We start from the raw sequence: 57,671 nt of genomic DNA, 5'->3' as shown, positions 1-57,671 counted from the left end.
TTTACGTTTCTCTGCAATATCTGAATGATTGATAAATCTTCCTCGCGTAATTATTAAAGGTTCTTGTTTAATAATATCAGGATAGTCTCCATAAACATTGTAAGCCCCAGTATTTAAACCTCTTACAACATTGTTAACCCCTCTGAATCCACCTAGCTGGTTCCTAGGAGACACATATAATAGTTTTGGAAAATTTTGCTTTAATGAAGCCACATCCTCCAGGTTAAATTCATAATTTCTTCCAACGGGAAAGCCTTTATAGGGTTTGGTTGTATTACGAGACCACACAAACATTGTATTGGTAGCGGTATTGCCAAAATCGGCCTTAATTCCGTTCTCTAAACCTTTACCTGCCGCCAGCAATATAATTAAGATCAGAATCCCCCAGAAAACACCAAAAGCAGTGAGTATAGTCCTGAACCAATTAGTGGTTAAGACCTCTAATATTTCTTTCCACCTATCTCTATTAAACATAAAACAGCAGTTTATTATTCATCTCTCAGTGCTTCTATGGTATGAATATTTGCCGCTCTGTATGCAGGAAAAAAACCTGCAATAGCGCCAGAAATAATTAAAAGAATTACTGTTGACATTGCCACACTGAAGTTTACGGATGGGTTCACTACATAATCTACTTCCACATGCGGACCAATAAGTTCTAACAGGCCCATACTAAAAATTAATCCTGTAAAACCCGAAATTGCTGTAATAAAAATAGACTCGTGTAATATCATCCCAATAATTGCCCATGGTTTAGCACCTAATGCTTTTCGAATACCGATTTCCTTAGTTCTTTCTTTTACTACGATCAACATAATATTACTTACCCCAACAACGCCTGCAATAATGGTACATATCCCAACAAACCAAAAGAAGAACTTTATATTACCTATTAATCCAAAGTAGCGTTTAGATTCTTCGAGTGTATTAAACGCATTAATGGCGCTATTGTCTTCAGGAGATACCATATGCGCCTCTTTTAAATAATTCTTTAAATTGTTAGTGAAGATTTTTGATTGCTCAACGGAAGCTTCAAAATTCTCGGAAGGACTAAGGGTGAAAGTGAGGTTATTCACTTTGTCTGCCCCGTTAAAAACCCTTTGGGCGGTAGTAATAGGAATAAAAATCCTATCCTCTTCCCGATCACCTCCGCCATCGGTATAAACACCAACTATCTTAAAACGTATTCCTGATATATCTAGATAGTTATCTACAATTTCTTCGTAGCTCTTTCCAATTTCTCTGGCGATTTTTCTGCCAATTATTGCTACTTTCTTCGCTTCCTTTTCGTCAAGTTCATTTATATAACGTCCGCTAGATATAAACTGATTTTCAATAAACTGAAATCCAGGTGAAATCCCCTGTACGCTATAACCCAAATTTTCATTTTCAAAAACTACCGTAGAGCCCCCAACTCTGTAAATAGCAGATTTTCTAGCAATGTCTTCTTTGAATTGCTCCTGGACGTATTCGTTATTTTCATTCCTCAATTGGATTCTCCTACCAGGATTTAGACCCTTGTATTCTTTTGTAGTGGTTCTGGTCCAGACAATAATTCTATTACTGGCATCTTCAGAAAACTCTTTGGCAACACCATTTTGCATTCCCTGTCCAAACCCTAGGAGAATAACTAAAATAAAAATCCCTGAGGCCACAGAGAGGCCTGTTAAAAAAGTTCTTAATTTATTTTTTCGAATAGTATCGAAAATTTCCTGCCATCTTTCGAGATCGAACATTTTGGAGGTAAATTGTTGGTTAAAACTATAGTCTGCCTTATTAAGACCATTACATTTAACAATTGTTACAGTTATTTGCCCTTTAAAATGTTAAATTTTAATCGTTTAGGTCTTCATCTTTCTATAGACTATATAAAAAAGGGCGCCAACCAAAATATATGGTAATGCCATCAAGTAAACTATACCATTATTTATACCTTCCGCCATAGAACTGTCGTCCTGACTCTCAAGCACGGCTCTACACATAGCACATTGGGCACTAGAAAGCATAGGTAACAAAACCATTATCGCTCCTAACCATATTTTTTTTACTGTTTTCCCGATAATGCTTCTCATAACTTTTATACGTAATAAGGCGATATCATTAAATAAACTACCACTCCAGTAACCGCCACATAAAACCAAATTGGAAATGTAATTTTAGCGAGCTTTTTATGTGTCTCAAACTTTTTTAAATAAGCCCTGGCATAGGTATGCAGTACTAAGGGAATAATTACTATAGACAGAACAATATGCGAAATCAGGATAAAAAAGTATAGATATCTTATATAGCCTTCCCCACCAAAAGTGGTAGATTCAGAGGTCATATGGTAGGCGACATACATTGTTAAAAAAAGAAGAGACAGAAAGACACAAGTAGACATGATCTTTTTATGCAACTCTATTTTTCTCACTTTTATAGCCCATAAGGCGAGAAGTAAAAGCACTGCTGTAAGGGCGTTAATAGAGGCATATATAGGAGGCAGAAATCTAAGTGGTTCTACGTTTGGTAATCTCACCCCAAACAGAAGAGCAACTACCAGAGGGACAACAATTGAAACAACTGTAATTCCCCTATTAATTCTTTTTTCTTTTCTAGACTTATCCGCTGACATTTTCTTTTAGCAATTTTCTAATATCTTCTTTTAGAATTTTAATTTGTTCCTTCTCTCCATGTTCGTTCTCTAATTGACTTTCACTTATCATACCCCTGTAATATATGATTGGATTGCCAAAATCGTCTCTGCGGGATCTAATATAACCTTGCTTATCTACCAAGGCAAAAAGTCCAGAATGCTCAAAACCACCAGGCACGTTTAGGTTTTCCATGGCAAAAATATTAAAGCCATTATTAGCCAGATCATAAATCTTTTCTGAATCCCCGGTTAGCAAGTGCCAATCCATATTCGTAATGCCGTATTCTTCTGCGTATTCTTTTAAAACTAAGGGCGTATCATATTCTGGGTTTATAGTAAATGAGGCTATTCCAAAATTTTCAAAATCCCTAAATTCGTTCTGTATGTCAACCAAATTCTTGTTCATAACAGGACAAATAGTTGGGCATGTGGTGAAAAAAAATTCTACTAAAAAAACCTTGCCTTCATAATCCTTTTGAGAAATCAGCAGGCTGTCTTGATTGTAAAAGGAAAAATTGGGAATCCTTCGCTTTTCTCCGTTTAGGGTGATAAATGATAAAGAGGTATCCGGAGTTGTATTATGTAAACGGTCTTGTTGCGTTATGGAATCTGCACTAATTCTTTTTACGATTTTTGGAATAAATATTATCCCAAAAATTAAAATCACCAGTGAAATCCATATATAGGTATACTTGTTCTTCATCAATTAGACCTTGAAGCATTATTTTTCTTGAGTGCCAAACGATATTCCGCCAATATAATCTTTACGTCGTCTTCCATTTTATTGTTTAATTCTGCCACTGAGGTGGCATCATATCCGTATTTAATACCCTCATCTTCATCCTCCTTTCTTCCTCGTAAATTTTTCTCCTTATCTATTATAAATACATAAGGTGTGGCGATTGAATCGTCTAAGAAATAATTGGTTTCTAAGGAACTAAATAGTTTTAATATAGCATCCTCTTCAAGAAAAACAAACTGCCAATTCTTAATATCAGCCAAAGCTCCCAATTCGGACTTGAGATCTTTTATCTTAGCTTCTGTACCTTTGGGCATAATCATTAAAATCTGAAAGTCCCGGAATTCATAAAAGGGCTTGTAAATCTTTTGATTTAAATTAAAGGCATTTGCCTTTTTAATTTCCACATTTCTGCCTAAGAAACCAAGTATTGTAATCTTATTATCAAATGTAATTTCCGAAGTACTGCCAGGAATCTGCATAATATCTGTCGTAAGTGTTGGCAGTCTTCCAAAATTATTTACTCCAGAAGCAAAAAACAAATAGGCTACCAAGGGTAACACAAAGAGAACCACTAATACAAAGGTCTTTTTCATAGCGACAAAGAGTTTATAAAAATAAAAAAGACGGTTATAAAACCGCCTCTTATAGATGTTAATTCCTTGTTAGAAATTCCAAGTGACAAATCCGTCCTTAAAGACGTTGTAGATATAATCTGCCTCAAAGAGAAGAATAAAAATTAAATAAGCCACCAAAAATATTGGCGTCCAAACAATAGCTCTCCTGAGACCACTCTTTTCATCTCGTAAATGCATAAAATCCCATGCAATATAATATGCTTTAACTAAGGTTAGTATGATAAATATCCAATTGAGAAGTTTCATCCCCAAGAAACTGCTCCCCACTAAGGCCACTGGTTTTGTAATTCCCAGTGCAACTTCCACCGCAGTGACAATTGTCAAAAAAATTAAAACACCCCAAATCTTTTGTGTATTAGACTTAAACTTAACAAGTCCTCTAAATATTTCTAATTTATGTTCGTGCGCCATCTTAAATTAATTGCAATTAAATAATTATGTATGTTACGGTTCGATATTTTCCTTAGACCAGATAGAAGAAGGTAAATACAAAAACCCAAACCAAATCTACAAAGTGCCAATAAAGTCCAACTTTCTCCACCATTTCATAATGGCCACGACGTTCGTAAGTACCAATTATGATATTAAAGAAAATAATAATGTTAATCACTACTCCTGAGAATACGTGGAAACCATGGAATCCGGTAATGAAGAAAAAGAAATCGGCAAAAAGTCTACTTCCGTATTCATTTCGAATTAGATTTGCTCCTTCTACCACCAAGGAACCGTCCTTAATCTTACTCAGCGATTGTTCCCTTGTTAAGAGAGTCTTTTCCCCTTCCTCGTTAATCGTTTCTGTTCTTATTAAAATATTTGGATTTGCCTTTAATCCTTCCGTTACCTCGTTTAAAGTATACGAGGGCAATGTCTCTCCTTTATAAAACCAAACTCCATTTCTTTTTTCATGTGCCGTTCTTTCTGAAGGAATTGTTTTAGCAAAATCTCTTAAGGCTGCCCTTTCTCCTGTATCGGCCTTCACAAATTGAAGAATTCTACCTCCTTTAGTTTCGATAGCTCCATAATCTCCTTTTATAAAAGTAGCCCATTCCCAAGCCTGTGAGCCAACAAAGATTGCTCCTCCAATAATGGTAAGGAACATATAAATTATGGTCTTATTCTTCAACATTTTATGGCCTGCATCTACGGCTAACACCATTGTTACAGAAGACATAATTAGAATAAAAGTCATAAAAGCTACGTAGTACATGGGAAAATTTCCATGGAAAAAAGGCACGTGGGTAAACACCTCATCAGCTATGGGCCAAGTTTCAATAAACTTAAATCTGGAAAAACCATAGGAAGCTAAAAAACCTGAGAAGGTCAAGGCATCAGAAACAATGAAAAACCACATCATCAATTTGCCATAACTGGCCCCCAAGGGTTGGTTTCCTCCCCCCCAAACATTTTCTTCTGTACCTGTAGAAATCGTAGACTGCATAAGAAATATATCGTGTTAATAGAATATTGGCAAATTTACATTTTTTTAAGATATACGAAAGCCCATTTGCCACACATTTCGTCGCTTCGAATCAAATTTATCTAAAGAAATAAAAAAATAGAATAAGATAAATCCATAAACCATCTAAAAAGTGCCAAAATGTTGCTCCCAACTCTAGTCCTAACATATTTTTAGAAGAGTATTTCTTCTTATATGTATTAAACAAAACAACGGCCAGAGATATAAGTCCTGCAACGACGTGTAAAACATGTACTGCCGCGATTAGAAATATATAGGACATGGTTATACTGCTAGTTGGTCCGGTAAAATAATACCCTTCCCCTATTAGCTGTGAAAATCCAGTAAATTGTAAAAAAATAAATCCAACGCCTAAAACCATAGTAGCCAATAGAAACTTAACCCCCAAACTGATATTATCCTTTGAGACGGCTTGTTTGGCCAAAATATAGGTTCCACTGCTAATTATTATTAGCAGGGTACTGTATAAAAAAGCTGATGGCAATTGGTAATCGGTTAACCAGTCTGCTCGAGAACTACTAACAATGTACGCACTGGTCCATCCGGCAAAACCCATGATTAAACTAGCAATACCAAACCACAGCATCATTTTCTTTGCCCTTGCGTTCTTTTCCTCCTGACTTCCTTGTGTAAGATCCATCGCTTTTAAATATATTTATCTATTACATAAATAAGTTGAATAAGTGATATATAGCTAACACTTACCAACATTAATACCCTGGCCGACTTATTATCGCGTCTATCATAGAGTCTAAATCCAAAAAATAGCATAACCATACCCAATAAGAATATTACCACTGCAGCAGGTATGGAAAGATGGAGTCTTCCCGTTATACCAAATACGGGTATAACGGATATTAATAACATCCAAATGGTATACATAATTATCTGCAATGCAGTACTTCTATCCTTCTTTCCGGTAGGTAACATTTTAAAACCTCCCTTTTTATAATCCTCATCTAACATCCAAGCCAAGGCCCAAAAATGAGGAAACTGCCAAAAAAACTGAATCATAAAAAGGGTCCCCGGTTCAATTCCAAAATCATCTGTTGCGGCTACCCAGCCCAACATAAATGGAATAGCTCCTGGGAAGGCACCTACAAACACTGCTAAGGGTGTCTTGGTCTTTAATGGGGTATAAACACAGGTATATAAAAAAATACAGATTGCACCAAACATAGCTGTTTGAGGATTCAAGACATAAAGACTCACTATACCCAAAACCGTCATTAGTACCGCCAAGGAAAGCGCCTTATTTACGCTCATTCGTCCGGACGGAATAGGCCTGTTTCGAGTCCTATTCATTAAGGAATCTAAATCCTTCTCAATAATCTGATTAAAGACATTTGAAGCGCCTACCATACAATAGCCACCAAAAGAAAGCAACAAAAGTGCTGTAAAACTAACTTCATAGGCACCTAAAAGATAACCTGCCAAAGAAGATATCACCACACTTATCGCTAGCCTAGATTTAGTAATTTCCTTGAAATCAGCAAATGTGAGAACTGTAGTAATACTATTTGCTGAGCTTAGAGCCATCTTCATATATTATCCTTAGCACACCTCAGAAAAACATCTGTTTTAAAGTGCGCTGCAAAGATAAGGCCCATTCTATTTTAATCCAACGAAATAAAGGGCTTTATAGGAATAATTCCCTTTTCATATTTGCAAAGTCAAAGCGAATCGAGCAGGGACAAATAGCTTAAAATCAAAACTGTGTATTGTTAATACCAAAGTGCTTATAAAGTAAAAAACCCTGCCAAAAGACAGGGTAATATATATTTATAAGTAATAACTCTATTGTAGTTTAAAGGTAATAGGGATACTAAATGGAACCCTTACCGCTCTACCTCTTTGTTTTCCAGGAGTCATATTTGGTAACTTTTTAATAATTCTTAAAGCTTCTGCTTCAAGATTTTTATCTGGTCCTCTATACCTGATATTACCAATACTACCATCCTTCTGAATGGTGAACATCACATTAACTCTCCCCTGCACACCCATTTCCTGAGCAATCTCTGGGTATCGGAAGTTTTTTCGAATATGCTTATTCATCATCTCATTAAAACAAGCTCTTTTATCGCTCGCCCCTTCACATCCGGGGAAAATTGGAACATCTTCAATTACTGCAAATGGCACATCCACATCTTCTTCCATTTCATCTACCTCAACCTCTTCTATCTCAATTACTTCTTCTTCCTGACTAGTCTCTGTAGACTCAATAACTGTTTCTTCTACCTCTTCTTCATCTTCCACAACTTCAATTACTTCAGGAGCTGCCGGTGGTGGCGGTGGTGGTGGAGTTTTAATCTGCTCCGTCATTGGAACTTCCTCATCTAAATCGTCCTCTACGTTCAACGAAATATCGTAGTCATTAGTTTTATCGTAAGTTTTCCATTCAAAAGCGGTATAAACAATTAACATTACCACCGCCAAACCTAAAACGAAATAGAGTGCACTATTTCTTCTTAAATCTGCTTTTGGATTCTTTTTTGGTTCCATTTTCTATATATTTAATAAACGCTAATTTAACTATTAATTTAATAAAAAAGCAACTAATCGCTTCATTTTAACTGGGATTTTCGGTAAAATATTAAAATCGCGAAAGCAGTTCCAAAAATTACTCCCAGACTATTTGCCAATACATCAAACATCTCCCCACTCCTATGTGGTATAAATTTATATTGTATAATTTCAATAAGTATGCCATAAAAAACAAGACAAATACTTATGTATAAGATATTTCTATCTCCTTTTAAACTATTATATGTTTTGCGACTTAAGTAAGAAAGAAAACACAGAAAAGAAGCCACAAAGTAAAAACAGAAGTGCACCGCTTTATCTAGGTTGGGAAGATTCAAATTGGAATTATCCATTTCTCTAAAAGAGAAAAGACTTAAAACCGTGATGAGAAACATCCAGACCAAGAATGCTATAAAATAGATGCTGGGTTTAGCCACCAATCAGCTCCTTGTAGTCCTGATCACTTAATAATTCTGCTACTTCTGAAGAATCAGACATTTTAAGTTTTATCATCCAGCCATCGCCATAAGGATCTGTATTAACTTTTTCCGGCTCCTCTTCCAAGCTTTCATTAAACTCAATGATTTCACCACTTAGTGGTAAAAAAAGATCAGATACTGTTTTTACAGCCTCCACGGTTCCGAACACTTCTTCTTTATCTAAAGTTTCGTCTAAGGTTTCTACTTCTACATAAACAATGTCGCCTAATTCACCTTGCGCAAAATCAGTTATGCCAACGGTAGCAATGTCGCCATCTATGCTTATCCATTCATGATCTTTAGTGTACTTTAGTTCAGAGGGTATGTTCATTTTTATTTGCTTTTTAGTCCTGACAAATGTAACGGATAATATGCGGGATTTCAAAAAAAATAAAAGCCCAATTAGGCAATTAAAATGTTTCTAATTTCCAAAATTATATCTAATTGTAAAACCGGTATTTATGCTAGTTTGAGGAAAGGCAGTGGAAACAGCAAATTGGGAAAAAGAGTAGTCAAAAAAGAACAGGGCATTTAGGTTTTTGTTAAGTGCATAGTCTGCTGTGAATTTGGTAGATAATAAATTCTGCCCTGAGGTGACCTGATTATTATCGATATCAAGATTTCTTATTATAGTTATATTATCTCTTAAGGTAACATCTGCCTTAAGATTTAAATCTCCTTTTAACCGCTGCTTTTCCCCGCCAATATTCGTTACAAATTTCACATCCTTAAAACGGTATCCAAGACCAACGGTATAGTCCTGACCATTTATTTCTGTAAGTAGATTATTGTCGAAACTCATAGACAAAGCCCTGTCTCTTCTAACTTCCGCTAAAACACTAAGAGAACTCTTCATCTCAAAATCTACGCGGACCAACGGATTAAACTGATCTGTTAGCACGATATTATTTATAATGTCATCCGGTAAGAAGTCCTGTGTCTCGTTATTAATTGGAGGAAGTCCTTCATTTATTAGTTGTTGCTTTTCAAGATTTGTTTGAAACGTATTTATACTATAGGCTGATCTGTAACCATGACTAAGGGAAAACCTCTTAAAGTTCTCTTTAAACCAGCCTATCCTCATAAGACCAGTATACTTTATATTCCAGTTTGGGATTGGGATATCTCTAAAAGCATCTAGATTAACTCTGTTGACATCTTGACCGGTATAAGCCGCAAAAAACGAAGGCAGCAATACATCCTGACTTGTTTTCCCATACCTCAGGGGAAAACCATCTTCATCTACCCCTTCATCGGGACTGGATCTATCATTAACCAGTCGGTTTGCAATAACTATTCGATTGTCCTTGAAAGTATCAAAGGTCTCAGAGTCAAATTCATCACTTCTGCTAAATGCGGTTCCCAGCATCATTGTAGAAATACTGAAATTTCCAAAAGTATTAGGCGTTTGTGGGATATAAATTCCGCCGTTTATTTCGTAATTCTCTTGCAAACTGCTCGAAAATTGTCGGTCAGCCAAGAAGTCAATGGTTAAATCTCGAACAGGTTGTGCAGTTGCTGTAATATTCAGCTGTTTGTTCTGCCGCTTTATAAATTGTTCATTAAACTCATTAAAAGGTGTAAGCCATCCATTTCTAGCAGCTTCATAACGCACATCCGCCTGACTACCAAATACAAAGCCCAAACTTGGTCTGGTTGTTCCAATAAAACCAATTGATTGCGTATATCCTGGTAATACTGTTCCGTTGTTCTCGCTGTAGTTGACATTTATTCTCTTTACCATGGTAACTATATCAATAACCGTATTAAAAGCCGCACTGGTTTTCTTTTTTGGTTTTTCAGCACCTTCTACAGGATTACCTGCCTTATCTCTTCTATTGGCATTACTTGCCTGAACTGTTTTAGCGTCCCTCTTTTTTAATCCAATTTGGTCGTATAGTCGCTGCATTGTAAGTGCTGCTGTGACCGAATGGGTATTGGCGTTCTGAACCGTATTCACCACGGCATCCGGGTCTCCTAAGGCTTCCTGTACCACTTCATTAATGGCATCTCCCCCTCTTTGCCAGTCGAAATTACTGGTATAGGTATATTGCACATTCATAAAGTCTAGAATAGGTATTTTATTTAACGGTATATCGTAATTTAGCTGAAATTGTTGGGAATGACGGTTAGGCTCGCCAATATCAAAGAAACCGTCCCAAATTTTAAGGTTCTGATTAATTTCAGAAGTTGGATCGTCCGGGTCGGTGAAATAATTTCTAACAATGTTATTATTAGAGGTAGTAATATTTAGCCTTAAGGATTTTGACAAACTGTAGTTTAGTGCATATTGCCAATTGAAAAGATAATTCCTCTGCTGTAATAATGGCAAATCCAAGGTTTCCACGCCTGGCTCTAATACATCTCTGAAACGCTGTTGATTAAATTGTCGATCAAAATCGGATTGAACTGAAAAGCTTGCAGGCAATACATTAAAGTTCATGTCTTTGAGCCATTGGAGATACGAACCTGTAAATAAAGAATCGTTTTTTTGAAATGGTTCAACTACTGCCGGTTTAAAATTGTGGTTGTAAACAAATCCTGTTCTTACATTCTGATCTTTTAGACTGGCCACTTCAAAGTCTCTATGGTCTGTTTGATTATAAGAATAGTTAAAGGTGAAATTTTCTATATCATAAAAATTAGCCTCTGCTTCCGGACCCCTATTTTTTCTTACCCCTATTAGGTTTATACTTGTCCGTTTTGTATAATCTTCGGCCTGTTCCTTAATAACGTCAGCCTCCGCCTCATTTGGAGCCGCATCAATTCTGTCTTGCAATTTTAAATCGTCGTATACCGGATCAAATTCTGGGGTAATTAATTGTTCACCTATTCCATAGTTAAAGGGTATCTGGACATTCCATTTTTTAGGCAGTAGTTGTCCTACTTCTACATTAGTTACAACGTCGTATGCAATAGCATCTTCACGTGATCTCTCATTGGGTCTTTGATCTACTGAACCAAATCCTGGAGTGCTCTTATTTCCTGTTGCAGTTACATTTGCGAAATCGGCCAAATTAGCGTCAACGGCAGCAATAGCAGCCCAGCCACCATTATTGTCCAAGCCTGCCAAACGCAGTTCATTATACCAAACTTCTCCTCTTGCTGGTAAATCATCAATATTCTTAATCCCCAACATAGCACTTCTTAAAGATCCTAATGATGGATTTCCTCGAATTCCAATTCGCAGCTGACCAAGAGTTCTTGGGGCAAATTCTTCTACAGAGACAGCTTCTCCATCAATAATTTCATAATAACTTACTTCGCCTAAGGTCTGATCAGCTATTCCCTGCGATTTTACTTTATTAAGATCACTAAGTGCTATATCTAACTCATTAATTGCCGGCCAGATATCTTCCGGACTCGTAGAACCAAAAGAGGTGAATTTTAGAGGCACTTCGATTTGATAATAGTTTTCCGAAAAATCCGTACCTATTCTCAAAAATGCCACGAGCGGTACATCATCATCTAAATAATCTGAGTCTACAATCTTTTCTGCATGTAGAAACATCTTAAGCCTTTTGTACTGCCGCACATCTATATTGACATTTTTGAAAACTCCTCTTGAATCTCGAGGCTCAAGGTTCTCTACCTTAAAGGAAAGAGACTGCTCGTTTTGACGAATAATAGTATTGTTATTATTTAATTGTTCTCTTTGCACCCCTGGAGGCAATACATAAGGAATAGGCACTCTTGAATTGTTTTCTTCAATATTAACCGTATTCACATCAACAATGGTAGCATCATCTGAAGGGTCGTCATTATCCGATGATAACGACTTGGTATAGTTTCTCCAATCTATTCTAACTAAATCTAGGGTGGCGAAACGCAAAACTACCGGATTGCTGAAGCCTGTAAGGTACATTCTCATAAAACTCACCGATCGAAAATCCACAATACCCCCTATAGCATCTGTAAAATCACTAAGTGGAATTTTGTATTGAATCCACCGACGATTAAGTTGTGTTCCATTTGGCAATTCTGGTGTAATACCTTCCGTAATATCTGTAACATAGGGATCGTTTATAGTGATATTTGGCCTAATCGGAATACGATACTCAAAGTAGCTGTCGATCGTATTCATCGTTAAGTCTCTATTTACATCTTCCACATCTGGTAAAGTCGTAGAGCCTCGATTGGTATTTGAGACGGCTACCGGAGAATTTCCTTGCGTATTATTAAAGTCTAAATATCGTTCTAAGATACTCCCACTTCTATTAAGGTAATACTGGTAGTTGTCTAATGCCGGGTCACTATCCGGACCATTATATCCCTGACTGGCTTCTAAAGTATCATCTAAGCCATCAAAACCTAAATCCTGTAAACTTCTATTCTCCTCACTAGCATCAAATGCGTAAACAAGAGACTGAGTAGATGGCACAACCCCCCAGGGAGTTGGTGTGGTTAGATCGTTAGAGCCTATTCCCGGTAAACCATTTTCGTATTGCTTTCGCCCATCTTTTAAAATATCTTCAGAAATATTACCCAAATTCAGGACTAATTCCCCGGGGCCATCTCCAATCCCATCTACATATGGATCCATTACCCAAAATTGTACAAACTCTACATTAGATTGCTCAAAGTTAGTACTACTTAAAGATCTTATCATACCTGCCCATTTTTGATCCGGAGGTAATGTTTCGTATGACGCATTAGCATTGTAAGGCCCTTTTTCATCTGGATAATAGGCCATATCTAATGTATTTTGTACTGTAGTCTGTCCCTGGGCAATATCCACCTGAGGGAATACCTCATCAATAAACACTCTCCTTGTTTCATTGGTTGAAACGTCATTGTCGTTTATCTCAGAGGGTCTTTGATTCGTGTAAAAGATAGGGTCTATAGTATACCATGCCAGTTTTGCTCTTTCAAATCCAGTTTCAAAATCAGGTTCTCCATCCACCCTAAATTCCTGAGGCGTACTTGCCAAGGTCCATCCCAAGGATGAGCGAATATCAATAAGAGCCTGTGCGCCCTCAAAATCATCCAGATAAGTAGTGGTTTCACCTTGAAAATCTGCATTCTTCGGTGAATTAGGATTTAAATAGGCCACCTCTCCTCTTACAGAAACATTGGAGGCCACATCCGTATCAACGTTTGGTAATTTGTTAACCAATCGGGTTAAAAAAGGAACTTCAGTAGAAAAGTTACCATTTAGACCATATATGCTGTTGTTTACAGGTTCTACCCCATAATTAGACTTTTGCGTGAGCGGACGTTCATTCAGGTTCTGGAAGGTACCTCCTAATATAAACTTCTCGTTAAACTTATGTTCAATATTAAATCCGGTGAACCTTCTAGTCTGTTGCCCAAAAATAGCGTTGTTTTCAACGGAAATATTGATTGGCACATTGGAGGCTTCCAAACTTGGATCTAAAATTTGCACGGTACCAGCCTGATAGTTTACCGTATAGTCTATTCCTTCCTGAAGTTGTCTTCCACCTGCAGTAACTCTAACAGAACCTCTTGGAACATTAAAAGCTCCGATAGGAATTCCACTTGCTCCTTCAGACTTATATCTTCCTTTTAATCTAAATCTGTTTTTTTCGGCATCCTGCAAAGAAGCGGCCTTGGTTAAGGCATACATGTTCCTAAAAACATATCGCTGCTGGTTTTCGTTATATCCCTGATCATCTTCAACATCGTAAATACCTCCTCCAAGAGTTTCAAATAAAAATTCTCCAAAAGGTTCCACTTTTGTAAAAATAATGAGGCCATTTTGTGTACTCACCGTAATGCCCGGGACAAAATCAAAAAAACCATCTCCCCCTGGTTGCACATCATTATAAACATTTAATCTATCCAAATTAAAGACGTCTAAAAGAATTCTGTCTTGTAATCCATCTGGCCAGCCACTCCCTGGGCCTTCGGTAACAGGCGTTATGTAGTTTCTAGGTGTAGGATCCGAATAAAGAATGTTTAACTTAAAGTCTTCCTGACTCAATTGAAAAGCACCAGTAGAATAAATGTTCTTCATCATTAAATCCCAAATAGGATCTTCTACATTGGTAATATTACTTTTTAGAAGTTTTAGTACCAGAGTATTATTGCTTACAATAGGATCTACTCCTGGTGTAACGGTTGTAGCGTCAATACTCCCATTTGCAAATTCTCCTACTTGAAAAACTTCCCCATTAAAAGTATACTGATAAGCAACAGCTAACACCTCATCATTACTTAATCGCTGGTTTAAGGAAATATATCCCAACTGAGAATCGAATTGGTAGTCTCTGCCTATATCGAGTTTTCTTGCATTCTCCAGTATGGCATAGTCAAACCCTTGGTTTACCTGATACCCGGTGTTTATGTCAAAGCCATTTTCTACCGTGGCTATATCACGAATAGCACTGTTCAATACCCCGCCATTATCAATTAAATTAGGGTCATAGTCGTTTGCTCCGTTTCGTGGAAGTTCCTGATTCGATGCAGAGGTATTAAAAAACCCAGGGGGTTCTCCATTAGCTATTCCGATTCTGGTTTTATCTTTAAGGGCCTCTCCCAAATCCTGTAAGGCCACAATATTTCTAACATTAAGGGTTTGTTGGGTTCTATTCGTTACCCACACTTCTAAACGTGTTATCTGTACCTGGGACTTTTTATATGGATAGTTCTCTAAAGCTTCGTCATAAGAATCTCTGAAAAATTGTGAAAGAAAAAAGTGTTTGTCCTCGTCATAGTCGAGGGCCGTAAATTCAAAATCATTAATGGTTCCTCCGCCCTGGGCTACAACAGAAGTGTTTTGAGATCGCTGCTCTGAAAATACTGCGGTGACTGTTGTTCTGCCAAATTGTAATTGCGTCTTTACCCCAAAAAGACTTTGCGCTCCGGTAATTAAGGAACTATTCAGGGGCATACTAACATTACCCACTTCTATCTTCTGAATAATATCATCTTCCGTTGGGGTGTAGTCTAATTTTATTAAATTTTGAAAATCGAAGGTAGCCTCGGTATCATAGTTAGCGGTAACTTGTAATCGTTCACCAACTTTACCCAACATACTAAGACTTATTCGCTGATCAAAATCAAAAGACAGGTTGGTTCTATTTCTGGGAGAGAGTGCAGGATTGTCGTTCTTCTGCCAAATAATTCCCAAATCCATAGCCACAGATCCTTGTGGAATTACTTCAATAGTATTTCCTCCAAAAATAGTTTCAAAAAATCCGCTATTTACGTAAAAGTTGGGAAGCAGATTCTTTCGTGCTTCTTCTGATCCTTCTTTTTTCCCACTAAAGGCGTCTATTTTTTCTTTGAAGTAGGCCTTTGTATTTTCCTTTTGAACTAATTCAAAAAATTGTTCTGGTGTGAGAATTATGGGGTAGCTGATATCAAACTCTCCCACGGTCTCGGAATAAATATATCGATCTAAGTCAGGGTCATACGTATATTTGGAGACAATACTGTCTGGGTTTTCGAGAACTAACTTACCTAATGCAAAACCAGTCTGCACAGAATCTACCTCCTGCTCATTGTCTTCCTGAGCATTAGAGGAAGTACAAACTCCAAGAAAAATAATGGTAAGTAAAAAAATCTTAAACCTAGAAGATTTAAGAATTGATTTTGCCCCGTTTTTCAAACTTTTTACAAATTTTTCAGCGTCTGTTTTATAATGTCCTCTACGCTAAGAGAAGTGTCCTGTTTTAAGACCCTATCCACAACCTTTTCAGACTGTCTTTTGGTAAACCCAAGAACCTCTAAAGCAGATAACGCTTCTTCTTTATTTGTATTGTTTGAATTTGGCGAAACTTCGTCAATATTATATATTTTTAAAACTTTGTCTTTTAGGTCTAAAATAACGCGTTGCGCTGTTTTTGCACCTATCCCTTTGACCCCTTGTATAATAGCTACATCAGCAGAAGCTATTGCATCTCTAATTTGAACTGGAGACAGAGACGATAACATGGTACGGGCGATATTTGAGCCAATGCCAGAAACCGAGATAAGTAGCCTAAAAATTTCTCTTTCAGATTTTTGGGCAAAACCATAAAGGGTATGTGAATCTTCTTTAATCTGCAGGTGTGTATAGACAAGAATATTCTCCTTGTCTTTTATCTGATCAAAAGTATTCAGGGAAATATTTATAAAGTACCCAATGCCGCCACTTTCTACCACCAAAAATGTTGGTGATTTTTCTACTAGCTTGCCCTTTATATACGTAATCATTTAATTAAAAAATGTATTTTGGAATAGACCCAACTATTGACCCATTTTAACTTTTTTTCTTTTTTCTCGTTCCTGAGCGTCAATTACTGCTACTGCTGTCATATTTACCATTTCCTCTACACTGGCTCCCAGCTGCAATACGTGTACCGCTTTTCGCAAACCCAACATGATAGGACCTATAGACTCCGCTGCATGCAACTCTTTTAATAATTTATAGGTGATATTTGCAGCTTCAAGGTTAGGAAAAATTAAGGTATTAACTTTTTTTCCTGCAAGATTTGAAAATGGAAATTGTGTTTGTCTTAAGCTTTTATTAAGGGCAAAATCCGTTTGAATTTCTCCGTCTACTACTAATTCAGGGTGTGAAGAATGGAGCATCTTTATTGCATCTCTAACCTTTGTTGCATGTGGATGAGCAGATGATCCAAAATTTGAATAAGACAAAAGTGCCATGACAGGATCGAAACCAAATGCCATTCCTAAGTTGGCTGTCATACTCGAAATTTCTGCTAGTTCTTCTGCATTCGGATCAATGTTAATAGAAGTATCGGCAAGTATCAATGGTCCTCTCTCTGTAATCATAATATGAGCGGTGGCCGCTTTAGACACATTATTGGCCCGCCCGATAACCTCAAATATTGGTCGAACTACGTTTGCATAGGCCCTGGAATGTCCAGAAATCATCCCATCCGCATCTCCTTGTAAAACCATCATTGCGCCGTAATAATTCCTTTCTCTCATCTTTGTAGCCGCACCGTACATGGTTATTCCACTTCGCTTTCTGACTTCAAAAAACTTATTGGCATATTCTAGCCTCTTCTCTTCCGATTCCTCAGATTTGGGATCTATGATCATGACCTCAGCATCAAATTCTAACTCCTTTTTCAGACTATCAATAATCTCCCTATTTCCAAGTAAAATCGGAATGGCAATTCCTTCTTCATAAGCAATCTGTGCAGCTTTTAGCACATCCAGGTGATTTGCTTCAGCAAAAACAATTCTTTTCGGATTGCTTTTTGCCCTATTCATTAATAATCGCATCACTTTATTGTCATCACCGGATCTTTTGAGTAATTCTTCTCTATACCTATTCCAATCCTCAATTGGTGCTTTGGCAACACCACTTTCCATAGCTGCCTTTGCTACTGCTGGTGGTATCTCGGCTATTAAACGCGGATCAAAAGGTTTTGGAATAATATAATCTCTCCCAAAGGTTAATCTGGTTTCCCCATATGCTATATTAACCTGTTCCGGCACTGGTTGCTTTGTTAAATTAGATAGTGCTTTTACAGCTGCCATCTTCATTTCCTCGTTAATCTTCGTTGCCCTAACATCTAGAGCCCCTCGAAAAATAAAGGGAAATCCTAAAACATTATTAACTTGGTTAGGATGATCAGATCTTCCTGTAGCCATTATAATATCATGCCGTGTATCGCAGGCCAACTCGTAGTCGATCTCAGGATTAGGATTTGCCATAGCAAAAACAATGGGATCTTTTGCCATAGATTTAAGCATTTCTGGACTTAGAATATTAGCAATAGATAAACCAATAAAAACATCTGCCCCTCTTAGGGCCTCTTCCAAGGTGTCTATTTTTCTTTGGCTGGCAAACTCACTCTTCTCAGGACTTAAATTTTCCGCATCGGCCCTGATTACCCCTTTGCTATCTAACATTACAATATTCTCTGCAAGGGCTCCGAATGCTTTGTATAATCGAGTACAAGAAATGGCCGCTGCTCCTGCTCCACTAACTACAATTTGTACCTCATCTATCTTCTTATCGGCAATTTCCAAGGCGTTTAACAAAGCGGCAGCAGAAATAATCGCCGTTCCATGCTGATCATCGTGCATTACCGGAATATCTAACTCTTCTTTAAGCCTTCTTTCTATTTCAAAAGCCTCTGGAGCCTTTATATCTTCCAAATTAATTCCCCCAAAAGTGGGAGAAATAATTTTTACCGTTTCAATAAATTTATCCACATCTTTTGTATCCAGCTCTATATCTATCCCATCAATATCAGCAAAAATTTTAAATAGTAAACTCTTTCCCTCCATTACTGGCTTTGAAGCTTCCGGTCCAATATCCCCCAGGCCCAATACAGCAGTTCCATTGGATATTATCGCTACAATATTTCCTTTGGCAGTATATTTATATACCTTTTCAGGATCTTTTTCTATTTCCAAACAAGGTTCTGCGACTCCAGGAGAGTAAGCCAACGCTAAATCTCTTTGTGTGGCATAGGGTTTTGTTGGAACAACCTTAATCTTTCCTGGCTGTGGTTTTGCATGATAAATTAAAGCTTCTCGTCTTTTTTTCTCTTCGGACATACCATCAATTTGAAAAACAAATTTAAGGGAAACCTTATAAAAAAGAGATCTAATTACCGTTTATCTATGAGACTATTTACAATATGTACAGTAAAGTATAATTCTAAGAAATTTAAGGTTGCAAATATCTAATACTATATCTTCTCCATGCCGGTTTCTAAGCTTTATCGGATGGCATATTTAATCGCATGGCTAATAAGGAGGCTATAATAAAGAAAATGCCAGCAAAAAGCATTGCATTAACGGCATTGCCGCCCAAAAAGCTCTTAAATATTGATCCGAAAGTCAGTGTTTCAATTCCCATAGGAATCACGATCATCATATTCAATATGCCCATGTACACACCCCGTCTATCTTGGGGTACAATTTTTGAAACCATGGTATACGGAATCCCCATCATTGCGGCCCAGCCAATCCCAAAAAACACCATGGGAAAAAGTACGTAAATTGGATCAGAAATATAAGGTATACTAATTAAGGCAAGTCCGGTAGCCAACAGACTTGCGGCATAAACCTTCTTCCCGCCATATTTTAATGTCAAAGGCACCAATGCCAAGGCAACCACAATTGTTACAAGGTTGTAAGTGGTACTCATTTTTGCCGATTGAGCCGCTGCCTCTGAGAGATCATAGCCCATAGTCTTCACAAACAATGGCGTAATAAACTGCCAGTACACAAATAGTGCATACCATTGAAAAAGGTAAACAGCCGATAGTTTCCACATAAATTTGGGCATTTCTTTAACAGCATTTGAAATTTCCACAAATGGCATTTTAAACCGAGCGACAAACGGTAACTTTTTATGTGCATTGATTTCAGCCAGTTCTTCATCACTAGGCGGTATTTCTGGAGTTTTAAGTACAGACCACAAAATGGTAGCTACGGATAATACAGAACCTATAAAGAAGGAATAATACAACCATTTTGGAATAGAACCGGCTACTTCTTCACCTGCGGCTCCACCAAACCAATCCTGAAAAAGAAAGATAGAAGCATTGGCCAATACAATCCCAGCACCTACAAAAAGACTCTGCATTTGGTAACCTAAGCTCAGTTGCTTATTAGGTAACTTATCCCCAACAAACGCCCGGTAGGGCTCCATCGCCATATTATTCCCCACATCCAAAATCCAAAGTAAACCAACGGCAAACCATAATGCCGGACTTAAAGGAAACGCAAATAAACACATACTCCCTATAATGGCTCCAATAAGAAAAAAGGGTTTTCTTCGGCCCCAACGAGGCGACCAAGTTTTATCAGAAATAGCTCCTATAATCGGCTGAATAACCAAACCTGTTACCGGTCCGGCAATGTTTAAAATAGGGAGCATGTCTTCTGGTGCTCCCAGGAAAAGAAAAATCGGATTAATTGCACTCTGTTGTAAACCAAAACTGAATTGAATGCCAAGAAAACCAACGTTCATATTAAATATCTGCCAAAAACTTAACTTAGGTTTTACAGTTTTCATATTGTACGTTGCGTTAAAAAATTAAATTTTGTCTTTTTAATATTAGTTGGTAAAACTGCTTCAATATAGTTCTTTATCCTTGTTTACAATAAATTCTTAGTAAAAAAGAGGTAATTCACTTTAATAATGGCTATTCTTTTTTGGCTTATTTTAGAAACTTAATGTTTCTTTTTAAGCCCTTATACTTTGTCCTTTTAACTGCAGACTTTGAGAATATTTTCTGAAAAACATCCTCGGTGATTTCGTCCCAATCAGATTTTTTCATATCCATCAATAGCGGATTAGGATTAAAAAGAGGTTCCTGATGTTTTTTAGAAAATCTGTTCCAAGGACAAACATCCTGACAAATATCACAGCCAAATATCCAGTCGTTAAATTGTCCTTTAACCGAATTTGGAATTTCATTTTTTAGCTCAATCGTGAAATAAGAAATACATTTACTACCATCTACTACATAAGGCTCTGTAATAGCCTGCGTAGGACAAGCGTCGATGCAGGCGGTACAGGTACCGCAATGATTTGTGACCGGAGTATCATGTTCTAAATCAAGGTCTACTATTAACTCTGCTATAAAATAAAATGAACCCACTTGCTGAGTGAGTAAATTGGAATGCTTACCAATCCAACCCAAGCCGCTTTTGGCAGCCCAGGCTTTGTCTAATACTGGGGCAGAATCTACAAAGGCCCGGCCATTTACTTCACCAATTTCATCTGAGATGAAATTCATAAGTTCCTTAAGTTTAGATTTAATAACATGATGATAATCCTGTCCATAAGCATATTTCGAAATTTTATATGTATCCTCCTCTTGAATGTTCTCAGGATAATAATTTAATATAAACGATACAACAGATTTGGCTCCATCCACTAACAACCGTGGATCAAGGCGTTTATCAAAATGATTTTCCATGTATCCCATCTCCCCATGCATATTATTATTTAGCCATTTTTCAAGTCTTGGCGCTTCTTCTTCTAAAAATGAAGCTTTGGAAATACCACAGGAGAGAAATCCCAGGCGTTTTGCCTCGGCTTTAATTAATTTAGAATGTTTGATTTTATCCAAGGAAATAACCAACTATTTATACCTGAATACCTCAACGGACTAATCAAGGTATTGGCAGATATGTTGTGATATAAATATTTAAGACTTTAATAATCATAGATTATCCAATTGGGTGTTTAATTAAATACCTCATTTAAAACAATCCTCCTTGCATATTTCCCTTTATTTTTCCCAAATGCGTATAGGCCAATTCCGTAGCCTCCCGGCCTCTTGGTGTACGCATAACAAATCCTTGTTGAATTAAAAAAGGCTCATATACTTCCTCGATGGTTTCCGCACTTTCTGAAACTGCAGTGGCCAGAGTGGTTATTCCAACAGGGCCTCCTTTAAACTTATCTATAAGAGTAGTTAGAATTTTATTGTCCATCTCGTCTAGCCCATATGTATCTACGTTTAATGCCTCCAGACCATATCGAGAGATTCCAATATCTATAACTCCGTTCCCCTTAATTTGAGCGAAATCTCGAACCCTTCTTAGAAGAGCATTACTAATTCGCGGGGTGCCTCTACTACGGCCAGCTATTTCAATAGCCGCCTCTTGATCTATTGGAACCTTTAATATTTCTGCACTACGCAGAACAATTGTGGACAAAAGCTCTGTTCTATAATACTCCAGCCTACTAGTAATCCCGAACCGCGCCCGCATCGGAGCTGTTAGCAAACCAGATCTTGTGGTAGCACCTATTAAAGTAAAGGGATTTAGGTTAATTTGAACTGAACGAGCATTAGGCCCAGTCTCGATCATAATATCAATTTTATAATCTTCCATAGCAGAATAGAGGTACTCCTCCACAATTGGACTTAACCTGTGTATCTCGTCTATGAATAATACGTCGCGCTCTTCTAAATTGGTTAGTAATCCTGCCAAATCCCCAGGCTTATCCAACACAGGACCAGAGGTAATCTTAATACCAACTCCAAGTTCATTTGCCAAGATATGCGCTAAGGTGGTCTTACCTAGTCCAGGGGGTCCATGAAAAAGGGTATGATCCAAGGATTCATTTCTTAAATTGGCAGCCTGAACAAATATTTTTAGATTTTCTAAGACTTGCTCTTGACCAGTGAAGTCTTCAAAGGAAACTGGTCTAAGAGCCCGTTCTATGTCTAAGTCTTCCTCAGAATATCCGGCATTTGTAGGGTCAAGATTTTCATTCATATTCTCAAAGATACTAAAAAACCATAGGGTTGGTTTCTAAAAATATTCTCTCATTAGACATTGGAAGACTGTACTTGCCCATTATGATATTTGTCATCTTTTTTACGGAAAATAATGGCCTACTTTGTATAGAAATTATAATTCATAACAGATTCAATATTTAAGATAAATTCAAAACTGCAAAATTCAAAAGCAATGACAACAAAATTTAATTTACAGAAATACGGGATTGAAACCGAAGAAGTATTTAGAAATAGTAGTGTACCCGTTCTTTATGAATTGGGATTACGTTTAGAAAAAGGAACAGCCATTTCCAATGTAGGGGCATTGATGACCTATTCAGGTGAAAAAACAGGAAGAAGTCCTAAAGACAAAAGAGTGGTAAGACATCCCGATTCAGAAAATAATATAAACTGGGGTGATATTAATATTGGATTAGACGAGCACACTTTTATGGTAAACCATGAAAGAGCTATTGATTATTTAAATACTTGTCCTCATTTATTTGTCGTGGATGCTTTTGCAGGATGGGATCCAAAGTATCGACTTAAAATAAGAATTGTCTGCACCCGGGCCTACCATGCTCTTTTTATGCAGAATATGCTCATTATGCCAACGGCCGATGAATTAGCTAATTTTGGAGAACCCGATTATGTAGTATTTAATGGTGGCGGATTTCCCGCCAACCGATACACTTCGGAAATGACCTCCAAGACTAGCGTTGACGTAAACTTAGAGAGAAAAGAAATTGTAATACTAGGTACGCAATATGCAGGTGAAATGAAAAAGGGAGTGTTCTCTATTATGAATTACTTAATGCCTCTGGAAGGTGTTCTACCTATGCACTGTTCTGCAAATGTAGGGGAGAAAGATGATGTAACCATTCTATTTGGATTATCAGGGACAGGGAAAACTACCTTAAGTGCAGATCCAAAAAGAAAATTAATAGGAGATGATGAACATTGCTGGACGGATGACGGTACTTTTAATATAGAAGGCGGGTGTTATGCCAAAGCAATTAATTTGTCGGAAGAAAAAGAACCGGATATTTATAGAGCAATTAAGTTTGGAACCGTATTGGAGAACGTGGTTTATGATAAATTTACAAGAGAAGTAGATTATACAGACACAAGTATAACCCAAAATACTCGGGCTTCCTATCCTATTCAGTTTATAGATAATGTTCAAATGCCATGTGTTGCCGGACACCCTGAAAATATAATTTTCTTGACTTGTGATGCTTTCGGAGTTCTACCTCCAGTAAGTAAATTGACCCCTGAACAAGCAAGCTATCACTTTATATCTGGCTATACCGCTAAAGTGGCCGGAACAGAAATGGGAGTAACTGAACCACAGGCTACCTTTAGTGCTTGCTTTGGAGCTGCCTTTATGATGTGGCATCCAAATAAATATGCAGAATTACTAGCTGAAAAAATTAAGAAGCACGAGGCAAAAGCCTGGCTAGTAAATACAGGATGGACCGGCGGGCCACATGGTGTTGGTACCAGAATGAGCCTAAAACACACCAGAGCCATGATCGATGCTATTCATCATCATGAATTTGATAATGTAGACTATGTGACAGATGAAGAATTTGGATTTCAAATCCCTACAACTTGTCCAGGAGTACCTTCAGAAGTATTGATTCCAAAAAATACTTGGGAAGACAAGGCGAACTATGACCTTACAAAACAGAAGCTTGTAAAACTCTTCAACGATAACTTCAAACAGTTCGAGAAGAATGTAAATGAAGCGATTGTGGAAGCTGGCCCAAATATCCAGGTTAGTGTATAGGTTTTAGTTAACATAAAAAAGCCCGATAAGTTTTTATCGGGCTTTTTCTATGGATAGAAATTCTCTATTCTTCTTTTTTATACAATTCAGAACTATTCAAAAATTGTTTTATATCTATAGTTGGATTACCCCATAAATAAGTTTTTGACATGCCGCTAGCGGATAGTAAAAATTCTTTATAGGCATTTAATTTTGCCTTAGCAGATCCTTCCAGTTTAGCATTTATTTGTGCGGATTCCATTTGCTCAGCTTTAAGATCACTACTTCCAAACATGTCTACCTGAGTTCTGTCGGAAGTTCCCTCCAAAACAGCTTGCGAATTGTTGTACATATCTACATCTAGCCCTCCTAATAGACCATAAAAGGTTAAACTAGCCTTATCCCGTAGATTTATACTAACTGAATCTGCTTCAACGTTAAAATCTCCTTTCCCCATGTCTTCCATCTGCAAATGCATCTGGGTAAGTTTACTTCTTAATTCTACCTTCGCCTCAGCCGATACTTTCACATTTAAAATGTCTGTCTCAATAAAATTAGGAGATACAACACTTCCCGCTTCTACTATTATATGCCCTAAATCCTTATACTTTATGGTAATATCTAATTGCTTTTTGGAAGTTATTTTATAAAACGATCTGATTACTAATACGCTATCGGTAACATCAAATCGTATAATGTCAATTAAGTTATCATCGGCCACTATAGAATAGCCTGGAATTTGAGATGCTTCCAATAAGACATTGAGATCATCTTCTAGTTTAATGGTGTTAAACGCGGGCAGGTCCTCCATCACTTCAACAACGGATTTGTTCCCCTTAATTTTGGGTTTCCTTTGTGCATTTGCACAGACCGCAAAAAATAAAATACAAAAAACAGTTAATTTCTTCATCAAAACGAATTTAAGAATAATTCGTACTAAAATGAACTCTGCTAATTAATATTCCTATTCTTCCTTTCAAAATAAAAAAAAGGCCTGTCTATTGACAGGCCTTTTTTTTTGAATAATGTATTCCTAATGATTCAATTCTTCCTCGTCTTCCTGTAATGGAATGTTTTGTGGAACAAAATCTTGTCCGGGGATGATGTACTCTCCATCTTTATCTACCTTACTATAGTCATAAGCCCATCTGTGAACGTGCGGAATTGCTCCTTCCCAGTTACCATGAAAATGTTCTATAGGAGCCGTCCATTCTAAGGTATTAGACTTCCAAGGATTTTGCTCTGTTGGTTTTCCATAAAAAATACTGGAAATGAAGTTATACAAAAATACCAACTGTGCCAGACCTGCCACAATCGCAAAGACAGTAATCAATACATTTACATCGGCTAATTCATCGAACATCGGAAAAGCCGTGTTCTCGTAATATCTTCTTGGAACTCCTGCCATACCAACAAAGTGCATCGGAAAGAATACACCATAAGCGCAAATGGCTGTTATCCAAAAATGCACGTAACCAAGATTTTTATTCATCATACGTTTAAACATTTTTGGGAACCAATGATATACTCCGGCAAACAGACCATAAAGGGCCGATATTCCCATTACTAAATGAAAATGTGCTACCACAAAATAAGTGTCATGAACATTAATATCTAGCGTACTATCTCCTAATATTATTCCTGTAAGCCCCCCTGTTATAAAGGTAGATACCAGACCAATAGAAAACAGCATTGCCGGGTTCAACTGCAGGTTACCTTTCCATAGGGTTGTTATATAATTAAATGCTTTTACTGCTGAAGGAATCGCAATCAATAGGGTTGTAAAGGTAAATACTGAACCTAAAAAGGGATTCATTCCGGAAATAAACATATGATGTCCCCAAACAATTGTAGATAAAAAAGCAATTGCTAAAATAGATGCCACCATAGCTCTATAACCAAAAATAGGTTTTCTAGCATTGGTTGACATTACCTCAGAGGTAATACCAAGGGCAGGTAAAAGAACTATATATACTTCTGGATGTCCCAAAAACCAAAAAAGGTGTTCGAACAATACCGGTGATCCTCCTTGATAATGCAGAACTTCTCCTTGAATAAATATATCCGATAAGAAAAATGAGGTTCCAAAACTTCTATCCATAATTAACAACAATGCTGCTGATAACAAAACTGGAAAAGAAATCACCCCGATTACGGCGGTAACAAAAAATGCCCATATGGTTAACGGCAGGCGTGTCATAGACATCCCTTTTGTCCTTAAATTAATAACCGTAACGATATAATTTAGTGATCCTAATAAGGAAGAGGCAATAAAAATTGCCATAGAAACCAACCATAGTGTCATACCCATACCAGAACCAGGTTGTGCCATTGGTAATGCACTTAAAGGCGGGTAGATAGTCCACCCGGCAGCTGCAGGTCCTGCCTCAACAAATAAAGAAATAACCATAATAACACTAGACACGAAAAACATCCAATAAGAAAGCATGTTCAAAAATCCAGACGCCATATCTCTAGCACCAATCTGTAATGGTATTAATAAATTACTGAAGGTACCACTTAAACCAGCGGTAAGAACAAAGAAAACCATTATGGTTCCGTGTATTGTTACAAGAGCCAGATACATATCAGCATCCATTACACCTCCTGGAGCCCAGTCCCCTAAAAATGTTTCAAAAATTGCAAAGGATTCTCCTGGCCAGGCCAATTGCATCCTAAATAATAGAGACATGGCAATCCCAATAAATCCCATGATCAGACCAGTAATTAAATACTGCTTTGAAATCATTTTATGATCCTGACTAAAAATATATTTTGTTACAAATGTCTCTTTATGATGATGTGCATGATCTTCTGCATGATCATCAGCGTGGGCATGTGCGGTAACAGACATAATCTAAATTTTTAAAAATTAATCTTTTTTCTTAGCAATTTTATTGAATAGAGGCCATGGTCTGGCTAAAAGTCTGTTGACTTTTTACCCAAGCGTCATAATCCTCTTGACTCTCCACAATAATTTTCATTTGCATGTTATAATGTGACTTCCCACATATTTTATTACATAGCAAAATATAGTCGAATTCCCATGGATCTGAATTCTCTTCTCCATTTGCTGCTCTTTCAGCTCTAATCTTATTCGTTCTTTTAACCTTGTCTACTACATCAGGGTTTAAGCGCATCTCTGCAGTAGTAATAGTTGGTGTAAACGAAAACTCAGTAATCATACCGGGTACACAATTCATTTGCGCCCTGAAATGGGGCATGTAGGCAGAATGCAATACATCCTGAGAACGCATTTTAAAATTAACTTTTCTACCAACTGGTAAATGAAGTTCCTTTACAATAATATCATCTGAAGCGTAAGGATCTGCTTCATCAAGACCTAAAACATTAGCTTTGTCAATATCTATCATTCTAACATTGGCTCCTCCTAAAACATTATCCGCTCCTCCATAACGAGCGGTCCAATTAAATTGCTGGGCATACAGCTCTACAATTAGTGGATCGTCCTCATCATTGATATCCATAATATTGGTCCACGTATAAAGTCCCCATAATATTAAACCTGCAAGTACAATTACTGGAATAATGGTCCATATAAACTCTAACCTATCGTTATCTGCAAAAAACAAGGCCTTTTTCCCTTTTTCTCCTTTGTATTTATACCCAAAATAATGCAAAAGGGCTTGGGTTATGGTTTGAACGAAAAAGATAATAATAAAAGAAACCAACATGAGGTAGTCATATTCTCCTCCATGTTCTGAAGCAGCTTCCGGTAAAAGTACCTTTGTGTACTTGTAAAAGCTAAAAATAGTTATACCGTAAATAAAGATTAAAAATGCAAACAGCAAATAACCGTTATAACGATTATCCTTATCATTAGCCACTTGTGAATCCTCTGTCTTAAGCTTTGACAATTCAAATATCTTGGTCATTTGCCAAATAGCAATTGCCACTAATACTAAAACAAAAATGATCAAAAATGTCGTCATTATAAATTGATATTATACGTAAAATTATTAATAATGAAAATGCCTACTTTCTTCAATAAACGGATTTCTGGTAGGCTGCAATGGTGCATGGGTTAGAGCTCTAAACACCCAAAACATAAATGCCCCTGCAAAAAACAATACTGCTCCAATTTCCGGAAGACCTATGTACCATTGATCGCCAACGGTAGCTGGCATTATCATATTAAACACATCCAAATAGTGACCTGCCAATATTACTATCCCGGCCATTATTACAAACCAGTTAACTCTTTTATAGTCACTATTCATTAAAAGCAACAAAGGAAAGACAAAGTTCATAACAACCATCCCAAAGAAGGGCAGGTTATAATCTTCAATTCTTGTTACAAAATAAGTAACTTCTTCAGGAATATTGGCATACCAAATAAGCATAAACTGAGCGAACCATAAATAAGTCCAGAAAATACTAAACCCAAACATAAATTTAGCCAAATCGTGGATATGACTATCATTTACATCCGGTAAATACCCTTTCGTCTTAAGATAGATCGTTACCATGGCTATAACAGTCACCCCTGAAACAATCATACTTGCAAAAATATACCATCCAAATAATGTACTAAACCAATGCGGATCTACACTCATTATCCAGTCCCAAGACATAATAGATTCGGATACAAGATAAAAGACTAGAAAACCAACAGACCATCTAAAATTCTTTTTAAAGTTACTGTCGTCATCAGACTTGTCTTGAGCTATGGAAAGTTTACGAGAAATCTCTCGGTATAAAATCCATCCCCCTAAAAATACAGCAGCTCTGATAAGAAAGAAGGTTGTATTTAAATATCCTGCCTTATTCTGAAGCAACTCATCTTCTGCAACAACATCTGCGTCCATCCAGGTAAAAAGATGGTTCATATGAAGAGTAGAAAGCAATAAGATAGCGAACACAATTATTCCTCCAGGAACTAAGTAGGCTGTGATGCCTTCCATTACTCTAAACAATAAAGGCGACCAACCGGCCTGAGCAGCTCGTTGAATCCCATAAAAGGCTAATACCCCCAGAGATATCATAAAGAAAAAGAAAGCAGCAACATACAAAGCAGCCCAAGGTCTGTTCTGTAATTGATGTAACAGGTGTTCATCGTGTGAAGCACCATGTCCTTCCGAGGCTGAATGATCTGCAGTTGCGCCGTGTGAGGCATCATCTGCATGAGATTCTCCATGACCATCATCATGTGCCGCTACCATGGCCTTCGCTTCAGCAGCTGTACTTGGAACAGCCACAAAACCAATACCAATTCCAAGCAGTCCAATTGCCATTAGAATGATGGAACCTATTTTTAATCTGTTAGAAAAGGTGTACATATTTTAGTGCTATGTATTATTTTGTTAAGTCTTGTTTCAATTTCATGACGTATTCTGCCACCTGCCATCTTTCTTTTACATTAAGTTGTCCGGCATACGATCCCATAGAATTAAGACCGTAATAAATGGTATGGTACGTACTCCCCACGGTAATATTTCTAGCAGCATCCGCGTAACTCGGCACTCCCAAAATTTTCTCTCTTTTAACTAAAGTTCCCTGACCCTTTCCTAAATTACCATGACAAATGGCACAATAAATAGTGTAAAGTTCTTTCCCTTTTTCCAAATTCACTTCGACCGCCATTGTATCTAAAGGACTAGGATCTAGTCTGGCCAATTCTTTTCCTTCCAAATCATTAGCAAAATCATACGGTAGCCATCCTCTATGAATGGTGTTTTCTGCAGGAGCCATGGCTTCAGAGGCATTGGGCAAAAAATCTACCTGCTGATACGTCTCATAACCTACAGGCTCATACATATTTGGCATATACTGATAGTTTGGGTTATTAGAATCAGCACAAGCTGAAATAAAACCTATAACCATCACTATTATTAAGACTTTTATTAAACGCTTCATTCTTTAATGATTGTTTTTAATAATATTCAGTTCAACTGCTCCAGTATCTAACAACAAGTCTTTTAATTCGTCCTCATTATTATGTACCTCAATTTCCATAATAAAATGGTCATCGGTAGTTCTAGGATCTGGATTCTCTGCCTCTTTAAATGGCCACAGTCTGCTTCGCAGATAAAATGTAATAACCATTAGGTGGGCTGCAAAAAACACCGTTAATTCAAACATGACCGGAACAAAGGCCGGCATGTTTTCAATATAACTGAAACTTGGTTTTCCACCAATATCCATTGGCCAATCGTCTATCATTATAAACTTCATCATAACAATGGCAACGGTTAACCCTAAACATCCGTACATAAAGGAGGTTATAGCAATTCTAGTAGGCTCTAAACCCATTGCTTTATCCAGACCATGCACAGGAAAAGGACAATAAACTTCCTCTATATGCAATTTCTTAGCTTTAACACGTTTAACTGCATGCATTAAGACGTCATCGTCGTCGTAATAAGCATGAATAATAGTATCTGCCATAATTAATTTTTATTATTTAAAAGCAATTTTGCCTGTCCGGCCCAGTCATCTCTTTGAGCCCGACCAGGAAAAGCTTCCGTAATTGAATCCAACAAATCGTATTCTGTCTTAGTCAATTTACTTAATTGCAAAAAACTATAAATCCCTAAACCATTTAAGGTTTTTTCCATCAAAGGGCCTATACCCTTAACCTTTTTTAAATCGTCTACTTCCTGGGTTTCCTTATCAAAGCTACCCAAAGCTTTAATTAATCCTGTACTGCTTTTCACAGGTGTTGCGGCAGTAGATTCCTCTCCTAGGACAGTTTCTCTAACTATACCATTCTTTTTAATAGTATACAATGGTTGCCCAGCATCTCTCAATTTTTTATACCGATCTCCAGAGGATTTCAAAATAGACTTTACTTCTGCCTGAGCAATTACAGGGAAAGTTCTTGAGTAAAGTAAAAACAATACAAAGAAAAAGCCAATGGTACCTATAAAGATTCCTATATCCACAAAAGTCGGGGAAAACATGGTCCATGAAGATGGCAGGTAGTCTCTGTGCAGTGAAGTAACAATAATCACAAATCTTTCAAACCACATTCCAATATTCACAACAATAGAAATAATGAAAGAAATAACAATACTAGTCCTGATTTTCTTAAACCACATAACCTGTGGGGAGACCACATTACAGGTCATCATCAGCAAATATGCCCACCAATAAGGCCCAGTTGCTCTATTCAGAAACGCATATTGCTCATATTCTACCCCAGAATACCAAGCAATAAATAGCTCGGTAATGTAGGCACACCCAACGATTGAACCAGTTATCATAATAACTATATTCATCAATTCGATATGCTGAACTGTAATATAATCCTCTAAATGACTCACTTTTCTCATTATAATAAGAAGTGTCTGTACCATGGCAAATCCTGAAAAGATTGCTCCGGCAACAAAGTAAGGAGGGAATATAGTAGTATGCCATCCAGGAATAACAGAGGTGGCAAAATCAAAAGATACAATAGTGTGTACAGATAATACCAAAGGTGTAGCAAGGCCTGCTAAAACCAATGAAACCTCTTCAAAACGCTGCCAATCCTTTGCTCTTCCGGTCCATCCAAAACTAAGTAGTCCGTATATTTTCTTTTGAAAAGGCTTTACTGCCCTATCTCTTAACATTCCAAAATCCGGGAGTAATCCAGTCCACCAAAAGACCAATGAAACAGAAAGATAGGTTGATATTGCAAAAACATCCCAAAGTAATGGTGAGTTAAAGTTTACCCATAAAGAACCAAATTGATTTGGAATAGGCACCACCCAATAAGCTAGCCAAGGCCTTCCCATATGAATTATTGGGAATAGTACTGCCTGAATTACCGAGAAAATAGTCATTGCTTCCGCTGACCTATTTATCGCCATTCTCCATTTCTGACGAAATAATAACAATACGGCAGAAATTAACGTCCCTGCATGTCCAATACCTACCCACCATACAAAGTTGGTAATATCCCATGCCCAGTTTACCGTTTTATTTAGACCCCAGGTTCCGATTCCTGTAGAAACAGTGTAAATAATTGCTCCAACACCCCAAAGAAATGCAGCTAAAGCAATGGAAAAAACAATCCACCACATCTTATTAGCCCTTCCTTCAACCGGAGCTGCAATATCTACCGAGACTTCATGGTAGCCTTTGTCCCCAAGAACTAAGGGTTTACGTATTGGTGCTTCGTAATGCGACGCCATATAGTTTTATTATAGTTGTATTCTTCCTTTATTAAACTTCGTTTGTATTTCTCACTTTAACGTGATAAAATACATTTGGTTTAGTACCCACACTTTCCAATAAGTGATACATTCTGTCACTTTTCTTTAACTCTACCACTTCACTTTCTTGATCGTTAGAATCTCCAAACACGATGGCTCCACTACTACACGCATTTGAGCATGCCGTTTGAAATTCCCCATCCTTAATAACTCTTCCTTCCCTCTTAGCATCAAGAATGGTTTTTTGAGTCATCTGTATACATAGAGAACACTTCTCTATAACTCCTCTGGAACGTACTGTAACGTCTGGATTAATAACCATCTTACCAAGATCATTATTAAAGTGGTAATCAAATTCATCGTTGTTATTGGTTAGGAACCAATTGAACCTTCTAACTTTATAAGGACAGTTATTGGCACAGTAACGGGTACCAACACATCGGTTGTAAGCCATATGGTTCTGACCTTGTCTACTATGTGTAGTGGCAGCCACCGGACATACCGTTTCACAGGGAGCGTGATTACAATGTTGACACATAACTGGCTGAAATGCTACCTGTGGATTAACCGCAGCAGTTTCCATTTCTTCAAAACCAGACTTAGACTCCATTGCCCCAGATAAATTATCTTTTTTAGTATTATCTTCCTCAAAGGTATCTTCAGAAGAGTAATAACGATCTATCCTCAACCAGTGCATATCTCTCGATTTACGCACCTCTTGTTTACCTACTACCGGTACGTTATTCTCGGCATGACAAGCAATTACACAAGCCCCACATCCCGTACAGGCATTTAAATCTATAGACATATTAAAATGATGCCCAATAGATCTATCAAAGCTGTCCCAAAGGTCAACAGAAGTTGCATCAACTTCTTGATGATTTAAAGATACCTGAGGAACATGGTTCCATTCTGCATGATCTCTGGTATTAAATATTTCTAAGGTAGTTTCTTTTATTATATCGCCTCTCCCCATTAGGGTATTGTGTAGCTGGACACAGGCAAATTCATGATTGCCTGAAGCTTTTTCAATACTAACAGACTGCACATTATTAAACCCTTGATATAAGGAATAAGCATTAACACCAGTTTGCATTTCGGCCTTCATCCCTGCCTTCTTCCCATATCCAAAGGAAAGTCCTAAACTTCCTGAAGCCTGACCGGGTTGTATTATAACAGGCACTTTTTCTAGAGTTATTCCATTTACGGTCAGTTTAGCATAACTTCCATCTAAACCTCCATTCGCTACATTCTCGTTAACTAGTCCTAGGCCATTAGCGTCTTTTCTCGAAATGGTAACATAATTATCCCATGACACTCTTGTTATAGGGTCAGGAAATTCTTGTAACCAAGGATTTGATGCCTGCTTCCCGTCGCCCATTCCCGTCTTGGAATAAAGTACTAATTCCATTTCATTGCTTGGCGCACTCGCCAAAGCTCTCACAGCTACATCAATAGTACTAACTGTTTCAGAAGCCTCTGATTCCTGATCAACCTCTTGTTCTTTATCTGCAGCAGCCTCCGGATCGGACAGATCGGCTGGCGCAACATAAACCCCATCATGTAATGTTCTATTCCAAGATGCGCCGTTTAATATTTCAGTCGTCCACGTATCCTTAATATACTGATAGTACTCTATGTCCTTCCCTAACCAATTCAACATAGCTTGTTGAAATTGCTTCGTATCAAATAGTTCCTTAATGGTTGGCTGCATTAGACTGTAATGCCCTTTTACCAATTCTGCATCACCCCATGATTCCAGATAGTGATTGGAGGCAGCCGTATGCTGCACGTTTTCAGCAGTTTCATTCCAATTTGTTGAAAACAATACCGATAAGTCAACCGCACTCAGGGCTTCATTAAATTCTTGTGCATTAGGTAAGGTATAAGATGGGTTTACACCATCCATAATTAGCGCACCTACTTTACCTGCCTTCATGTCAGAAATCAGCGTATTCAATGCAACATCACTTCCCTGACGCATATATCTTGGTGTCTGCGGTTTAAAGGCATTGCTAACCAACATTTCGTTTATGGACAAGACCAGGGCTTGTGCATTTACATCATCAATACCTGTAACAACTACTGCCTTACTTCCAGCCTTTTTAATTTGAGTGGCAACCTGATCTAATTCCTTAGTAACAGCTTCAGAAAGCTCGGTACTTACATTAGAGTTATTTAATTTTCCGTACAAATAGGCCAGGGCACGTTTTTGAGCCGACGGCTTTAGAGGAAATCTTTTATCTGCATTAGCTCCAGTTAAAGACATTCGTGATTCGAACTGAATATGCTTAGACATCTTTCCTTTAGTAGGAATACGCCCTTTTGCATAACCGCTGTCAAAACCACCTCCTTGCCAATCTCCTAAGAAATCAGCAGCAAAAGAAACAATTACATCTGCTTCATTAAAATCATATTCTGCTAAGGCTCTTTCATTATATTTCGTCTCAAAAGCAGTCAAAGCGGCATCATGACTTATTGCATCATAAGTTACGTGAGTTACATTCCCATATGCCTCTTTAAATTCTCCAATTAATTTTGAGGTAGACGGACTGGCATAAGTCTGTGTTAGTAGTGCAATTTGCTTGGTAGAGGATTTTAAGCGTCCTAAAGTACTTTTTATAGTTGCATCCAGAGTTTCCCAATCTACAGCCTCACCATTGGATAGTGGGCCTTGAAGTCTAGTACTATCGTACAAGGAAAGGACAGAAGCCTGAATCCTTGCATTGGAATTACCATTGACTTTCGCCTCTTTATTGTTTTCAATTTTAATTGGTCTTCCTTCCCTAGTTTTCACCAGAATACTAGCAAAGTCAAAACCATCTGCGATAGTGGTAGCATAATAATTTGCTACGCCAGGAACAATTTGTTCAGGCTGAACCACATAAGGAATAGACTTCCTTACAGGACCCTCACATGCTGCGAGTGATGCGGCAGCTGTACTAAAACCAACATACTTCAAAAAGTCTCTCCTATTGGTAGAAGTCTCTGATAAGCCTGCCTTATCTCCCAAAAATGCATCTGTAGGAATTTCTTCCACAAACTCATTCTGTCTTAGCGCCTCAACTATGGAATCGTTGGGATTTAACTCCGCTTCGCTTTTCCAATACTTTTTTGATGCCATACTTTATATCTATAATTAGATGCTCAATTGTTTCTTTTAATAGTGGCATTTGCCACACTCTAAACCACCTAAATCTGCAGCAGTCAAATTCTCCACTCCATATTTTTTAGACAATTCTTCATGAATTTTTGCGTAATACGCATTGTCATCTACCTTAACATTGGTCTCTCTATGACAATTAACACACCACCCCATTGTAAGAGGAGAATACTGGTACATTATTTCCATTTCTTCCACTGGTCCATGGCAGGTCTGACATTCAATTCCGGCCACAGAAACGTGTTGCGAATGGTTAAAGTATGCCAAATCTGGAAGATTGTGAATACGCACCCATTCTACCGGCTGGCTTTCACCAGTATATTTTTGATTTTCTTCGTCCCAGCCAACAGCTTTGTATAATTTCTTTATTTCACCAGTATAGAACTCATTTGTATACCCATTTGCCAAGTCCTCTGCACTTGGACCTTCAGGATTCCCTTGGTACTCATAAATCGATTTATGACAATTCATACAAACGTTTAGAGAAGGTATGCCTGAATGCTTAGAAACTCTTGCCGATGAGTGACAATACTTACATTCTATTTTATTGTCTCCAGCGTGTATTTTATGAGAATAATGTATCGGCTGAATTGGTGCATAGCCTTGATCTACGCCAACCTGCATCATCCATCCATAAGCGAAATAGGCTCCAGAAAGAAGTAAAAAGATTACACTTACTAAAACCAAAAATTGATTTTGAGCAAATGCCTTCCAAAGTGGCAATCCTTTTTTTGCCTTTTCTTGTTCCAAGGAAACACCATTGGCCTCTGCAATTCTCTTCAGCGTGCTGTTAACCAATACCAACATCATTATTAACAGAGCCAAGATTAAGGCAAGGGCTCCTAATATAATTTCATTTGAAATTCCGGATGAAGCTCCTGAGGTTGATGCCGTAACAGCACCAGCTGCAGCCGCAACAGGCGCAGGAGGGGGAGCAGCAGTGTACGCCAAAATATCGTCAATATCCGAATTAGAAAGCGTTGGAAAAGCTGTCATTGCAGCCTGATTGTACTCTGCATAAATCTTCAAAGCATAACTATCACCTGAACTTATCATGCCCGGACTATTCTTAATCCAAGTATATAACCACTCTTTGTCTAAACCTTCGTCTTCTGCCAATCTAGTCTCCACATTTGCTAATGCAGGACCAGTCATTTTGCGATTTAATGCATGACATGCAGCACAGTTCTGATTAAAAAGTTGTTTTCCTTTAGCAGCATCGCCACCTGTAGAAACCACTTCTTCTGTACTTGCCTCAGCCGTTTCGGCTTGTTGCTCAACCGCTGCGTCCTGTGAAAAAAGAGAAGTTGAAAATAGAAGGAAAATTATTAGACTTAAACCTAAAAACTTAGAAATTTGATCGCGGTACGGAACCTTTTTCATATTTAAAATATTTCTATCCTAATTCTGGCACGATAATTACTAGTATTAAAGAGTAAAAAAGGTAATTTATCGCCGCTGAAATTGACGACAAAAATAAGACTTTGACTTTATTTTGGAAATGTTAAGGGATTGATAATTTATAATTTATATCCATTCTAAATAAAGAGAAAATGTTTTGTTTAAAGTTCAAAGATTTACTTTTGCTCCGAAGATTGATTTTAAAATTAATATAGTTATGAAAACCGTATTTATTTCAATGTTTATGGTGGGTTTTATTCATTTTAGCCATGCGCAAAAAGGAAAAATAACCATTGAACAAGATGCTTCTATTACTAAACTCTTAGATGTGTACAAGACTAGTAATTCGAATATGGCATTTTACACTATTCAAGTAGGCTTTGGCTCTTATTCAAAAGCCGAAGAATTAGGGGAACAAGTGAAGATAGACTTTGCTGATCTACCCTCTAAAGTAATTTTCGACTCCCCTACATACAGGGTGCAGATAGGACAATTTAGAACAAAACTAGAAGCGGAGAGGAAATTTAAAGAAGTTAGACTGAAATATCCGGAGTCCATTATTCTAAAACCAGAAAAGACAACCCTTTAGGTTATCTTTTCTAACTTATTTTAAATATTATCTATCCCAAAAAGGACTACTTACAGCTTTTTCTTAACGGCAACTTCCTGGAATGCCTCAACAATGTCTCCTTCTTTAATATCGTTGTAATTCTTTATCTGTAGTCCACAATCGTAACCTTTCGATACTTCTTTCACATCGTCTTTAAATCTTTTTAAAGAGGCGAGCAAGCCTGTAAATATAACTACACCATCCCTTATCAGGCGAATATTTGAATTTCTAAATATTTTCCCATTGGTAACCATACATCCTGCAATAGTTCCAATTTTTGATATTTTAAATGTTTCCCGAATTTCAGCAGTACCTGTAATTTCTTCCTTCATAACAGGAGAAAGCATTCCTTCCATAGCATCCTTCAGATCATTAATTGCATCGTATATAATGCTGTACATTCGGATGTCTATTTCTTCCTTGTCTGCTATATCCCGAGCATTACCCATTGGTCTTACGTTAAATCCAATAACAATAGCATCGGAGGCCGACGCAAGTAAAACATCTGACTCAGTAATTGCACCTACACCTTTATGAATGATATTCACCTGAATTTCATCCGTAGATAATTTTTGGAAGGAATCCGTTAGGGCCTCCACGGAACCATCAACATCTCCTTTAAGAATAATATTGAGTTCTTTAAAGTCGCCTAATGCAATCCTTCTTCCAATTTCATCTAAGGTTATATGGCGCTGTGTACGTACGGATTGTTCTCTTTGAAGCTGACTTCTTTTAGCAGCGATTTGTTTTGCTTCTTTCTCATCTTCAAAAACGTTAAACTTGTCCCCTGCCTGAGGAGCTCCATCCAAACCTAAAATAGAAATCGGGGTGGAAGGTCCAACCATTTTTACATTTTTACCTCTTTCATCTTGCATAGCTTTAATCTTACCGCTGCAAGTTCCTGCAAGAACGTAGTCCCCTACTTTTAAGGTTCCCGCCTGTACCAAAATGGTACTTACATAACCTCTTCCTTTATCAAGAAATGCCTCCACTACCGTACCTGAGGCAAGCTTATCTGGATTGGCTTGCAGCTCTAGAATCTCTGCCTCTAACAATACCTTTTCCAAAAGCTCTTTTACCCCTTCCCCGGTTTTTGCCGAAATATCATGGGACTGAATTTTACCTCCCCAATCTTCCACTAATAAATTCATGGCTGCAAGGCCTTCCTTAATTTTATCCGGATTAGCGGTTGGTCTATCAATCTTATTTATAGCAAAAACAATTGGAACACCAGCCGCCTGTGCATGGCTAATGGCCTCTTTTGTTTGCGGCATAATATCATCATCCGCTGCAACCACTATGATAGCAATATCAGTGACTTGTGCACCCCTAGCCCTCATCGCTGTAAAAGCTTCGTGACCGGGTGTATCTAAGAAGGTTATTTTTTGGCCTCCCTCCAAGCCTACACCATATGCACCAATATGTTGGGTAATACCCCCGCTTTCTCCGGCGATGACATTTTCTTCCCGAACATAGTCTAATAAAGATGTTTTTCCATGATCCACATGACCCATTACGGTTACAATTGGAGCTCTTGGTTTTAAATCTTCAGGGGCATCAACCTCTTCTTCTATAGCCTCTTCTAAGTCGGCAGTGATAAATTCTACTTCATAGCCAAATTCATCAGCAACTATAGATAGGGTTTCAGCATCTAGCCGTTGATTCATAGTTACCATTATCCCTAAGGACATACAGGCAGAAATTATCTCAGTTGATGCAACATCCATCATAGTCGCAACTTCTCCAACAGTAACAAATTCAGTTACTTTAAGAGTTTTACTTTCTAATTCTTGTTGTTCTAAGTCTTTCTCGGTCTGTTGTCTGTGCTGATCTCTTTTGTCTCTACGATACTTTGCTCCTTTTCCCTTCTTGGATTTTCCTTGAAGTTTTTCAAGAGTTTCTCGCACTTGTTTTTGAACTTCCTCCTCTGTAGGCTCTACCTTTGGAGCAGCAGTAAAGCGTTGACCTTTTTTAGACGGCCCCCTTCCTTTAGCACCCTGACTTCCGTTACTGCTAATTATCCTTTTTCTGCGCTTTTTCTTGTCGGCGGCAGCGGCATCAGACTTTTCCTTAGGAGCCTCTTTCTTCTTTTTGGGCTTATTAAATTTTGAGAGATCAATTTTATCTCCCATAATCTTTGGACCAGAAAGTTTTTTATACTGCGTGGTTATGGCCTCAGGCTTGTCCGATTTTGGTTCTTCCGTTGCCTTTGGCTTTACTTCTACCTCAGTTACTTCTTCTTTTTTAGCTTCAGGTTTGGCTTCTTCCACGGCAATCGGTTCGGAAGCTTCTTTGGCTTCAACCAGCTTTTCTTCTTCTTTAGGAGCTTCTTCTTTTTCTTCTTCCTTTTTCTTAGGATCAAGATCAATTTTACCAACCTTTTTTGGTCCGGATAGCTCTACGCGTGCTTTGACTATCTCCCTAGATGCAGCTCTCTTTTCTCTTTCCAGGCGTTTCTCCTCCTGCTCCTGCTCTAGTTGCAATCTTATGGCCTCTTTTTCCTTCCGTTTCTCTTCCCCTACTTCCTGAGATGCAACCCTTTTGCTCATATCAGTCTGAAACTCATCCAAGAGAACCTGATGTACATCTTCAGATATTTTTGTAGTCGGTCTGGCCTCTATTTTGTACCCTTTAGAGGTCAGATAGTCCACTGCTCTATCCAATGAAATATTAAGTTCTCTCAAGACTTTATTAAGCCTTATTGTTGCATTATCTGCCATATAATTCGTTTACTCCTATTTTAAAATGCTAATATATAGCTTAATCTTCAAATTCTTCTTTTAGTATTCGTACCACATCCGAAATAGTTTCCTCTTCCAGATCCGTCCTTTTTACCAAATCATCTATATCTTGTTCCAAGACACTTCGTGCTGTATCTAGACCAATTTTCTTCAGCTCTTCTATGATCCATCCTTCTATTTCATCAGAGAATTCTGTAAGCTCAACATCTTCTTCTACTCCTTCTCGGAATACATCTATTTCATAGCCCGTTAATTGTCCGGCCAGTCTAATATTATGACCTCCTCTACCAATAGCCTTAGAAACTTCCTCCGGTCTTAAATAAACCTGAGCTGTTTTTTTCTCATCATTTAAGGAAACAGTGGACACCCTAGCAGGGCTTAAGGCTCTGGTGACTAGCAACTGAGGATTATTAGTCCAATTAATTACATCTATATTCTCATTTCCTAATTCACGAACAATCCCGTGGATTCTGCTTCCTTTCATTCCTACACAGGCCCCAACCGGATCAATTCTATCATCATAAGAATCTACAGCTACTTTAGCCTTTTCGCCTGGAATTCTTACTGCCTTCTTAATACTAATCAGACCGTCAAATACTTCGGGTATTTCCTGGAAAAATAATTGCTCTAAAAATATAGGAGAAGTCCTAGACATAATTATCATGGGCTTACTTCCTTTTAATTCTACACTTTCAATTATACCTCTAACATTGTCTCCTTTTCTGAAAAAATCAGAAGGAATCTGCTTGTCTTTCGGAAGAATAATTTCATTCCCCTCATCATCCAATAAAATTATGGCCTTGTGCCTAATATGATGAACTTCTGCGGTATAAATCTCTCCTTCAAGGTCTTTGAACTGCTTGTAAATTGTAGTATTATCGTGCTCATGGATTTTGGAGATTAAATTTTGTCTCAGTGCCAAAATCGCCCGTCTACCCAAATCTATAAGTTTAACCTCTTCAGAAACATCTTCCCCAACCTCAAAATCTGGTTCAATTTTTCTTGCTTCCGAAAGAGAAATCTCTTCATTTGGTTCTTCTACTTCGCCATCCTCTACAACGATTCTGTTCCTCCAAATTTCTAAATCCCCCTTATCTGGATTAATAATTATATCGAAATTCTCATCAGAACCAAATTTCTTTTTTAATGCATTACGAAATACATCTTCCAATATCGCCATAAGCGTTACTCGGTCAATAAATTTATCGTCTTTGAACTCCGAGAATGATTCGATCAATGCAATATTTTCCATTTTCCCTTAGGATTAAAATTTTAGTTTAACTTTTGCCTCTTTTATTTCGTTTAAAGCGATTTCTTTTCGCTTTATTACTGTTGTTTTGCCCTTACCAATAGGTTTTTTTTCACGAGCCTTCCACTCCAGAACTATGGTCTCTGGAGAAGCTTCCGTCAAATTGCCTTCGAATTTGTCTTCTGCAGTCTTAACTTCCAACTTACGACCAATATTCTTAATATACTGTCTGCCAATAACAAGTGGTTCTGTAGCGCCTGCCGACGTCACTTCTAACGCAAAGTCTACTTCTTCTCGATCTAAATTATGTTCAATAGCCCGACTAACATCGATACAATCACTAAGACTTACACCTTTGTCACCATCCAAAACAATTTTAATTGCATTGTTAGAACTAATAGTAAAATCAATTAAAAATAACGAATTTCTATCTTCCAATGCTTTGTTTAAAAGGGCTTCAACTTTCTCCTTAAACATACCATTAAGTAACAAAAGAGGGGACAAATTGTCCCCTCATGAATATATAATATTCTTTCAGTGGTGCAAATATACAATTTTTTTCATTTTAATTAAAAAGTGAGTACTATTATTGAATAACCTAATTCCGCTGTCTTATCAAACTATTTAAAAATTAGTAGTAGTTTTAATTAATAGGTATTTCAAAGCCGCTAAATTATTCTAATGGACATTTTTAATTCGTACAACCTGATTATTGAAGCATCGGTTATTCTAATCCTATCTTTTCTCTTTAATGGCGTAGCAAAAAAAACCAATATCCCTTCTGTATTACTCTTAATTGTCCTTGGCATTATTCTACAATTTTTTCTAAAAACCTTTACTTCTGAAGAAGTAGACTTTTTTCCTGCCTTAGAAGTCTTAGGAATTATTGGTCTAATAATGATTGTTTTAGAAGCTGCATTAGAACTGGAACTAAAAAAGGAGAAAATCCTTCCCATTTTAAAGGCAATGGCCATAGCATTGATAGGTTTGATTGGCTCGGCTTGGTTGGCAGCACTTATTCTCTATCAGTTTACCCCAAATATGAGCATGGAAATAGCATGGATTTATGCAACCCCTTTATCTATATTATCCAGCGCCATAATTATTCCAAGTGTAAACGGTTTAACGGAGAAAAAAAAAGAGTTTCATATTTATGAAAGTACCTTTTCAGATATCATGGGAATAATGATGTTTTATTTTTTAGTAAGCAAATTAAATCCCTCAGAAGATAGTAGTCCCGTTGGCTTTTCTATAAATGTCCTATTGACTATTGTAATCTCTTTAATTGCTAGTTATGCCATTATCCTCATTTTCCAGAAAATTCGCAATCAGGCCAAACTGTTTTTATTAATAGCTGTTCTCCTCTTACTTTATGCCATCGGCAAACAATTACACCTGTCTTCCTTGCTAATCATTTTAATATTTGGCTTGGTAATTGCAAATATGAAGCTCTTTTTTGGAGGAAAACTCTCTAAATATCTTGAATTTGAAAGCGCTCATAGAATATACCATGAATTACATATAGTCACCTTAGAAACCGCCTTTGTAGTTCGCACTTTCTTCTTTGTGATTTTCGGTTTAACCATTACCATTGGTTCCCTTTTTAATCTGGAAGTGGCTTTTACAAGTCTATTGATTTTGGCTTCTATTTACTTAATCCGATTTGTAATCCTGAGAACTTTCTTCGGAACAGACATTCTGCCACAGCTTTTTATTGCCCCTAGAGGCCTCATCACTATTCTACTTTTCTACGCAATTCCTGCTAACGCCCAGTTAGCAGAGTTTGAACCGGGAATTTTACTTTTTGTTATCATTGGCAGTAGCCTAATAATGACTTGGGCCTTAATAAAATTTAAAGTGAAAAAAAATACCATATTGGATCAAATTGATGAAGAAATAGAAGAATTATCGACAAAAAATGAAGCCCTGGGAACAGAACACACCCCCGATGACCAATAAACAAATAGATAATATTTATTAGTTTTCAGGCATGGGTGTGGTATATGGCCACAAGAATTCTAATTCCCTTCTTTTCGAACAATCATTTATTAACTATCCCTTTAAAGGAGTTAAAAGAAAGTCTTCATTTTCTCAGATGTAAAACGAATAGACCCTAGCGGTCTCATCAGTCTAACTTTGGATAAATAATCTTTATTATAGACCATTATTAGGTTTATTTTGGTTAAACTTGAAAAATCTTATTCTTGGGTCCAATTTAAGTTAGTTTGGGGTTTAAAAGAAGAATGAATTTTTTATGGAATATGAAAACCTTCATACCTGCGTTCTAGAAAAAGTATATGGTCCTTTACGGTTGGATTTATTCAAACAGGACGAAAAATTCAGATTAGTACACCTTAGAGATGAAGACGATATTTCAAGAACCTTTGGTGTAGTAAAATTCCTTGAAGTTGAAGGCGAGCCCCTTAAAACTGCTCATAATAAAATACTCAAGGGCGCTTTGTTAGGCAAAACCCTTTTTGATTATAAAATAAACTTTGATAAAAAAAATATTGGCTCTTTCCTAGTTGAATTGCCCACCTATTTAAGGACTGATTTTAACTGTAAACCAAAAGAAGGGATAGCTGTATTTTCCAGAATTATGGTTAGTGACAAATCAACTCCTTCTAGTTCGTTTACCTATTCGGAATTAATTGAAGTGATGCCATATAAATTGGGCAAGCAGCTCTTGGCTCAGACGGAGTACTTATCAAAACTTGATAAAAATTTACTAGATTTATGTGAAGCAGCAGAAATAAGACCAATAAAAAACAAAAAAAAGCATGATTAGTTGTGTTATTATCGGAGCAGGCCCTGGTGGTATTGTGGCCACAAAAGAGCTGTTAGAGAAAGGGTTTAATGATATACTCTGTTTGGAACAGACCGCCAATCTTGGAGGGGTTTTTACGAAAAGTTATGATAATTTATTACTTACTTCTTCTATAACATTTAGCATGTTTTCTGATTTCTGGGTGGGAGATGGCAATAACCATAACTTTTGGACCAAATCGGAAGCAGTTTCTTACTGGACCAATTATGCCAATCATTTTAAGGTAAACGAACATATACAATATAATTCTAAGGTCATTGGGGTTTCTATACGCGAAGATAAATCCTGGTCTATTGAATTAGAGTCCGGTGAATTAATACATTGTAAGCACTTAGTAGTGGCAATTGGGAATAATAATATTCCAAAATACCCGATATGGCGAGATCAGTTATCTAAGGTATCCTATTCCCATTCATGCGAATACAAAAATGCAGATCCTTTTAAGAACAAGAGAGTACTTGTAGTTGGGGGAGGGGAATCTGGGTCGGATGTTGCTTATGAAATATCACAAGTAGCCGAAAAGTGTTGGGTAAGTCTGAGGGAGTCTACCGGATGGATTGTCCCTCGTAAACGGGGTGGACATGCCGCAGATGTATCTACACATCGTGGAATATGGGATCTTCCCAGGGATTATGGTAAAAAATTAAGTCCTTTTGTCCTTAAACTGGAGCGTGGCAGAAAAGATCCTGTTTTTGACGCCTTAGCAGATCTCAATGACAAAGTGAAGGCATCTTATGGTATTTGGGGCATTTACGGTACAAAAACACTTTCCCTGCCCAAAGCAATAGCCAATCATGGTTGCCAGGTGGTTGGCGACATTACCAGCGTTGAAGATGGAGGAAGGAAACTTACATCCTCATGTGGGCAAAGCCTTGAAAATATAGATGCGGTTGTATTTAGTACAGGATATAAAAATGTAGCAAAATTTATGCCGGAGGAACTTCAATCAACCGATCCTCGTCAGATGTACAAACATATCTTTCATCCTGATTTCCGTGATAGACTAGCATGGATTGGTTGGGCAAGACCAGGTTTTGGCAGTCAGTTTCCTATAATGGAGATGCAGTCGCGATACTGTGCTCTCATATTCTCAAAAGAATTAAAACTACCTAATAAAGTGGAGATGCAAAAGGTCATTGAAGATGATATGACCCAATATAAAAAGCAGTTTGAAGAGAACGCCCAACGAATTAGGAGTCTCATCGATTATCACCATTACATGAATGAAATGGCCAAAATAATAGGATGCTCTCCTCCACTTCTGAAATATTTCTTTACCAACCCAAAACTTTGGATCCATTTAATGTATGGTCCCACTCAGGCAACTCAATTTAGGTTAAAAGGGCCTGGGAAAAAAGTTAAATTGGCACGTGAAATTATTGAAAAACTGCCAATAAGCACTTATAATCATATCGTCAAGGCCGGATTAAGAGGAAGGTTATTGTACAGTTTTAAAAGCTCTGTAAACTATGGTGGATGAAAGGCCGAACCAGATAGAGAATTTTAAATATACTTCCTAAAATATTTTTTTCGCCATTAGAGGGAAAACTACACTATAAATTAGGCAGGTGTTTTATTATGACTTCTATAAAAAAAGTCCCAGCTTCGTTTGAAGATAGGACTTTAGAAGTTGGCCTACTAGGACTCGAACCTAGAACGACTGGACCAAAACCAGCTGTGTTGCCAATTACACCATAGGCCAATAGCGCTTAAGAGCCTGCAAATTTAAGACAAACTTTTATTTGCACAAATATTTTGTATACAATCGTCAAAAAAAGAAGTTAAGCAGCTTGTTAAGGTTTCATAAAAATATCTCTGCATATCTATTTTAATTAGTAAATTCGCCCTAATTCATAAATTTCAGAATACATGTTTTCAAAGAATTTTGAGAAATGGGACACCCTCCTCGGATGGGTTGTTTTTTTTATAGCACTTATAATTTACACTATCACTGTAGAACCAACCGGTAGTTTTTGGGATGCGGGGGAATATATTACCACTTCGGCTAAACTGCAGGTTGCCCACCCTCCTGGAGCACCTTTACTACAAATGATAGGAGCTTTTTTCGCTATGTTCGCCTTTGAAGCGGACCAGATTGCTAAAATGGTGAACTACGTATCCGGGGTCTCAAGTGCATTTACCATTTTATTTATGTTTTGGACCATCACCAATCTCACAAGAAAACTTATTGGGGTAAAAGATAAAATGACGGAGAGCACTGCAATAGCCGTTTTGGGAAGTGGAATTGTTGGAGCACTAACATTTACCTTCTCGGATAGTTTTTGGTTTAATGCAGTAGAAACCGAAGTTTACGCAATGGCCAGTTTTATTATGGCCCTGCTTCTCTGGCTAGGCTTAAAGTGGACAGATGAATTAGACAAGCCACGAGGAAATAAATGGATAATACTTATTTCCTTTGTAGTGGGACTTACCTTTGGAATTCAGTTTATGGGGTTTTTGACAATACCCACTATTGGCCTGTTGTATTATTTTAAGAAATATAAAACTACTACAGTAAAGAACTTTCTTATAGCCAATATTTCAGTTGTGGCAATACTAATGTTGGTTTATAAATTCTCTTTGACCTACGTTCTAAAGTTGTTTGGTTGGGCTGAAGTTTTCTTTATTAACAGTGTAGGACTACCTTTTAATTCAGGTTCTGTTATCATGCTTTTCATTTTTATTGGAGCGTTTTACTACGGGCTTCGCTATACCAAGAAAAACGATTATAGGATTGCAAATACAGTAGTATTATGTGCTATGTTTTTATTTTTAGGGTTTTCCTCTTGGCTGATGCTTCCCATAAGGGCAAATGCCAACGTGGTAGTTAATGAGAATAATCCTGCAGACGCCCGAGCTCTTCTGGCCTATTATAATAGAGAACAGTACCCAGGAGTTGATAGTCCAATTTACGGCACCTACTATTCCGATGCCTTTGCCCCGCCCGGAGCCGAGAAAGATGATAAACCTAAGTACGAACAAGACCATACTTTAGGGAAGTATATCATTGTAAATAAATATAAAAATGCCATGCAAGGGCCCAATGAGAAACATCGTGGCATACTTCCAAGAATGTGGAGTGACCAAAATGCTGAAAACTATATGAAGTATTTTGGCCCCTTGCGTTTTCGAATGAAGTCATCAAATGAAGAGCTCAGAAAAGCAGTCGCTCAAGTTCGTTCTGGACTTGCGAATGGCGAGATAGATGAGGGTCAGTATATTAGTTTTTTAAGGCAGTTCAGCGATTATATCGAAGTAGAGCCTCCGACGGTCTGGGAAAACATTAAATACATGGTACAATTCCAATTTGGCTATATGTATTGGCGCTATTTTATGTGGAACTTTGTTGGGAAACAAGACGACGTACAAGGCAGGTATAATGGCAATGGTGAATGGCTCAGCGGGATAGGGTTTATCGATAGTCTTAGACTTGGTAGTCAAGACAATTTACCCAAAGATATGCTGGATAATAAAGGGCGAAACACCTATTTCTTCCTTCCGTTAATTTTAGGAATAATTGGATTGGTGTTTCAGCTAACTAAAGATCCCAAGCAATTTTGGGCGCTCTTTGTGTTCTTTGTTTTTACCGGATTAGCCATTCAGTTTTATACCAATCCTTCCATTTTTCAACCAAGAGAAAGGGATTACTCCTTAGTTGGTTCATTTTATGTCTTTGCCATATGGATTGGTCTTGGAGTTTACGGTTTATTTGAAGAATTTAAACGCCTACTAAAACCCAAAATTTTAGCTCCATTGGTGCTCGTGGTTTGCCTTCTTGCGGTGCCCGGGGTAATGGCCTTTCAAAACTGGGATGATCATGACCGTTCCAACAGGTACACAGCAAGAGCTAGTGCTAAAGCCTATTTGGATACCTGCCAGGAAGATGTGGGAGCAATTCTCTTTACTATTGGCGACAATGATACTTTTCCCCTTTGGTATGCTCAAGAGATTGAGAATTACCGTACCGACGTTCGAATTATATGCACCAGCCTTTTCGCAACGGATTGGTATGTAGATCAAATGAAGCGTAAAGCGTATAAAAGTGATCCCATACCATCCCAGCTTACGCACGAACTCTATCGTTACGGGAATCGAGATGTTATCTACTACCAGGGGTTGCCCGGACTAGAAGAAAAGCGCTGGAACATTAAAGATTTTATGAATTGGGTTGGTAGTAATAAACCCCAAACTAAATTTAAATATATTCTTGAAAAGCAGGGAGCAGATTTAAGTGAATATTCGGAAAGCACCTTAGATCTAGTCTATTACCCAACCAATAAAATTAGAGTCCCTGTAAACAAGGAAAATGTTTTGGCAAGTGGTTTGGTAAAGGAAAAAGACAGTGCACTAATTGTAGATTATATTGATATCGATCTGCCCAAAAGCGCCTTACCCAAAAACCGTATTATGATGCTAGATTTGTTAGCGAATAATAATTGGGAACGACCCTTATATTTTTCTGGAGGAAGTTTTGACAAGGCCGAGTACATTTGGATGAAGGACTATTTACAATTAGATGGGTTAGCCTATAAATTGGTTCCTATTAAAACCGAAAATCGAAGTCCTTTTGAAATGGGAAGAATAGATACAGACTTGATGTATGATGTAGTGACTGGATGGGACTGGGGAAATTCAGGTAGTTCAAAGATTTATCATGACCCGCAAACCAGATCTCAGGGATTGGCCTACAGAGGTAACCTAGCCAGATTAATGGAGGCGCTTATCAATGAAAATAAGATTGAAAAAGCAAAAGACATCATCGGTATTGCCATGACTAATTTACCAGTAGAATATTTTTCGTTCTACGCTTTTGTAGAACCTTTTGTAGATGGCTATTACAAGGTAGGAGAAACTCAAGAAGCCAGAGATCTTTACACCAAATTAAAAAGCATTTACCAAGATCGTCTGACCTACTATTCTGGAATACCTTTAGATGAACAATACGACCATATAGAAGATATTATTGGTGACATGGAAGCCTATCGCAGAATCATTGATATCCTTATTGACAACGATGATAGAGAAATGGCAGAAAAAGAAACCCTATTATTTAATGAGCATATAGAGCGGTTTAGTCACTTCTACCGGGATAATGGACTAGAAGATGCTATAGAAGTACCGGAGACCAATCCTGATTTAAAGGACAGCAATACAATTAATAGCACTATTGATTCTGATACGGTTCCTGTGGAATAGAAGATTTGGATATCAGCCTGAGAGGGTCTATTACTCTCTGCCATTAGGGTTTTTTAAAGATTCCGGGAATAGAGGAATACTACAAGTATTCGTTTAAGATTCCTATAAGGGTATTAGCATCTTGCTCGCCACTTTGCCTCCATACCATTTCTCCTTTTTTGTAGATCATAAGGGTGGGCAAACCTTTTATTCTTAAAGCCTGCGATAACTCTTTGTTCTTATCCACATCTATCTTTATAACCTTTCCCTTATCGCCAAGAGCAGCGGCTACATCTCTAAGAACAGGATGCATAGAAGTTGACTGTTCATTCCATTCCGCATAGAAGTCAAGTAAAACCGGAACGCTTAAATCGATTAGTTCGCCAAATTTAGACATATATAGCACATTGGATTACCAACCAAATGTATGAAAAAATGTTAAAATAAAATTTGAGAAGGCTTTTTTGCCTGCCGAGGAATCGTTAAAATCACGTTAAATCTTTCTTTTTAAGCGTAATCACTGTTATTTCCGGCCAAATACCTACTCTCCCCGGGTAACCGATAAAACCAAACCCTCTGTTTACGTTAATATACTGCCCCAACTCTTCATAGATACCCGCCCAGTATTTATATCGCCATTTCACGGGGCTCCATTTTATCCATCCTGGAATCTCAATTCCAAATTGCATGCCATGTGTATGTCCGCTTAGTGTAAGTTGATAATGGTAGTCATCATGAATTACGACGTCTTCCCAATGCGAAGGATCATGGCTTAATAATATTTTAAAATCATTTTTATCAATTGCTTTTGCTGCTTTTTTTAGATCTCCTGCCTTTTTAAAACCGCCTCTTCCCCAATTTTCAACCCCAACCAACGCTATCTTATCGCCTCCTTTTTTGAGATACCTACTTTCGTTTAGTAACAAGTCAAATCCCATTTCCCTTTGCATTTCTTTTAATTCGTCCAAATTGGCCATCTTCTCTTCTTCCGTCCTCCAACTAATATAGTCTCCATAGTCGTGATTCCCCAATATAGAATACTTACCATCCTCCGCCCTTAGTTCTGAAAAAATAGCAGTCCATGGTCTCATTTCCTCTGCTTTATTATTAACCATGTCTCCGGTAAAAAAAAGGATATTACTTTTCTGCTTATTTATTAAATCAATTGCATAACGTATCTTTTCTTCATTATCAAAACTGCCACTATGGACATCCGAAATCTGTGTTATTTGATAGCCATCAAAGGAAGAGGGTAAGTCTTCGAACTCCATGTCGTATCTCAGAACCCGAAAATCATATTTTCCCTTATACATCCCATAGAGCAATGCCCCAAATGGAACAGATGCAATCCCTAAAGCCAGAATACTTAAAAATCTTCTTCGTTCAGGCAAACTAAATTCTTTGGAGCCACCAAAAAATCTTTGATAAGAACCGCTTATAAACCGAAATATATCTTCTGAAAACAAAAAGAATATGGTAATAATGTTAAAGGTGAGTACAGCTATCAAAAAGCCAAAGGCATAACTTTTAGGCCGGTTTAAGACTCTTCCTGTATCGTCTCCCCAAGTAAATTGAAATATAAAATTAGATAATACCAGCAGAGAAATTCCTATAAACAGGTAGTAAACCCATGGAAATCTAGAAGCTGTCTTTAAGGCCTGAATGGTATAAAAACTTAATATAACATAAATAAGAGTGAATATTATCCAACGAACCATAGATCCTTTTTTACAAATATATCCTTTAAAAAAATAGAGCTTAGCTGTTTAAATCATTTTTAACGATATCTACAACCTCTTTTAAAAGATCTAGATCTGACACGGCAATACTATCATCACTTAAAAACTTGGCATTGTTCATAGTTATAGGTGGTTTAGAAGACAGGGTCTTTCTCCATTTAGACCCAGAAAGATGTATCGCGTCAAAGCCATTCTCCTTAAAGATTTGAATATTTTTTAGATTAACACCACTTCCTGGCATTATGGAGCAATGAGTGGCATAGGTATTCCAAGATTTTAAGTCATCCATTCCAGCTAGTGCGGTAACCTTCTGACCCGAAGTCAGAATTGTATTTACACCAATATTTTGCAGTTCTCTTATAGCCTTTTTAGGTTCAGAAATCCAATCGAAAGCTCTGTGAAAGGTAAAATGCCTGGGCTTGGTTAATTCTACCAACAAGGCAGTTCGTTTTAGATCAATTTTAAACTGATGCGTCAGCACCCCGGAAACTATTCCTGTGACTCCCAAATCCAGGCACTGCATTATATCGTCTTGCATAATCTGGAATTCCTTATTGGAATAAGTAAAATCTCCGCTTCTGGGGCGTATAAGCACATGAACCGGAATGTTCAGGTCCTCTAAAACCTGTTTTATTAGTCCATAAGAAGGTGTTACCCCTCCCACACCCAATTCCATACAGAGCTCAATCCGATCTGCTCCTGCATTTTGAGCATTTAAGGCAGATTCAATAGAGTTCGCGCAAACTTCTACTATCATTTGATCTTTTTAAAACATTAAAATTAAAGAACCTCTGAACAAGAACTTCATAATTCGTCATAAACTTTTTTGTGTGCCCTTTAATTTACAGTCTTTTTGTTTAGGGCGGACCAATCATGAAAACACCTAGTTAAAAAATGGCTTCGTTTTTAACTGGCTAGGACTTTTTGAGTTTAAAATTTTCGTTTAGACAACATAAACTTTGTAGTTTTGATATTCTACAAAACTAAAGTTATGGCCGATCAGAAAAGACTTTTTTTATTAGATGCATATGCTCTAATTTTTAGAGGGTATTACGCCTTTATTAAAAATCCAAGGATAAATTCAAAAGGCATGGATACCTCAGCCATTATGGGGTTTATGAACTCTCTATTTGATGTTATTAGACGAGAAAAGCCAGATCATTTAGCTGTTTGTTTTGATAAGGATGGCAGTGCAGAGCGGACAGAATTGTACGCAGATTACAAGGCCAATCGAGATGAAACACCGGATGGAATTAAGGTAGCGGTCCCATTTATTCAGGATATTCTCAAGGCAATGCATATCCCAGTAATTGAAGTTTCAGGGCTGGAAGCAGATGATATAATTGGCACCCTAGCAAAGCAGGCAGAAAAAGAGGGTTATAAGGTGTACATGGTTACCCCAGATAAAGATTTTGGGCAATTGGTTTCTGAAAATATATTTATGTACAAGCCTGCCAGAATGGGTAATGGCATAGAAATATGGGGCATACCCGAAATCCAAAGCCGTTTTGGAGTGGAAACACCTGATCAGGTCATAGATTATTTAGGGATGATGGGAGATGCAAGTGACAACATCCCCGGGCTTCCAGGGGTCGGAGATAAAACTGCAAAAAAGTTTATTGCAGAATACGGCTCGCTTGAAGGTCTTTTGGCCAATACAGATAAGCTAAAAGGCAAGATGAAGGAAAAAGTAATTGAAAATGCCGAATTAGGAATACTTTCTAAAAAATTAGCAACCATTTGCATTAGCTGCGATGTTACCTTCGATGCTAAAGATTACGAACTCTCTGTTCCGGATGGAGACAAGGTTCAGGAAATATTTGAAGAATTAGAATTTAGAAGGTTAAAAGATCAATTTCTAAAATTGTTCTCCGTGGATACTAAGGCAGTTCAACAAGAAGAAACACCAGCTAAAAAAGTAAGTCCGAAATCGGACTTAGCGGGAGGTGGGCAATTTTCTTTATTTGGTAATGATGGAAATTCTTCTGCTACCCTTAAAGAATTTACCAGTAGAAAAACCATTAAAGATGTGCCACATGTATATCAAACGGTTAATGCTGGAATGGGCTTAAAACTTTTTCTGCAAAAACTCATGCTCCAGAAACAAGTGTGTTTTGATACTGAGACCACTTCTCTCAACTCCTTAGAAGCCGAACTCGTGGGCATAGCATTCTCTTGGGAAGCTGCAAAGGGATTCTACATTCCTTTTCCAGAGAAAAGAGAAGAAGCCCAAATACTTATAGAGGAACTTCGACCCTTTTTTGAAGCAGAGAATATAGGTAAAATTGGGCAAAATCTTAAATACGACATCAAAGTTTTAGATAAGTATAAAGTAACGGTAAAAGGGAAGCTTTTTGATACAATGCTGGCTCATTATTTAATTAATCCGGATATGCGGCACAATATGGATGTCCTCTCCGAAACATACCTAAACTACACCCCTATTTCCATTACCGAACTTATAGGAAAAAAAGGTAAAAATCAGCTAAGCATGCGAGAGGTTGCCATAGACAAGCAGACCGAATATGCGGTAGAAGATGCCGACATTACTTTTCAACTTGCAGAACATTTTACCAAGGAACTAAATGAGGCGCATACGCAAATTTTGTTTCAAGACATTGAGATTCCTCTTTTAAAAGTTTTAGCTGCAATGGAATTAGAAGGAATTAATTTAGATAAGGGTTTCCTTCAAGACCTCTCGACACATCTGGAAAATGACATTAGGAATCTAGAGAGTAAAATTTACAAAGAAGCTGGAGAAGAATTTAACATTGCTTCTCCAAAACAATTAGGAGAAATACTTTTTGATAAACTAAAGCTTGTCGCAAAACCAAAGAAAACAAAGACAGGGCAATATTCAACTGCAGAGGACGTACTGTCTTACCTTGCCAAAGAACACGATATAATAAAAAGTGTTTTGGAATTTAGAGGACTCACCAAGCTTAAAAACACTTATGTAGATGCGCTACCAGCCCAAGTAGACCAAAAAACAGGAAGAGTGCATACAGATTATATGCAAACGGTTGCAGCTACGGGAAGACTGAGTAGTAATAATCCTAACCTGCAAAATATCCCTATCCGAACGGAACGCGGCAGAGAAATTCGCAAGGCCTTTATACCTAGAAACAAGGACTATGTATTACTCGCAGCGGATTATTCACAAATTGAACTACGGATAATCGCTTCATTAAGTGAAGAGACTACTATGATAGATGCTTTTAAAAATGGCGAAGATATTCATACATCGACTGCCTCAAAAGTATTTAAGGTGGCTTTGGATGAGGTTACTCGTGCGCAGAGAGGAAATGCTAAAACCGTAAATTTTGGAATTATATATGGGGTTTCTGCATTTGGGCTCAGCAATCAGACCGATCTAAACCGAACGGAGGCAAAAGAATTAATAGATACTTATTACGAAACATATCCAAAACTTAAAACCTATATAGGAGAGCAAATAAATTTTGCCAGAGAAAATGGATATGTAGAAACCGTTTTGGGCAGGAGGCGTTATTTAAAAGATATTAACGCTGGAAATGCCGTAGTGCGGGGCGCTGCAGAAAGAAATGCAGTTAATGCTCCAATTCAGGGAAGTGCTGCCGACATTATCAAAATAGCTATGATAAATATACATGAGAAGCTAGCGGTAGGTAGTTATAAGACAAAGATGTTACTTCAAGTTCATGATGAACTTGTTTTTGATGTTTTTAAACCAGAACTGGAAGAATTAAAAAAGCTAATTAAAACAGAAATGGAAAATGCTTATGAATTAAAAGTTCCACTTGTTGTAGATATGGGTGTTGGGCAAAACTGGTTGGAGGCTCATTAATTTTAGTGCTTTAGTTCTTATTCTTGCTTTGTTTATTGAAAGACAAAATTATAGGTCACGGAAAAAAGTGGGCTATTCAGAACCGATAGTTCGTAACTTCCTAACGGACTATCCCCAAAAACATCGCCATCCTCCCCGCCATTTCTTTGTCCATAATAGAGGTTAAATGGATTTCGTCTGGCGTATACATTATAAATCGTAAACGTCCAATCTCCCAACCACCGGCTTCTTTGTCTTTCGTGATACTTGATAGTCCAAGAAAAATCTAAGCGATGATACGTTCTTAGCCTTGCGTTATTGCGTTCCAAGAAGATTGGAATATTTATTCCTTCAAGAGGAAATACATTATTTGCAACTGTATAGGGTCTGCCACTCTGCGCCGTAAAGTTGAGGCTTACTATGTGGTTTTTATTACCTTCAAAATTTACCGTGCTATTAAATACATGAGGCCGGTCAAAATCGGAAGGATACCACTGGTTATTATTTACTCTATCAGCAAGTTTTTCATTATTCGAACGCAATAAACTTCTGGAAAGGGTATAATTAAACCAACCGTTAATTCTCCCTTTGGGTTTTCGAAATCCAATTTCAACTCCATAAGCCTTTCCTTCGCCTTGTACCACATCTCTTTCAATAAACTCTTCCAGGAAGAAGTCTGCCCCCGGTTTATAGGTAAGATTATTCTCAGAAATCCTATAGTAGCCTTCTATACTCATTTCAATTGCGCCCTCGTTAAAATTGTGATACAAGCCCAGACCAAATGCATCGCTGGTTTGCGGCTTAATATTTGGATCAGAAGTTTTCCATCGTGAGGTAGGCAAAGGAGTTGTAGAATTATATATGTTTTGAAGAAATTGAGTGAGACGGGCATAGCTCCCTTTTATGGAAGTTTTATCGCCTAGGAGATAGGTAGCACCCAGTCTTGGTTCCAGACTGTTATATGTTTTCACAGCATCTCCTTTGCCAAAAATTTTGGTATCGATTACCGCCCCGCTATTCTCATCAAAAGTAGCTTGGGTATACGGCCCAACAAAAACAAAGTGGTTTAATCGAAGTCCGGCCGACAGAAAGAATTTTTCCCATGGATTATAATTAACGTTACCGAAACCAGAAAACTCATAGCTTGTTTCGTCCTCCAAATCTACAGGGTTAATACTATTGCCGGAACCAGGATCTAATAGACCGGGATCAATAGTGTACCGATTAATTTGAACCCCCCCATAATAATCCAGTTTTTCATCTACTCTTTTGGAAAGTTCGGATATAAAACTCAAGTATTTTATTTGGGATGAAAAAGTTATTTTATTTGAATTGTCTACTTCCGGAAAAAGCGTCTTTGGGGTATAATTAGTGCTTATAAGTAAGGTTCTCAAGTTAAAATCATTCTTAAAGGAATGCGTCCAATTAAGCGTTCCATTTAATGTTCTAAAATCGTACTGATTACTTGAGGCGTTTATATTTTCCACCTGGGTAATGAGGTCTAGCTGGTAAAAATCCTTGCTGATAAAGCCTGTAAACGAAATTTGATCACTCCTAGTTGGTAAATAAAGTAATTTTACAGTTGCATCATAAAAATTGGCCTTGGTATCTTTCAAGCGTTTGGAAACAATTGGCAATAGGAAATCAGTGAACCCTATTCTTCCTGCTGCGTTTACCATAAGTTTGTCCTTGATTATTGGAGTCTCAATTGCCAAGCGGCTAGAAACAAGTCCAATTCCCCCAGAGAGTTTTAGTTTATCTACATAGGGATTTTTAACCTTAACGTCTAATACGGAAGTTGTCCTCCCCCCATATCTGGCTGGAATATTAGCACGGTATAAGTCTACTGTAGAAACAACATCGGGGGTAAATACAGAAAACAAACCAAACAAATGGGTTGGATTATAAACCGGGGCATAGTCGTATAAAATAAGGTTCTGATCTAAAGAACCTCCCCTAACGGAAATTCCATTACTAATTTCCCCTGCATTATTAACCCCTGGCAATAAGGTAATACTGCGAAGTACATCCATTTCACCAAGGGCAACGGGAATTTTTTTAATCTCTTTAGAAGTAACTTGCAAGACACCCATCTGAGGAGTTTCCAAAGTCTCAACAAGTCTTTTGGCCTCTACAACAACTTCAGAAAGTTGTTCATTCTCTTCGGACAAATTTATTTTTAAGACCGTATTTTGAGTAAGGGAAATATTTTTTATATCGGTCTTGAAACCTATATATATGGTACTAATCTGATAGTCTCCTACTGGTAACATCATAGCCAGATTCCCATCAGAATTTGTAACCCCTCCACATTCGCAAGGGGTAATATAAATTTGGGCATTTTCCAAGGGCAGGCCTGTTTCTTC

At 37.5% G+C, this 57,671-nt stretch carries 42 protein-coding genes and 1 tRNA gene (2 of these 43 only partly in view); 7 read left to right on the top strand and 36 right to left on the bottom strand.

Going from position 1 to position 57,671, the window contains the following annotated elements:
* From PXG98_RS05895 to ruvB, 19 genes are all read right to left on the bottom strand, one after another.
* Nucleotides 1–474, bottom strand: the 5' portion of a protein-coding gene (locus PXG98_RS05895; protein WP_276389548.1) for an ABC transporter permease. The gene continues 786 nt to the left of window position 1, outside the view; the window shows 474 of its 1,260 coding nt (coding positions 1–474); the start codon lies at nucleotides 472–474; its stop codon lies beyond the left edge, outside the window.
* 14 nt (nucleotides 475–488) lie between these two features.
* Nucleotides 489–1,736 (bottom strand): ABC transporter permease, encoded by a 1,248-nt coding sequence (locus PXG98_RS05890; RefSeq protein WP_276389546.1) that lies wholly within the window; start codon nucleotides 1,734–1,736, stop codon nucleotides 489–491.
* Between the two features lie 105 nt (nucleotides 1,737–1,841).
* Complete coding sequence (locus PXG98_RS05885; protein WP_276389544.1) at nucleotides 1,842–2,072, bottom strand: hypothetical protein; 231 nt, start codon at nucleotides 2,070–2,072, stop codon at nucleotides 1,842–1,844.
* A gap of 5 nt (nucleotides 2,073–2,077) precedes the next feature.
* Nucleotides 2,078–2,611 (bottom strand): DUF420 domain-containing protein, encoded by a 534-nt coding sequence (locus tag PXG98_RS05880; RefSeq protein WP_276389542.1) that lies wholly within the window; start codon nucleotides 2,609–2,611, stop codon nucleotides 2,078–2,080.
* Nucleotides 2,598–3,335, bottom strand: coding sequence for an SCO family protein (locus PXG98_RS05875; protein WP_276389539.1), 738 nt, complete (start codon nucleotides 3,333–3,335; stop codon nucleotides 2,598–2,600). The genes PXG98_RS05880 and PXG98_RS05875 overlap by 14 nt, the downstream gene beginning before the upstream one ends.
* A complete protein-coding gene (locus PXG98_RS05870; RefSeq protein WP_276389538.1) occupies nucleotides 3,335–3,967 on the bottom strand; it encodes a hypothetical protein in 633 nt (210 codons plus the stop codon). Before PXG98_RS05870 ends, PXG98_RS05875 begins: the two co-directional genes overlap by 1 nt.
* Nucleotides 3,968–4,036: 69 nt before the next feature.
* A complete protein-coding gene (locus PXG98_RS05865; protein ID WP_276389536.1) occupies nucleotides 4,037–4,420 on the bottom strand; it encodes a cytochrome C oxidase subunit IV family protein in 384 nt (127 codons plus the stop codon).
* A 52-nt stretch (nucleotides 4,421–4,472) separates the two neighbouring features.
* Nucleotides 4,473–5,447: a cytochrome c oxidase subunit 3 gene (locus PXG98_RS05860; protein WP_276389534.1), complete on the bottom strand. Its 975-nt coding sequence runs from the start codon at nucleotides 5,445–5,447 to the stop codon at nucleotides 4,473–4,475.
* Nucleotides 5,448–5,544: 97 nt separating this feature from the next.
* A complete protein-coding gene (locus tag PXG98_RS05855) occupies nucleotides 5,545–6,126 on the bottom strand; it encodes a cytochrome c oxidase subunit 3 (RefSeq protein ID WP_276389532.1) in 582 nt (193 codons plus the stop codon).
* Nucleotides 6,127–6,131: 5 nt separating this feature from the next.
* Nucleotides 6,132–7,031: a heme o synthase gene (cyoE, locus tag PXG98_RS05850; RefSeq protein WP_276389530.1), complete on the bottom strand. Its 900-nt coding sequence runs from the start codon at nucleotides 7,029–7,031 to the stop codon at nucleotides 6,132–6,134.
* Nucleotides 7,032–7,283: 252 nt separating this feature from the next.
* A complete protein-coding gene (locus PXG98_RS05845; RefSeq protein WP_276389529.1) occupies nucleotides 7,284–7,988 on the bottom strand; it encodes an energy transducer TonB in 705 nt (234 codons plus the stop codon).
* A 62-nt stretch (nucleotides 7,989–8,050) separates the two neighbouring features.
* Nucleotides 8,051–8,404, bottom strand: a complete 354-nt coding sequence (locus tag PXG98_RS16515; RefSeq protein WP_420909552.1) for a VanZ family protein — start codon at nucleotides 8,402–8,404, stop codon at nucleotides 8,051–8,053.
* A gap of 34 nt (nucleotides 8,405–8,438) precedes the next feature.
* Entirely contained in the window at nucleotides 8,439–8,819 is a 381-nt protein-coding gene (gene gcvH / locus PXG98_RS05840; RefSeq protein ID WP_276389527.1) for a glycine cleavage system protein GcvH, read from the bottom strand.
* Nucleotides 8,820–8,909: 90 nt separating this feature from the next.
* Nucleotides 8,910–16,061, bottom strand: coding sequence for a T9SS outer membrane translocon Sov/SprA (gene sov / locus PXG98_RS05835; protein ID WP_276389525.1), 7,152 nt, complete (start codon nucleotides 16,059–16,061; stop codon nucleotides 8,910–8,912).
* Between the two features lie 5 nt (nucleotides 16,062–16,066).
* Nucleotides 16,067–16,648 (bottom strand): Holliday junction branch migration protein RuvA, encoded by a 582-nt coding sequence (gene ruvA, locus PXG98_RS05830; RefSeq protein ID WP_276389523.1) that lies wholly within the window; start codon nucleotides 16,646–16,648, stop codon nucleotides 16,067–16,069.
* A gap of 33 nt (nucleotides 16,649–16,681) precedes the next feature.
* On the bottom strand, nucleotides 16,682–18,976 hold the full coding sequence (locus PXG98_RS05825) for an NADP-dependent malic enzyme (protein ID WP_276389521.1): 2,295 nt from the start codon (nucleotides 18,974–18,976) through the stop codon (nucleotides 16,682–16,684).
* Nucleotides 18,977–19,133: 157 nt separating this feature from the next.
* Complete coding sequence (locus PXG98_RS05820) at nucleotides 19,134–20,444, bottom strand: MFS transporter (RefSeq protein ID WP_276389520.1); 1,311 nt, start codon at nucleotides 20,442–20,444, stop codon at nucleotides 19,134–19,136.
* A 145-nt stretch (nucleotides 20,445–20,589) separates the two neighbouring features.
* Nucleotides 20,590–21,507: a tRNA epoxyqueuosine(34) reductase QueG gene (queG, locus tag PXG98_RS05815; RefSeq protein WP_277612694.1), complete on the bottom strand. Its 918-nt coding sequence runs from the start codon at nucleotides 21,505–21,507 to the stop codon at nucleotides 20,590–20,592.
* Between the two features lie 133 nt (nucleotides 21,508–21,640).
* Complete coding sequence (gene ruvB, locus PXG98_RS05810) at nucleotides 21,641–22,663, bottom strand: Holliday junction branch migration DNA helicase RuvB (protein ID WP_276389519.1); 1,023 nt, start codon at nucleotides 22,661–22,663, stop codon at nucleotides 21,641–21,643.
* A gap of 195 nt (nucleotides 22,664–22,858) precedes the next feature.
* Between ruvB and pckA the strand changes: the two genes are divergently transcribed.
* Nucleotides 22,859–24,457 (top strand): phosphoenolpyruvate carboxykinase (ATP), encoded by a 1,599-nt coding sequence (gene pckA, locus PXG98_RS05805; protein ID WP_276389518.1) that lies wholly within the window; start codon nucleotides 22,859–22,861, stop codon nucleotides 24,455–24,457.
* Between the two features lie 64 nt (nucleotides 24,458–24,521).
* Here the strand turns inward: pckA and PXG98_RS05800 are convergent, their stop codons facing one another.
* The 9 genes from PXG98_RS05800 to PXG98_RS05760 all read right to left on the bottom strand — a co-directional run bounded on the left by PXG98_RS05800 (nucleotide 24,522) and on the right by PXG98_RS05760 (nucleotide 37,141).
* Entirely contained in the window at nucleotides 24,522–25,346 is an 825-nt protein-coding gene (locus tag PXG98_RS05800; protein ID WP_276389515.1) for a GIN domain-containing protein, read from the bottom strand.
* 123 nt (nucleotides 25,347–25,469) lie between these two features.
* Nucleotides 25,470–27,290, bottom strand: coding sequence for a cytochrome c oxidase subunit I (locus PXG98_RS05795; protein WP_276389513.1), 1,821 nt, complete (start codon nucleotides 27,288–27,290; stop codon nucleotides 25,470–25,472).
* Nucleotides 27,291–27,330: 40 nt separating this feature from the next.
* Nucleotides 27,331–28,389 (bottom strand): cytochrome c oxidase subunit II, encoded by a 1,059-nt coding sequence (locus PXG98_RS05790; RefSeq protein WP_276389512.1) that lies wholly within the window; start codon nucleotides 28,387–28,389, stop codon nucleotides 27,331–27,333.
* 27 nt (nucleotides 28,390–28,416) lie between these two features.
* Complete coding sequence (locus PXG98_RS05785) at nucleotides 28,417–29,736, bottom strand: quinol:cytochrome C oxidoreductase (protein ID WP_276389511.1); 1,320 nt, start codon at nucleotides 29,734–29,736, stop codon at nucleotides 28,417–28,419.
* Nucleotides 29,737–29,752: 16 nt separating this feature from the next.
* Nucleotides 29,753–30,313, bottom strand: coding sequence for a c-type cytochrome (locus PXG98_RS05780; protein WP_276389510.1), 561 nt, complete (start codon nucleotides 30,311–30,313; stop codon nucleotides 29,753–29,755).
* A 3-nt stretch (nucleotides 30,314–30,316) separates the two neighbouring features.
* Nucleotides 30,317–30,844 carry a DUF3341 domain-containing protein gene (locus tag PXG98_RS05775; RefSeq protein WP_276389509.1) on the bottom strand — a complete coding sequence of 176 codons (528 nt, stop codon included), beginning with the start codon at nucleotides 30,842–30,844 and terminating at the stop codon, nucleotides 30,317–30,319.
* Between the two features lie 2 nt (nucleotides 30,845–30,846).
* Nucleotides 30,847–32,574, bottom strand: a complete 1,728-nt coding sequence (gene nrfD, locus PXG98_RS05770) for an NrfD/PsrC family molybdoenzyme membrane anchor subunit (RefSeq protein ID WP_276389508.1) — start codon at nucleotides 32,572–32,574, stop codon at nucleotides 30,847–30,849.
* A 31-nt stretch (nucleotides 32,575–32,605) separates the two neighbouring features.
* Nucleotides 32,606–35,719, bottom strand: a complete 3,114-nt coding sequence (locus tag PXG98_RS05765; protein WP_276389507.1) for a TAT-variant-translocated molybdopterin oxidoreductase — start codon at nucleotides 35,717–35,719, stop codon at nucleotides 32,606–32,608.
* Between the two features lie 36 nt (nucleotides 35,720–35,755).
* Nucleotides 35,756–37,141: a c-type cytochrome gene (locus tag PXG98_RS05760; RefSeq protein ID WP_276389506.1), complete on the bottom strand. Its 1,386-nt coding sequence runs from the start codon at nucleotides 37,139–37,141 to the stop codon at nucleotides 35,756–35,758.
* Between the two features lie 235 nt (nucleotides 37,142–37,376).
* On the opposite strand from PXG98_RS05760, the gene PXG98_RS05755 reads away from it, so the two are divergent.
* Nucleotides 37,377–37,748, top strand: a complete 372-nt coding sequence (locus PXG98_RS05755) for an SPOR domain-containing protein (RefSeq protein WP_276389505.1) — start codon at nucleotides 37,377–37,379, stop codon at nucleotides 37,746–37,748.
* Between the two features lie 50 nt (nucleotides 37,749–37,798).
* Here the strand turns inward: PXG98_RS05755 and infB are convergent, their stop codons facing one another.
* The 3 genes from infB to rimP are packed head-to-tail and all read right to left on the bottom strand — an operon-like array spanning nucleotide 37,799 to nucleotide 42,236.
* On the bottom strand, nucleotides 37,799–40,489 hold the full coding sequence (infB, locus tag PXG98_RS05750) for a translation initiation factor IF-2 (protein WP_276389504.1): 2,691 nt from the start codon (nucleotides 40,487–40,489) through the stop codon (nucleotides 37,799–37,801).
* Between the two features lie 40 nt (nucleotides 40,490–40,529).
* Nucleotides 40,530–41,762 (bottom strand): transcription termination factor NusA, encoded by a 1,233-nt coding sequence (nusA, locus tag PXG98_RS05745; protein ID WP_276389502.1) that lies wholly within the window; start codon nucleotides 41,760–41,762, stop codon nucleotides 40,530–40,532.
* 12 nt (nucleotides 41,763–41,774) lie between these two features.
* On the bottom strand, nucleotides 41,775–42,236 hold the full coding sequence (gene rimP / locus PXG98_RS05740; protein WP_276389500.1) for a ribosome assembly cofactor RimP: 462 nt from the start codon (nucleotides 42,234–42,236) through the stop codon (nucleotides 41,775–41,777).
* 204 nt (nucleotides 42,237–42,440) lie between these two features.
* Between rimP and PXG98_RS05735 the strand changes: the two genes are divergently transcribed.
* The 3 genes from PXG98_RS05735 to PXG98_RS05725 all read left to right on the top strand — a co-directional run bounded on the left by PXG98_RS05735 (nucleotide 42,441) and on the right by PXG98_RS05725 (nucleotide 46,066).
* The gene (locus PXG98_RS05735) at nucleotides 42,441–43,718 is read left to right on the top strand and encodes a cation:proton antiporter domain-containing protein (protein ID WP_276389498.1); all 1,278 of its coding nucleotides are present in this window, start codon (nucleotides 42,441–42,443) and stop codon (nucleotides 43,716–43,718) included.
* A 295-nt stretch (nucleotides 43,719–44,013) separates the two neighbouring features.
* Nucleotides 44,014–44,547, top strand: a complete 534-nt coding sequence (locus PXG98_RS05730; protein WP_276389496.1) for a hypothetical protein — start codon at nucleotides 44,014–44,016, stop codon at nucleotides 44,545–44,547.
* Entirely contained in the window at nucleotides 44,540–46,066 is a 1,527-nt protein-coding gene (locus PXG98_RS05725) for a flavin-containing monooxygenase (RefSeq protein WP_276389494.1), read from the top strand. Before PXG98_RS05730 ends, PXG98_RS05725 begins: the two co-directional genes overlap by 8 nt.
* 150 nt (nucleotides 46,067–46,216) lie before the next feature.
* Here PXG98_RS05725 and PXG98_RS05720 read toward each other — a convergent pair.
* Nucleotides 46,217–46,288 (bottom strand) — tRNA-Gln (locus PXG98_RS05720).
* A 167-nt stretch (nucleotides 46,289–46,455) separates the two neighbouring features.
* Here PXG98_RS05720 and PXG98_RS05715 point away from each other — a divergent pair.
* Complete coding sequence (locus PXG98_RS05715; protein ID WP_276389492.1) at nucleotides 46,456–49,782, top strand: glycosyltransferase family 117 protein; 3,327 nt, start codon at nucleotides 46,456–46,458, stop codon at nucleotides 49,780–49,782.
* A gap of 79 nt (nucleotides 49,783–49,861) precedes the next feature.
* Here the strand turns inward: PXG98_RS05715 and PXG98_RS05710 are convergent, their stop codons facing one another.
* The 3 genes from PXG98_RS05710 to PXG98_RS05700 all read right to left on the bottom strand — a co-directional run bounded on the left by PXG98_RS05710 (nucleotide 49,862) and on the right by PXG98_RS05700 (nucleotide 52,257).
* On the bottom strand, nucleotides 49,862–50,158 hold the full coding sequence (locus PXG98_RS05710; protein ID WP_276389491.1) for a thioredoxin family protein: 297 nt from the start codon (nucleotides 50,156–50,158) through the stop codon (nucleotides 49,862–49,864).
* A gap of 91 nt (nucleotides 50,159–50,249) precedes the next feature.
* A complete protein-coding gene (locus tag PXG98_RS05705; protein ID WP_276389489.1) occupies nucleotides 50,250–51,479 on the bottom strand; it encodes a metallophosphoesterase in 1,230 nt (409 codons plus the stop codon).
* 40 nt (nucleotides 51,480–51,519) lie between these two features.
* Nucleotides 51,520–52,257: a copper homeostasis protein CutC gene (locus PXG98_RS05700; RefSeq protein ID WP_276389487.1), complete on the bottom strand. Its 738-nt coding sequence runs from the start codon at nucleotides 52,255–52,257 to the stop codon at nucleotides 51,520–51,522.
* A gap of 234 nt (nucleotides 52,258–52,491) precedes the next feature.
* On the opposite strand from PXG98_RS05700, the gene polA reads away from it, so the two are divergent.
* On the top strand, nucleotides 52,492–55,326 hold the full coding sequence (polA, locus tag PXG98_RS05695) for a DNA polymerase I (RefSeq protein ID WP_276389486.1): 2,835 nt from the start codon (nucleotides 52,492–52,494) through the stop codon (nucleotides 55,324–55,326).
* Between the two features lie 32 nt (nucleotides 55,327–55,358).
* Here the strand turns inward: polA and PXG98_RS05690 are convergent, their stop codons facing one another.
* A protein-coding gene (locus tag PXG98_RS05690) for a TonB-dependent receptor (RefSeq protein WP_276389485.1) crosses the window boundary here: on the bottom strand, nucleotides 55,359–57,671 show its 3' portion. Its footprint extends 105 nt past the window's final position; only the last 2,313 of its 2,418 coding nucleotides appear in the window; its start codon lies off the right edge, out of view; its stop codon occupies nucleotides 55,359–55,361.

Source organism: Eudoraea chungangensis (genome assembly GCF_029360665.1).
Taxonomy (GTDB): Bacteria; Bacteroidota; Bacteroidia; order Flavobacteriales; family Flavobacteriaceae; genus Eudoraea; species Eudoraea chungangensis.
The sequence above is the reverse complement of the archived record's forward strand: the minus strand, read 5'-3'. Positions and strand labels throughout refer to the sequence as shown.

Coding starts and splice junctions, on each gene's coding strand:
- PXG98_RS05735 (WP_276389498.1), top strand. CDS start 42,441: ATGGACATTTTTAATTCGTACAACCTGATTATTGAAGCATCGGTTATT.
- PXG98_RS05875 (WP_276389539.1), bottom strand. CDS start 3,335: ATGAAGAACAAGTATACCTATATATGGATTTCACTGGTGATTTTAATT.
- PXG98_RS05760 (WP_276389506.1), bottom strand. CDS start 37,141: ATGAAAAAGGTTCCGTACCGCGATCAAATTTCTAAGTTTTTAGGTTTA.
- polA (WP_276389486.1), top strand. CDS start 52,492: ATGGCCGATCAGAAAAGACTTTTTTTATTAGATGCATATGCTCTAATT.
- pckA (WP_276389518.1), top strand. CDS start 22,859: ATGACAACAAAATTTAATTTACAGAAATACGGGATTGAAACCGAAGAA.
- rimP (WP_276389500.1), bottom strand. CDS start 42,236: ATGTTTAAGGAGAAAGTTGAAGCCCTTTTAAACAAAGCATTGGAAGAT.
- nusA (WP_276389502.1), bottom strand. CDS start 41,762: ATGGAAAATATTGCATTGATCGAATCATTCTCGGAGTTCAAAGACGAT.
- PXG98_RS05725 (WP_276389494.1), top strand. CDS start 44,540: ATGATTAGTTGTGTTATTATCGGAGCAGGCCCTGGTGGTATTGTGGCC.
- PXG98_RS05825 (WP_276389521.1), bottom strand. CDS start 18,976: ATGTCCGAAGAGAAAAAAAGACGAGAAGCTTTAATTTATCATGCAAAA.
- infB (WP_276389504.1), bottom strand. CDS start 40,489: ATGGCAGATAATGCAACAATAAGGCTTAATAAAGTCTTGAGAGAACTT.
- PXG98_RS05795 (WP_276389513.1), bottom strand. CDS start 27,290: ATGTCTGTTACCGCACATGCCCACGCTGATGATCATGCAGAAGATCAT.
- PXG98_RS05730 (WP_276389496.1), top strand. CDS start 44,014: ATGGAATATGAAAACCTTCATACCTGCGTTCTAGAAAAAGTATATGGT.
- cyoE (WP_276389530.1), bottom strand. CDS start 7,031: ATGAAGATGGCTCTAAGCTCAGCAAATAGTATTACTACAGTTCTCACA.
- PXG98_RS05775 (WP_276389509.1), bottom strand. CDS start 30,844: ATGGCAGATACTATTATTCATGCTTATTACGACGACGATGACGTCTTA.
- nrfD (WP_276389508.1), bottom strand. CDS start 32,574: ATGGCGTCGCATTACGAAGCACCAATACGTAAACCCTTAGTTCTTGGG.
- PXG98_RS05790 (WP_276389512.1), bottom strand. CDS start 28,389: ATGACGACATTTTTGATCATTTTTGTTTTAGTATTAGTGGCAATTGCT.
- PXG98_RS05715 (WP_276389492.1), top strand. CDS start 46,456: ATGTTTTCAAAGAATTTTGAGAAATGGGACACCCTCCTCGGATGGGTT.
- gcvH (WP_276389527.1), bottom strand. CDS start 8,819: ATGAACATACCCTCTGAACTAAAGTACACTAAAGATCATGAATGGATA.
- PXG98_RS05880 (WP_276389542.1), bottom strand. CDS start 2,611: ATGTCAGCGGATAAGTCTAGAAAAGAAAAAAGAATTAATAGGGGAATT.
- PXG98_RS05860 (WP_276389534.1), bottom strand. CDS start 5,447: ATGCAGTCTACGATTTCTACAGGTACAGAAGAAAATGTTTGGGGGGGA.
- PXG98_RS05710 (WP_276389491.1), bottom strand. CDS start 50,158: ATGTCTAAATTTGGCGAACTAATCGATTTAAGCGTTCCGGTTTTACTT.
- PXG98_RS05820 (WP_276389520.1), bottom strand. CDS start 20,444: ATGAAAACTGTAAAACCTAAGTTAAGTTTTTGGCAGATATTTAATATG.
- PXG98_RS05700 (WP_276389487.1), bottom strand. CDS start 52,257: ATGATAGTAGAAGTTTGCGCGAACTCTATTGAATCTGCCTTAAATGCT.
- PXG98_RS05845 (WP_276389529.1), bottom strand. CDS start 7,988: ATGGAACCAAAAAAGAATCCAAAAGCAGATTTAAGAAGAAATAGTGCA.
- ruvA (WP_276389523.1), bottom strand. CDS start 16,648: ATGATTACGTATATAAAGGGCAAGCTAGTAGAAAAATCACCAACATTT.
- PXG98_RS05855 (WP_276389532.1), bottom strand. CDS start 6,126: ATGGATCTTACACAAGGAAGTCAGGAGGAAAAGAACGCAAGGGCAAAG.
- PXG98_RS05800 (WP_276389515.1), bottom strand. CDS start 25,346: ATGAAGAAATTAACTGTTTTTTGTATTTTATTTTTTGCGGTCTGTGCA.
- PXG98_RS05705 (WP_276389489.1), bottom strand. CDS start 51,479: ATGGTTCGTTGGATAATATTCACTCTTATTTATGTTATATTAAGTTTT.
- PXG98_RS05870 (WP_276389538.1), bottom strand. CDS start 3,967: ATGAAAAAGACCTTTGTATTAGTGGTTCTCTTTGTGTTACCCTTGGTA.
- PXG98_RS05755 (WP_276389505.1), top strand. CDS start 37,377: ATGAAAACCGTATTTATTTCAATGTTTATGGTGGGTTTTATTCATTTT.
- PXG98_RS05785 (WP_276389511.1), bottom strand. CDS start 29,736: ATGTACACCTTTTCTAACAGATTAAAAATAGGTTCCATCATTCTAATG.
- PXG98_RS05765 (WP_276389507.1), bottom strand. CDS start 35,719: ATGGCATCAAAAAAGTATTGGAAAAGCGAAGCGGAGTTAAATCCCAAC.
- ruvB (WP_276389519.1), bottom strand. CDS start 22,663: ATGAATGAAAATCTTGACCCTACAAATGCCGGATATTCTGAGGAAGAC.
- PXG98_RS05865 (WP_276389536.1), bottom strand. CDS start 4,420: ATGGCGCACGAACATAAATTAGAAATATTTAGAGGACTTGTTAAGTTT.
- PXG98_RS05780 (WP_276389510.1), bottom strand. CDS start 30,313: ATGAAGCGTTTAATAAAAGTCTTAATAATAGTGATGGTTATAGGTTTT.
- PXG98_RS05885 (WP_276389544.1), bottom strand. CDS start 2,072: ATGAGAAGCATTATCGGGAAAACAGTAAAAAAAATATGGTTAGGAGCG.
- PXG98_RS05890 (WP_276389546.1), bottom strand. CDS start 1,736: ATGTTCGATCTCGAAAGATGGCAGGAAATTTTCGATACTATTCGAAAA.
- PXG98_RS16515 (WP_420909552.1), bottom strand. CDS start 8,404: ATGTTTCTCATCACGGTTTTAAGTCTTTTCTCTTTTAGAGAAATGGAT.